This is a genomic window from Arthrobacter sp. MYb227, from assembly GCF_002975435.1.
Taxonomy (GTDB): Bacteria; Actinomycetota; Actinomycetes; order Actinomycetales; family Micrococcaceae; genus Paeniglutamicibacter.
This window is the reverse complement of the sequence record NZ_PCPT01000004.1, coordinates 1-56720: the sequence shown is the minus strand read 5'-3', so window position 1 is coordinate 56720 and position 56720 is coordinate 1. Positions and strand designations below refer to the sequence as shown.

Annotated in this window: 54 protein-coding genes; 38 read left to right on the top strand and 16 right to left on the bottom strand. The window is 56.8% G+C overall.

Annotated features, from left to right (window positions below):
• Positions 1 to 278: 278 nt before the first annotated feature.
• Both hflX and CQ018_RS10160 read left to right on the top strand, forming a co-directional pair.
• Positions 279 to 1844, top strand: coding sequence for a GTPase HflX (gene hflX / locus CQ018_RS10165; RefSeq protein WP_105549899.1), 1566 nt, complete (start codon positions 279 to 281; stop codon positions 1842 to 1844).
• The gene (locus CQ018_RS10160) at positions 1837 to 3843 is read left to right on the top strand and encodes an ATP-dependent DNA helicase (protein ID WP_105549898.1); all 2007 of its coding nucleotides are present in this window, start codon (positions 1837 to 1839) and stop codon (positions 3841 to 3843) included. The genes hflX and CQ018_RS10160 overlap by 8 nt, the downstream gene beginning before the upstream one ends.
• A 169-nt stretch (positions 3844 to 4012) precedes the next feature.
• On the opposite strand, the gene lexA is transcribed toward CQ018_RS10160, so the two are convergent.
• Complete coding sequence (gene lexA / locus CQ018_RS10155) at positions 4013 to 4732, bottom strand: transcriptional repressor LexA (protein ID WP_105549897.1); 720 nt, start codon at positions 4730 to 4732, stop codon at positions 4013 to 4015.
• A 286-nt stretch (positions 4733 to 5018) separates the two neighbouring features.
• Here lexA and CQ018_RS10150 point away from each other — a divergent pair, with 286 nt between their 5' ends.
• The 8 genes from CQ018_RS10150 to CQ018_RS10120 all read left to right on the top strand — a co-directional run bounded on the left by CQ018_RS10150 (position 5019) and on the right by CQ018_RS10120 (position 11380).
• Positions 5019 to 5402: a LysM peptidoglycan-binding domain-containing protein gene (locus tag CQ018_RS10150; protein WP_105549896.1), complete on the top strand. Its 384-nt coding sequence runs from the start codon at positions 5019 to 5021 to the stop codon at positions 5400 to 5402.
• Positions 5403 to 5511: 109 nt separating this feature from the next.
• Positions 5512 to 6633 (top strand): histidinol-phosphate transaminase, encoded by a 1122-nt coding sequence (locus CQ018_RS10145; protein ID WP_105549895.1) that lies wholly within the window; start codon positions 5512 to 5514, stop codon positions 6631 to 6633.
• 91 nt (positions 6634 to 6724) lie between these two features.
• On the top strand, positions 6725 to 7345 hold the full coding sequence (gene hisB / locus CQ018_RS10140) for an imidazoleglycerol-phosphate dehydratase HisB (RefSeq protein WP_007272437.1): 621 nt from the start codon (positions 6725 to 6727) through the stop codon (positions 7343 to 7345).
• A complete protein-coding gene (gene hisH, locus CQ018_RS10135; RefSeq protein WP_105549894.1) occupies positions 7346 to 7984 on the top strand; it encodes an imidazole glycerol phosphate synthase subunit HisH in 639 nt (212 codons plus the stop codon).
• Between the two features lie 3 nt (positions 7985 to 7987).
• On the top strand, positions 7988 to 8137 hold the full coding sequence (locus CQ018_RS20070) for a hypothetical protein (RefSeq protein WP_181149836.1): 150 nt from the start codon (positions 7988 to 7990) through the stop codon (positions 8135 to 8137).
• Between the two features lie 80 nt (positions 8138 to 8217).
• Complete coding sequence (gene priA, locus CQ018_RS10130; RefSeq protein ID WP_105549893.1) at positions 8218 to 8961, top strand: bifunctional 1-(5-phosphoribosyl)-5-((5-phosphoribosylamino)methylideneamino)imidazole-4-carboxamide isomerase/phosphoribosylanthranilate isomerase PriA; 744 nt, start codon at positions 8218 to 8220, stop codon at positions 8959 to 8961.
• A 155-nt stretch (positions 8962 to 9116) separates the two neighbouring features.
• A complete protein-coding gene (locus CQ018_RS10125) occupies positions 9117 to 10025 on the top strand; it encodes an SseB family protein (protein WP_105549892.1) in 909 nt (302 codons plus the stop codon).
• Entirely contained in the window at positions 10022 to 11380 is a 1359-nt protein-coding gene (locus CQ018_RS10120; RefSeq protein WP_105549891.1) for an MFS transporter, read from the top strand. The genes CQ018_RS10125 and CQ018_RS10120 overlap by 4 nt, the downstream gene beginning before the upstream one ends.
• 170 nt (positions 11381 to 11550) lie before the next feature.
• Here CQ018_RS10120 and CQ018_RS10115 read toward each other — a convergent pair whose 3' ends face one another.
• Positions 11551 to 11916 (bottom strand): DUF1844 domain-containing protein, encoded by a 366-nt coding sequence (locus tag CQ018_RS10115; RefSeq protein ID WP_105549890.1) that lies wholly within the window; start codon positions 11914 to 11916, stop codon positions 11551 to 11553.
• Positions 11917 to 12241: 325 nt separating this feature from the next.
• Between CQ018_RS10115 and infC the strand changes: the two genes are divergently transcribed.
• From infC to CQ018_RS10080, 7 genes are all read left to right on the top strand, one after another.
• Entirely contained in the window at positions 12242 to 13192 is a 951-nt protein-coding gene (infC, locus tag CQ018_RS10110; protein ID WP_374954189.1) for a translation initiation factor IF-3, read from the top strand.
• A gap of 124 nt (positions 13193 to 13316) precedes the next feature.
• On the top strand, positions 13317 to 13511 hold the full coding sequence (gene rpmI, locus CQ018_RS10105) for a 50S ribosomal protein L35 (RefSeq protein WP_105549888.1): 195 nt from the start codon (positions 13317 to 13319) through the stop codon (positions 13509 to 13511).
• 108 nt (positions 13512 to 13619) lie between these two features.
• Positions 13620 to 14309, top strand: coding sequence for a 50S ribosomal protein L20 (gene rplT, locus CQ018_RS10100; RefSeq protein WP_105549887.1), 690 nt, complete (start codon positions 13620 to 13622; stop codon positions 14307 to 14309).
• Between the two features lie 89 nt (positions 14310 to 14398).
• Complete coding sequence (locus CQ018_RS10095; protein ID WP_105550111.1) at positions 14399 to 15307, top strand: RNA methyltransferase; 909 nt, start codon at positions 14399 to 14401, stop codon at positions 15305 to 15307.
• Positions 15308 to 15504: 197 nt separating this feature from the next.
• Positions 15505 to 16440, top strand: coding sequence for a cation diffusion facilitator family transporter (locus CQ018_RS10090; RefSeq protein ID WP_105549886.1), 936 nt, complete (start codon positions 15505 to 15507; stop codon positions 16438 to 16440).
• Between the two features lie 8 nt (positions 16441 to 16448).
• A complete protein-coding gene (locus CQ018_RS10085; RefSeq protein WP_105549885.1) occupies positions 16449 to 16877 on the top strand; it encodes a (deoxy)nucleoside triphosphate pyrophosphohydrolase in 429 nt (142 codons plus the stop codon).
• Complete coding sequence (locus CQ018_RS10080; RefSeq protein ID WP_181149835.1) at positions 16874 to 17497, top strand: pyroglutamyl-peptidase I; 624 nt, start codon at positions 16874 to 16876, stop codon at positions 17495 to 17497. The genes CQ018_RS10085 and CQ018_RS10080 overlap by 4 nt, the downstream gene beginning before the upstream one ends.
• On the opposite strand, the gene CQ018_RS10075 is transcribed toward CQ018_RS10080, so the two are convergent.
• Both CQ018_RS10075 and CQ018_RS10070 read right to left on the bottom strand, forming a co-directional pair.
• Positions 17494 to 18135 (bottom strand): SIMPL domain-containing protein, encoded by a 642-nt coding sequence (locus tag CQ018_RS10075; RefSeq protein ID WP_105549883.1) that lies wholly within the window; start codon positions 18133 to 18135, stop codon positions 17494 to 17496. The two genes, CQ018_RS10080 and CQ018_RS10075, sit on opposite strands and share 4 nt — an antisense overlap.
• A gap of 34 nt (positions 18136 to 18169) precedes the next feature.
• On the bottom strand, positions 18170 to 18670 hold the full coding sequence (locus tag CQ018_RS10070; RefSeq protein WP_258142550.1) for a DUF4157 domain-containing protein: 501 nt from the start codon (positions 18668 to 18670) through the stop codon (positions 18170 to 18172).
• A 147-nt stretch (positions 18671 to 18817) separates the two neighbouring features.
• On the opposite strand from CQ018_RS10070, the gene CQ018_RS10065 reads away from it, so the two are divergent.
• Positions 18818 to 19468 (top strand): LppM family (lipo)protein, encoded by a 651-nt coding sequence (locus tag CQ018_RS10065; RefSeq protein WP_105549882.1) that lies wholly within the window; start codon positions 18818 to 18820, stop codon positions 19466 to 19468.
• A gap of 100 nt (positions 19469 to 19568) precedes the next feature.
• Here the strand turns inward: CQ018_RS10065 and CQ018_RS10060 are convergent, their stop codons facing one another.
• On the bottom strand, positions 19569 to 21473 hold the full coding sequence (locus CQ018_RS10060) for a penicillin-binding transpeptidase domain-containing protein (protein ID WP_105549881.1): 1905 nt from the start codon (positions 21471 to 21473) through the stop codon (positions 19569 to 19571).
• Positions 21474 to 21625: 152 nt separating this feature from the next.
• On the opposite strand from CQ018_RS10060, the gene pheS reads away from it, so the two are divergent.
• The 3 genes from pheS (at position 21626) to CQ018_RS10045 (ending at position 25913) form a co-directional block, all read left to right on the top strand.
• Positions 21626 to 22714, top strand: coding sequence for a phenylalanine--tRNA ligase subunit alpha (gene pheS, locus CQ018_RS10055; RefSeq protein ID WP_105549880.1), 1089 nt, complete (start codon positions 21626 to 21628; stop codon positions 22712 to 22714).
• Positions 22715 to 22717: 3 nt separating this feature from the next.
• Complete coding sequence (gene pheT / locus CQ018_RS10050; RefSeq protein ID WP_105549879.1) at positions 22718 to 25258, top strand: phenylalanine--tRNA ligase subunit beta; 2541 nt, start codon at positions 22718 to 22720, stop codon at positions 25256 to 25258.
• A gap of 148 nt (positions 25259 to 25406) precedes the next feature.
• The gene (locus CQ018_RS10045; protein WP_105549878.1) at positions 25407 to 25913 is read left to right on the top strand and encodes a hypothetical protein; all 507 of its coding nucleotides are present in this window, start codon (positions 25407 to 25409) and stop codon (positions 25911 to 25913) included.
• 382 nt (positions 25914 to 26295) lie between these two features.
• Here the strand turns inward: CQ018_RS10045 and CQ018_RS10035 are convergent, their stop codons facing one another.
• Complete coding sequence (locus tag CQ018_RS10035) at positions 26296 to 26853, bottom strand: OsmC family protein (protein WP_219844045.1); 558 nt, start codon at positions 26851 to 26853, stop codon at positions 26296 to 26298.
• A gap of 253 nt (positions 26854 to 27106) precedes the next feature.
• Here CQ018_RS10035 and CQ018_RS10030 point away from each other — a divergent pair, with 253 nt between their 5' ends.
• The gene (locus tag CQ018_RS10030; RefSeq protein ID WP_219844044.1) at positions 27107 to 27487 is read left to right on the top strand and encodes an iron chaperone; all 381 of its coding nucleotides are present in this window, start codon (positions 27107 to 27109) and stop codon (positions 27485 to 27487) included.
• A 118-nt stretch (positions 27488 to 27605) separates the two neighbouring features.
• Here the strand turns inward: CQ018_RS10030 and CQ018_RS10025 are convergent, their stop codons facing one another.
• The 5 genes from CQ018_RS10025 to CQ018_RS10005 form a co-directional block, all read right to left on the bottom strand.
• Positions 27606 to 28487: a carbohydrate ABC transporter permease gene (locus CQ018_RS10025; protein ID WP_105549874.1), complete on the bottom strand. Its 882-nt coding sequence runs from the start codon at positions 28485 to 28487 to the stop codon at positions 27606 to 27608.
• On the bottom strand, positions 28487 to 29392 hold the full coding sequence (locus CQ018_RS10020) for a carbohydrate ABC transporter permease (RefSeq protein ID WP_105549873.1): 906 nt from the start codon (positions 29390 to 29392) through the stop codon (positions 28487 to 28489). The genes CQ018_RS10025 and CQ018_RS10020 overlap by 1 nt, the downstream gene beginning before the upstream one ends.
• 91 nt (positions 29393 to 29483) lie before the next feature.
• On the bottom strand, positions 29484 to 30773 hold the full coding sequence (locus tag CQ018_RS10015) for an ABC transporter substrate-binding protein (RefSeq protein WP_105549872.1): 1290 nt from the start codon (positions 30771 to 30773) through the stop codon (positions 29484 to 29486).
• A 133-nt stretch (positions 30774 to 30906) separates the two neighbouring features.
• A complete protein-coding gene (locus tag CQ018_RS10010; RefSeq protein WP_105549871.1) occupies positions 30907 to 32094 on the bottom strand; it encodes an ROK family transcriptional regulator in 1188 nt (395 codons plus the stop codon).
• A gap of 196 nt (positions 32095 to 32290) precedes the next feature.
• On the bottom strand, positions 32291 to 33259 hold the full coding sequence (locus CQ018_RS10005; protein ID WP_105549870.1) for a quinone oxidoreductase: 969 nt from the start codon (positions 33257 to 33259) through the stop codon (positions 32291 to 32293).
• Positions 33260 to 33420: 161 nt separating this feature from the next.
• Here CQ018_RS10005 and argC point away from each other — a divergent pair, with 161 nt between their 5' ends.
• From argC to CQ018_RS09965, 8 genes are all read left to right on the top strand, one after another.
• On the top strand, positions 33421 to 34452 hold the full coding sequence (gene argC / locus CQ018_RS10000; RefSeq protein ID WP_105549869.1) for an N-acetyl-gamma-glutamyl-phosphate reductase: 1032 nt from the start codon (positions 33421 to 33423) through the stop codon (positions 34450 to 34452).
• The gene (gene argJ / locus CQ018_RS09995; RefSeq protein ID WP_105549868.1) at positions 34449 to 35627 is read left to right on the top strand and encodes a bifunctional glutamate N-acetyltransferase/amino-acid acetyltransferase ArgJ; all 1179 of its coding nucleotides are present in this window, start codon (positions 34449 to 34451) and stop codon (positions 35625 to 35627) included. The genes argC and argJ overlap by 4 nt, the downstream gene beginning before the upstream one ends.
• 127 nt (positions 35628 to 35754) lie before the next feature.
• Positions 35755 to 36675 (top strand): acetylglutamate kinase, encoded by a 921-nt coding sequence (argB, locus tag CQ018_RS09990; protein WP_105549867.1) that lies wholly within the window; start codon positions 35755 to 35757, stop codon positions 36673 to 36675.
• Positions 36672 to 37916 (top strand): acetylornithine transaminase, encoded by a 1245-nt coding sequence (locus CQ018_RS09985; RefSeq protein WP_105549866.1) that lies wholly within the window; start codon positions 36672 to 36674, stop codon positions 37914 to 37916. The genes argB and CQ018_RS09985 overlap by 4 nt, the downstream gene beginning before the upstream one ends.
• Before the next feature lie 5 nt (positions 37917 to 37921).
• On the top strand, positions 37922 to 38890 hold the full coding sequence (gene argF / locus CQ018_RS09980; protein WP_105549865.1) for an ornithine carbamoyltransferase: 969 nt from the start codon (positions 37922 to 37924) through the stop codon (positions 38888 to 38890).
• Positions 38887 to 39402, top strand: a complete 516-nt coding sequence (locus CQ018_RS09975) for an arginine repressor (RefSeq protein WP_105549864.1) — start codon at positions 38887 to 38889, stop codon at positions 39400 to 39402. Before argF ends, CQ018_RS09975 begins: the two co-directional genes overlap by 4 nt.
• A gap of 130 nt (positions 39403 to 39532) precedes the next feature.
• A complete protein-coding gene (locus CQ018_RS09970) occupies positions 39533 to 39973 on the top strand; it encodes an ATPase (protein ID WP_105549863.1) in 441 nt (146 codons plus the stop codon).
• Positions 39925 to 40272: a helix-turn-helix transcriptional regulator gene (locus CQ018_RS09965; RefSeq protein ID WP_105549862.1), complete on the top strand. Its 348-nt coding sequence runs from the start codon at positions 39925 to 39927 to the stop codon at positions 40270 to 40272. Before CQ018_RS09970 ends, CQ018_RS09965 begins: the two co-directional genes overlap by 49 nt.
• A gap of 117 nt (positions 40273 to 40389) precedes the next feature.
• Here CQ018_RS09965 and CQ018_RS09960 read toward each other — a convergent pair whose 3' ends face one another.
• The 3 genes from CQ018_RS09960 to CQ018_RS09950 all read right to left on the bottom strand — a co-directional run bounded on the left by CQ018_RS09960 (position 40390) and on the right by CQ018_RS09950 (position 42401).
• Positions 40390 to 40950 (bottom strand): O-acetyl-ADP-ribose deacetylase, encoded by a 561-nt coding sequence (locus tag CQ018_RS09960; RefSeq protein WP_105549861.1) that lies wholly within the window; start codon positions 40948 to 40950, stop codon positions 40390 to 40392.
• Between the two features lie 237 nt (positions 40951 to 41187).
• Positions 41188 to 41988, bottom strand: a complete 801-nt coding sequence (locus CQ018_RS09955; RefSeq protein WP_105549860.1) for a hypothetical protein — start codon at positions 41986 to 41988, stop codon at positions 41188 to 41190.
• On the bottom strand, positions 41985 to 42401 hold the full coding sequence (locus tag CQ018_RS09950; RefSeq protein WP_105549859.1) for an ankyrin repeat domain-containing protein: 417 nt from the start codon (positions 42399 to 42401) through the stop codon (positions 41985 to 41987). Before CQ018_RS09950 ends, CQ018_RS09955 begins: the two co-directional genes overlap by 4 nt.
• A gap of 200 nt (positions 42402 to 42601) precedes the next feature.
• Here CQ018_RS09950 and argH point away from each other — a divergent pair, with 200 nt between their 5' ends.
• The 3 genes from argH to CQ018_RS09935 all read left to right on the top strand — a co-directional run bounded on the left by argH (position 42602) and on the right by CQ018_RS09935 (position 45491).
• Positions 42602 to 44020, top strand: a complete 1419-nt coding sequence (argH, locus tag CQ018_RS09945; protein WP_105549858.1) for an argininosuccinate lyase — start codon at positions 42602 to 42604, stop codon at positions 44018 to 44020.
• A 150-nt stretch (positions 44021 to 44170) separates the two neighbouring features.
• Positions 44171 to 44908, top strand: a complete 738-nt coding sequence (locus CQ018_RS09940) for a maleylpyruvate isomerase family mycothiol-dependent enzyme (RefSeq protein WP_105549857.1) — start codon at positions 44171 to 44173, stop codon at positions 44906 to 44908.
• 58 nt (positions 44909 to 44966) lie between these two features.
• A complete protein-coding gene (locus CQ018_RS09935) occupies positions 44967 to 45491 on the top strand; it encodes a hypothetical protein (RefSeq protein ID WP_105549856.1) in 525 nt (174 codons plus the stop codon).
• A 111-nt stretch (positions 45492 to 45602) separates the two neighbouring features.
• Here the strand turns inward: CQ018_RS09935 and CQ018_RS09930 are convergent, their stop codons facing one another.
• Complete coding sequence (locus tag CQ018_RS09930; RefSeq protein ID WP_105549855.1) at positions 45603 to 46145, bottom strand: hypothetical protein; 543 nt, start codon at positions 46143 to 46145, stop codon at positions 45603 to 45605.
• 99 nt (positions 46146 to 46244) lie between these two features.
• A complete protein-coding gene (locus CQ018_RS09925; RefSeq protein WP_105549854.1) occupies positions 46245 to 47276 on the bottom strand; it encodes a hypothetical protein in 1032 nt (343 codons plus the stop codon).
• A gap of 1137 nt (positions 47277 to 48413) precedes the next feature.
• Here CQ018_RS09925 and CQ018_RS09920 point away from each other — a divergent pair.
• From CQ018_RS09920 to tyrS, 5 genes are all read left to right on the top strand, one after another.
• The gene (locus CQ018_RS09920) at positions 48414 to 49061 is read left to right on the top strand and encodes a DNA-3-methyladenine glycosylase (protein ID WP_105549853.1); all 648 of its coding nucleotides are present in this window, start codon (positions 48414 to 48416) and stop codon (positions 49059 to 49061) included.
• Positions 49062 to 49100: 39 nt separating this feature from the next.
• Positions 49101 to 49607 carry an adenine phosphoribosyltransferase gene (locus tag CQ018_RS09915; RefSeq protein ID WP_105550110.1) on the top strand — a complete coding sequence of 169 codons (507 nt, stop codon included), beginning with the start codon at positions 49101 to 49103 and terminating at the stop codon, positions 49605 to 49607.
• A 92-nt stretch (positions 49608 to 49699) separates the two neighbouring features.
• Positions 49700 to 51982, top strand: coding sequence for a UvrD-helicase domain-containing protein (locus tag CQ018_RS09910; protein ID WP_105549852.1), 2283 nt, complete (start codon positions 49700 to 49702; stop codon positions 51980 to 51982).
• Positions 51983 to 52927: 945 nt separating this feature from the next.
• Entirely contained in the window at positions 52928 to 53113 is a 186-nt protein-coding gene (locus CQ018_RS09900; protein WP_105549850.1) for a CsbD family protein, read from the top strand.
• Positions 53114 to 54952: 1839 nt separating this feature from the next.
• Positions 54953 to 56269 carry a tyrosine--tRNA ligase gene (gene tyrS, locus CQ018_RS09890; RefSeq protein ID WP_105549848.1) on the top strand — a complete coding sequence of 439 codons (1317 nt, stop codon included), beginning with the start codon at positions 54953 to 54955 and terminating at the stop codon, positions 56267 to 56269.
• Positions 56270 to 56720: the final 451 nt, after the last annotated feature.

Below are 56720 nucleotides of genomic sequence, written 5' to 3'. Positions count from 1 at the left end.
CTGGCGGATCACGCCATCGCACCATCTGGGTTCCTGCCACGCGCCGAAAAGTCATTTCCTTGTAGTCATCTCAAGACCCATCACCAACGATATAGCCGTCTTAGACGGTAACTGCGTTCTGGGCCATTCCGACTCCCTGCCATGACACGGCTGAGCAGTACCCCTGAAAAATCACCAGCAGAGGGAATCTCATGCATTCAAAAGATGATCATCCACACGAACAAGGCGCTTCTGTCGGCGCGGGGCACTATTCTGGAATACAGCACTCAAAGGGGAACATGACCAACTCACAGCATTCAGGTCCAAACGACAACGACATGGACGAGGCACAGATCCAGGCCGCCATTGAACGGATCCTTGCCAGCGACAAATCTGTCGCCGAAAAGAGCACTCATTTTGGTGCGCCCGAAGGAATCTTCTCCGGACGTGCCCAAGCGCTGAGCAACCTCAGTAAAGAACACTCGATCTTTGACGGTTCCCAGCAGGAACTTGAAGAACGTCGTGCACTGCGTCGCGTCGGCTCGATGTCTACCGAGCTCGAAGACGTCAGCGAGGTTGAAAACCGTCAGCTACGCCTCGAACGCGTGGTACTTGCCGGTATCTGGACCGAGGGAACTTCAACCGACGCCGAGAACTCGCTACGCGAACTCGCAGCCCTTGCGGAAACCGCTGGCTCGGAGGTCCTTGACGGAATAGTTCAGCGTCGTGCCAAACCCGATGCGGGAACCTACCTTGGATCCGGTAAGGCTCAGGAGCTGCGCGAAATCGTCGCAGCCACCGGCGCCGATACCGTCATTATCGACTCCGAGCTTTCCCCCTCGCAGCGTCGCGGTCTCGAAGACGTGGTCAAGGTCAAGGTCATTGACCGTACAGCGCTCATCCTCGATATCTTTGCCCAGCATGCCAAGAGCCATGAGGGTCGCGCTCAGGTAGAGCTGGCGCAGCTTGAATACCTGCTTCCACGCCTGCGTGGTTGGGGCGAATCGATGTCGCGTCAGGCAGGTGGCCGTGTGGGCACCGCCGGTGGCGGCATTGGTTCCCGTGGCCCGGGTGAAACAAAGATTGAACTTGACCGTCGTCGTATTCGCGACCGCATGGCAAAGCTTAAGAAAGAAATCAAGGGAATGCTTCCGGCCCGTGAGGCCAAGCGTGCCAACCGTAAGCGCAACGCTGTTCCCTCGGTCGCCATTGCCGGATATACCAACGCCGGTAAGTCCTCACTGCTGAACCGTTTGACCCATGCCGGTGTCTTGGTAGAAAACGCACTGTTCGCAACGCTTGATCCGACCGTGCGCCAGGCAACGACCGAGGACGGGTTGAACTACACGCTGACCGACACCGTTGGTTTTGTGAAGGGGTTACCCACCCAGCTGGTTGAGGCGTTCCGTTCAACACTTGAAGAAATTGCCGAATCTGATCTGATCTTGCACGTCGTTGACGCGGCGCACCCGGATCCGGAGGGCCAGATCGCCGCCGTACGTGAGGTGCTCACGGACGTCCAGGCCCGGAACATCCCGGAAATCATCGTGTTGAATAAGGCGGATGTTGCTGATCCGTTTGTTGTTGAACGTTTGCGTCAACGCGAACCAAACCATGTCATCGTCTCGGCACGTACCGGCGATGGCATTGAAGAACTGTTGCAAAAGATCAGCGATTCGATTCCACGCCCCGGTGTGCAACTAGAATTGATGATTCCCTATGATCGAGGCGACGTGGTCAACAAACTCCACGGCGCAGAGTCCGAAATCCTTTCCATGGAGCACACCGAAAACGGTACTCACATGATGGTGAAGGTACGCGAAAGCATGGCCGCGGAAGTGGAGCAATTTAGTATTCATGGCTGAGGAATCAGAAGTCATTGCCCTGTTGGATACTGCCGTATCCGCCATGGGCGGGCAAAGCCGACCGGGTCAACACGAAATGGCCAAGCAGGTGGTGCGCGCCATGGAAAGTGGCGAGCACCTACTGGTGCAGGCAGGAACCGGAACCGGCAAGTCGATGGCTTACCTGGTTCCTGCTCTGGCGCACGCTGTTGATGCGGAAAAGCCGGTGGTGATATCCACTGCAACACTTGCATTGCAAGCCCAGATTGTGGGCCGTGATGTGCCGCGCCTGCTCAAATCCCTCAAGGGCGTGCTGCCCCGTGAGATGGATGTTGCCTTGGTGAAGGGGCGCGCCAACTATGTGTGCCAATACAAGCTCGGTGGCGGTTATCCGGATGAAGACGAGGGCGCGCTCTTCTCCTTGGAGACCGAGGCGCCGGTAGCCGGCGGATTTGCCGACGGGCCTAGCTCCGGGCTGGGCCAGGAAATTGTGCGTTTACGGCAATGGGCCGAACGCACCGATACCGGGGATCGTGACGATCTCAGCCCGGGCGTCAGCGATAAAGCTTGGCGTCAGGTTTCGGTCAGTGCTATGGATTGCTTGGGAGCACAAAAGTGTCCCATGGCAGCCGAGTGTTTTAGCGAAATGGCACGCGCCCGAGCCTCCGAGGCCGACGTGGTGATCACCAACCATGCGATGCTTGCCGTTTCCGCTTTTGAAGGCCTTGCCGTACTGCCCGACTTTGACACGGTCATCATCGATGAGGCTCACGAGCTGCAAGATCGGGTCACCAGTTCGGTGACCCGACCGTTATCGGTAAATATGGTGCAAACTGCTGCCTCTGTGGCGCGTAAGCATTGCGGTGTTAGCGTTGAATCGCTCAATCAGGGAGCCAAGGCCTTGCATAAGGCACTTGAGGGCGTTCCCACGGGGCTGATGGCCCGTGGCCTGAATGATGAGCAGGCGGCGGCAATCAACCAGATTGCCGAGGCCGCACGTGTGGTGCTTTCTGATTCCAAGCCGGAGCTTAACGCTCCGGCGGATGGCGGACGCCAGATGGCACGCTCACAGGTCATGTATCTAGTTGAGCAGTGCACCAAGATGCTTGAAATGACTGATGATCATGATGTCATTTGGGCTTCCCGTCCCGGGCACTTCAGCCCGGGGGAGGGCTATGTGCAACCAGATGAGTCGAGCCAACCGACGCTGAATGTTGCCCCACTTTCGGTGGCCGGAAAACTTCGCGAGGGGCTTTTTGATGGGCGCACCGTGGTGCTGACCAGCGCCACCCTTGCAATTGGTGCCGCATTCGAACCGGTTGCCGGGTCTTTGGGTCTGGTGGGCGATGGCGCACCGACGTGGAATGGAGTTGATGTTGGCTCGCCCTTCGATTATCCCAAGCAAGGCATCTTGTATGTTGCTAAGCACTTGCCCAAACCAGGGCGTCAGATGTCGCAGGAAATGCTCACCGAGATTGAGGATTTGATCAAGGCCTCCGGTGGTGGTGCGCTGGTGCTCTTCACTTCTCGGCGCGCGGCCGAAGATGCTGCGGAGATCTTGCGCGCGCGGATCGATATTCCGATCTTGTGTCAGGGTGAATCGAGCATGAAAGCACTTGTTGACCAGTTTGCTGCAGAAACCGATACGTGTCTTTTTGGCACCATGACATTGTGGCAGGGCGTTGATGTGCCGGGGGATGCATGCCGCTTGGTGATCATCGATAAGATTCCTTTCCCGCGCCCCGATGATCCGCTCTCCTCGGCCCGCAGCCGCGATGTCGCAAAGCATGGCGGCAATGGGTTTATGGCGGTGGCGGCGAGTCATGCTGCCGTGCGTTTGGCGCAGGGTGCCGGCCGATTGATTCGTACCGTCAATGACAAGGGTGTTGTTGCGGTGCTGGATTCACGTCTGGCTACCGAACGTTATGGCACGTTCCTTCGGGCATCGCTGCCACCGCTGTGGTCAACCGTTGATAAGCCAACAGTGATTTCGGCATTGGAACGGCTTAGCGAAGGCTAAGTGTGCTTGATAGCTTGAAGAAAATGGCTTGGGGTAAGAATTAATGATTCTTACCCCAAGCCATTTTTGGTTGGACGAGAAAAGCTTTTGGGGGCTGGTTCTTGATGAACCAGCCCCCAAAGATACGCGGGATGAGCGCGTGTAGCTACATGCCGTTTGAAGGTGCCCTCTAGATGGAGCGCATGACCGAGACAACCTTGCCCATCACCGTTGCTGCATCGCCAAGGATCGGCTCGTAGCGCGAGTTCTGTGGCAGCAACCAGGTGTGTCCGTCGCGTTGGCGGAAGGTTTTAACTGTTGCTTCATCGTCGAGCAGTGCCGCAACGATGTCGCCATTGATTGCGGTCTGCTGACGGCGGACCACTACCCAGTCTCCATCGCAGATTGCAGCATCGATCATCGAGTCTCCGCTGACCTTGAGCATGAAGAGTTCGCCGTGGCCCACCAGTTGGCGTGGAAGGGCAAAGACGTCTTCGACTGCTTCGTCGGCGAGGATTGGATTACCTGCGGCAATGCGTCCCACTAGGGGCACCATTGCCGTATCAGCGGAGGTGCTCAGCTCCGAGACATTCATGCCATTGGCTGCCTTCAGCTCGATTTGTCCATCTGCAACATCCAGCTTGACGTCGTCCTTGAGCTGGAGTGGAAGCAGGATTTCCATGGCGCGCGGACGGCGTGGGTCACGACGGATGTAGCCGAGCTTTTCGAGCTGGCTCAGTTGGTGGGTGACGCTGGAAAGGCTAGCAAGGCCCACCGCATCACCAATTTCGCGCATCGATGGTGGGTAGCCATTGGCAGTCACCGAGCGTTGGATGGTCTCCAAAACTTTTTTCTGGCGAATCGTCAGGCTCTTTGCATCGCGCCGAGGAGTTCGTTGTTCGGTAGTCATTCTTAGTGCCTCATCCCGATCGTCGCCGGTTGCCTGGCGTTTTTACGCAAATTGTCGGTGTGGGGTGATGGGATAAATCCCTAGCTCCACAACACCTATCTTAGTGGACTGTGACGACTCTTTCAAAGATTTGTTCGAATCCATCTGGACACGTGTCGTCGAAAGGTGCTAGAAATAACTTACGACCTCCGAACACTTGTTCGATAGATGTGTTCGAACACTAGAAGCTAGTTCAATCTCAGGCCAGCAAATGCGCGGCCATTGAACACTTAGGAAAGGCAACGACATGGCAAACACTGCTTTCTCGGCCCCGCTCCACCTCGTACCAGAACCAGCGGCAACCACCACGCGATCAGATCTGGCGCCACTGCGCCTGACGCGCCGAGGCAAATTCGTCCTCATTGGCATGCCAATCTTCATCCTGAGCGTCGGAGTACTGATGCTTATTGGTGTTTTTCTCTCCCCGGCAAAGGCCTCGGCTGATGCGCCACTGGGCGTTGACGCACTAAACGTCACGGTTGTTGAGGGGGACACTCTGTGGGGGCTTGCCCGCGAATTCGCACCAAACACCGAACGGCGCGAAGCAATTCGACAGATCGCCGAACTGAACAATCTGCATGGCAATATCCTGCACGCCGGAACCGAACTGTTTATTCCACGCGACAACTAGGCGCCCGAGCGGGCGATGATGTGACCTCTTGCATCATTGCTAACCAATTGTTACCGCGCATCATGACGCTAATTCTGATGCAGTGTGCGGCGCCACTTAGACTTGTCGCGTGAATGAACGGCTAAATCGCCTGGCAAAACTGCCCCTGCGAGAAAATCTTCAAGGTCTAGAACCTTACGGCGCACCCCAAATTGATGTTCCAATTCAGTTGAACGTCAATGAAAACACCCATCCGCTGCCCGAAGCCGTTCATCGTGCCATCGTCGAAGAGGTCTCCGCGGCAGCCATTGGGCTTAACCGTTACCCGGATCGCGAATTCACCGAATTACGCGAACGCCTGGCAGGTTACCTAGGCCACGGACTTGGCGCAGATAATATTTGGGCAGCCAACGGCTCCAATGAAGTCCTCCAGCAGGTACTCCAAGCCTTTGGCGGCCCAGGTCGCTCGGTCATGGGATTCCCTCCCACTTATTCGATGTACCCACTCCTGGCCTCCGGAACCGATACCGCTTACATCGCCGGTACCCGCTCGGCAGGTTATGGTCTCTCGGCAGCCGACGCCGCCGAACAGGTGCGAGCAGCTGCACCTAATATTGTTTTCCTCTGTTCACCAAATAACCCCACGGGCACGGCCCTGGGACTCGACGTTGTCGAGGCGGTGTACGACGCAGGAATAGCTAGCAACGCAATCATCATCGTTGATGAGGCCTACGCCGAATTCGCGCACACCGGAACCCCATCGGCACTTTCGCTGCTCGAGGGGCGCGAACGCCTAATCGTCTCGCGCACCATGTCCAAGGCCTTCGCGTTGGCAGGTGCACGCCTTGGCTACCTGGCAGCAGCGCCCGAAGTCACCGATGCCATCCGCTTGGTCCGCTTGCCCTACCACCTCTCGGCGGTCACCCAGGCGACGGCAAACGCGGCACTAAAGCACGTCGATGCCCTACTCGCCAACGTTGAGGACATCAAGATCCAGCGCGACCGCATCGTCAACGAGCTCACCCGCATGGGTTTGACCCCGGCATCTTCTGATTCAAACTTCGTCTTCTTTGGTGGCCTTGAAAACCCGAGATTCATCTGGGAAGGGCTTTTAGAAGCCGGCGTCATCATTCGGGACGTCGGCATTCCCGGACATCTTAGGGTCACCGCCGGCACCGAAGCAGAAACCACGGCGTTCCTAGAACGCCTGGAAGAATTGCTCAATCAGGGTTCACTCGGGCTCTCACGCTAAACTCAAGGGTGCAGGTGGTATCCAACGCTGCTTAACTGCGACCACCTGCCTCCGACATCATCGTCAAAACGCCTGATCATAAGGAATGTGCATGTCTGCCGAAAAACTCACGGGTCGTCGCGCTCGCCTCGAACGCATTACCAGCGAGTCCTCAGTCTTTGTTGAACTCGACCTTGACGGCACAGGCCGCTCGGAAATCAGCACCGGCGTACCGTTCTATGACCATATGCTCACCGCCCTTTCCAAGCATTCACTGATCGACCTCACGGTCCGTGCCACGGGCGACGTCCACATCGACGTGCACCACACCGTCGAAGACACGGCAATCACCATCGGTGAGGTACTGCGCACTGCCCTTGGTAACAAGGCAGGCATCCGACGCTTCGGCACCGCTTACGCGCCACTAGATGAGGCACTTGCCCGCGCCGTCGTCGATATCTCCGGACGCCCCTACCTGGTGCACGGTGGCGAACCAGCAGGCCAGGAATACCACCTGATCGGTGGACACTTCACCGGCTCCATGACCCGCCACGTCTTCGAATCGCTGACCTTCCACGCGCAGATCTGTGCCCACATTGAGGTCATCTCCGGCCGCGACCCGCACCACATCGTCGAAGCCCAGTTCAAGGCGCTTGCCCGCGCACTGCGCGAAGCAGTAGAAACCGACCCACGCATTGGCGACGCCATCCCTTCCACCAAGGGCGCGCTGTAAATGGGCGAACGCAAAAAAGTAACAGTCCTTGACTACGGTTCGGGCAACGTCCGATCCGCGGTCCGCGCCTTGGAAGCCGCGGGGGCAGAAGTAACCCTCTCGGCTAAAATGGACGACATCCTTAACTGTGATGGACTGTTCATCCCCGGTGTAGGTTCCTATGCCGCGGTGATGAAAGCACTCAATGATGTCGGAGCCATCCGCTGGATCGGCCGCCGCATTGCCGGGGGACGTCCGGTACTTGGTATCTGCGTGGGGCATCAGGTCTTCTTCGAAGAAGGCGTTGAACACGGCATCCACACCCCGGGTATTGGCGAGTGGCCAGGCACCGTTGAACTGCTTAAGGCACCAGTAGTTCCACACATGGGCTGGAATACCGTCACCCCACCGGCGGGAAGCAAACTGTTCAAGGGCATCGAAAACGAGCGCTTCTACTTTGTGCACTCCTACGCCGTACAGGAATGGAACTTCGACGTGGCCCAGCCCAAGATGGTTCCCCCGCAGGTGACGTGGTCCGAACACGGTGTCCCGTTTATCGCAGGGATTGAAAACGGTCCGCTGTGCGCCTTGCAATTCCACCCGGAAAAATCGGGTGAGGCCGGAGCTAAACTGCTGCGCAACTGGCTGGAGACCCTGTAAAAAATGTGGACAATTATCCTCATGGCAGGTGCCGGACTTCTTGCAGGCGGAGCACTTTCGCTACGCCAACAACGGGCCCACGTTTCCTGGATCATCGTCTGCTGGGTACTGGCAGGCATGTGTCTGCTCGCCGGATATTTCCTGACTTATTAATATAATTCCCCCTCATGGCACCTTGCGCGTGAGGGTGGCCCGAACCCGCATGTTGGGTTCGAAAAATCTAAGGATTGAGAATGACAAACACGGATACCAATATCCTTGAACTACTTCCAGCGGTAGACATCGCCGACGGTCAGGCAGTGCGTCTGGTCCAGGGCGAAGCCGGATCCGAAACCGGTTACGGCGAACCGCTTGAGGCAGCACTTGCTTGGCAGAACGCCGGCGCCGAATGGCTGCACCTGGTTGACCTTGATGCAGCATTTGGTCGCGGCAACAACACCGAAATCGTGCGCAGCATTGCCGAAAACCTGAAAATTAAGGTTGAGCTCTCCGGCGGAATCCGCGATGACGAATCCCTGGAACGCGCCCTCGAATTCGGGGCAACCCGCGTAAACCTAGGTACCGCAGCATTGGAAAACCCTGAATGGACGGCACGCGCCATTGCCCGCCACGGCGATAAAATCGCTGTTGGCCTCGACGTACGTGGAACTACTCTGGCCGGCCGCGGCTGGACCAAAGAAGGCGGGGACATCTGGGAAACCCTAGCTCGCCTCGAAGATGCAGGCTGCGCGCGCTATGTAGTCACCGATGTGACCAAGGATGGCACGTTGCGTGGCCCCAATGTGGAATTGCTGCGTGAAATGTGCTCCCGCACTGCCAAGCCGGTAGTTGCCTCCGGTGGCATCTCAAGCCTTGAAGACCTACGCGTACTACGCGAATTGGTTCCGCTGGGCGTCGAAGGTGCAATCGTTGGCAAGGCACTATACGCCGGCAAGTTCACCATGCAAGAAGCACTTGATGTTGCGGGACGTCGCTAGAAAATAAGCAACCTACTCGTCATTTGCGGGCGAGTTACACCACATCAGTAAAACCTTCACTTAGCGTGTTTTTGGCGCGGTACTAGGGATCTAAGGGCTCGTCACCAATGCGTTGGTGAGGAGCCCTTAGCCGTGTCGCGAGATAGCATGTGCCTATGAGCGCGAATTCTCCTTCTTCCCACGAGTCTGATCAGACACCCCGCCACCTTCCGGGCCATATTGCCGCGGCCCTTGCCCGTGCCGGGGCAGCAACCGATTCTGCTGGTCAGGGCTGGGAAGGCCGAGATTTGAGCGGAGATGGAAATCCGCTACATAATTTCGATAACGACAATGGTCTCACCGACCCGAACCTAGCGACGGCCATCGAAGAGCTAATTGCCGGCACCGGTAGCGAACAAGGCGTCCAGGCTGCCCTTGCAGAAGCCCGTGTCTACATTGCCGTGATGGCCGAACTTGCCGAGGGTGCCTTGGGTGAGAACGGATTCGTTGAAGATAAAGAAGCCGATATGGCTCTTGTAACACTCAATGCCCCCGACGGGCGCACCGCTCTACCAATTTTCAGCAGCGTTGAAGCCCTCCAGTCATGGCACGCCGAAGCCAGGCCGGTAGCCGTCTATGCACCGCGTGCTGCGCTCTCCGCTGTTGCAGAGGAAGCCCAAATGCTGGTCCTTGACCCGGGCGCCGACTTTACCTTTGTGCTGCGTCGCCCCGGCATGTGGGCACTGGCCCAGCAAAAAGACTGGACCCCCAGCTACCTGAATGAAGAACTGGCAACCCTCGTGGCCCAAACCGCGGGCAGCGAAAGCATCCTTGCCTCCATCCACATTGCCCCCGGCCACGGCGTCGGCACGCGCAACGCGGCCGGAACCAGTGTTCCCGGCGGGGGATCGGGGCCAGAACTACGCCTCGAATTCACCTTCAATCCCGGCGTCGAAGAAACCGAAGCCCGCGCATGTGTCTCACGTATTCATGGCGCGCTTGCGGAAAATAAAGAATTTGCCGAAAACGTAGATTCACTAGAAATCGCCCTCAAGGCCTCACCACCACAGGAACACCACGCATGAAATTTGGGCGCTACAGCCAACTACTCAAACAACCAGGAGTAGGCCCGCTTCTTTTGGTAGGCATGATCGCCCGACTGCCACACGCGGCAATTGGCATGCTGTTGCTCTTGCACCTGGTCAATGAGCTGGATCGGGACTGGGGCTCGGCGGGTCTTGTTGTTGCACTAATGACAATTGGCATCGCACTGGGAGCGCCCTGGCGTGGCCACGTAGTTGACCTGTACGGTCTGCGCCGTGCACTACTTCCCTCGGTCATCATCGAGGCAGTGGTGTGGTGCATCGTCCCGCAGGTCTCCTTCATCTGGGTGCTGCCACTTGTCTTTATTGGCGGCCTCTTCGCCCTGCCGGTGTTCTCCGTGGTGCGTACTGCCCTGGGGGTCATGACCACAGGAGAGACCCGCCGCTCCGCGTTTGCCCTTGATGCGATGGCCACCGAACTTGTCTTTATTGTGGGTCCCGCCTCAGCTGGCATCGTTGCCACCTCGTTGAGCACCACCATTGGCATGATCGGCATCGCCGTTGCGTCCTCCGGTGCCGGGCTGGTCCTGATGGCATTGAACCCGCCCACACGTAGTGATCAGCCCGGAGCTGTGGCCAAGAAGGCAAATCCACATGAGGAACGCCTCGCCGCCGAAGCTTCACTGATTGCTTCGGGGCCAGGCGGCCTAGCAAATGTTGAAGGTGAATTGATCCTTGCCGGATCAAAATCAACACGTGCCCGCATTGCCGAACGTGGCAAAGACTTTAGAAACAAATTTGGTTGGGTCAGTGCCTCGGTCATTGCTGTGTTCATTGCCGCATCCGGTGCCGGGTTGGTGCTCTCTGGTACCGAGGTAGGGATCCTCTCGCTGCTCGATGAGAAGAATAGTTCCGGTTCACTGGGTATTGTGTTCTTCTTCTGGTGCGGTGCCTCATTGATTGGTGGGTTGATCTATGGGTCGCTCAGCCGACGGATCTCACCGATTGTGTTGTTATTGGCCATGGCGGTGCTGACATTGCCTATGATGTATGCCACCGACACCTGGTCGCTAGCGCTACTTTCGATTCTGCCGGGCATGCTTTGTGCCCCGGTACTCTCGGCGGCCTCGGAATGGTTGACTGACCTGGTTGCTGAAAAGCGCCGTGGCGAAGCCATGGGCTGGTATGGCTCGGCGCTCACCAGCGGCACCGCCTTGGGTTCCCCGATTACCGGCGCCTCCGTTGATGTGTTTGGTTCGGCTGCGGCCTTTATTGCCGTGGGTAGTGTGGGTGCAGCAGTGAGCGTTGCAGCACTGGTAGCTCAGCAGGTGCGGCGCAAACGCCGGGCACGGGTCCGCACGCTAATCTCCGAAAGTACTCCGGTCACCGAGCTCTAAAGGTTTGCTGCGCACACACCCCCCCTTAGGTGTCTCTTGCCCGGGCACCTTGAGAGTTGCTAGCTCTGCTGAAGTAGGGGGTTTTTGGGTATAAAAATAGTGCTGGGTTCAGCTTCGTTTCGAAGCCGAACCCAGCACTAAAGTTCTTGGGGTTTTATAACAGGTGGCTGTTAGTTCACCGGACCGGTGAGCTTTTCGCCCGGTCCCTGTCCCGGTGCATCCTGAATGTGCGATGCTTCACGGAAGGCGAGCTGTAGCGAGCGCAGGCCATCGCGCAACGGACCCGCGTGCTGGGAGCCGATCTCCGGTGCAGCGGAAACTACGAGGCCGGCCAGGGCGGTGATTAGCTTGCGTGCCTCGTCGAGGTCTTTCAATTCTTCGGCGTCATCGCCTGCGGCTAGGCCACATTTGACTGCTGCGGCGCTCATCAGGTGAACTGCAGCCGTGGTGATGATCTCCACTGCTGCAACTTCGGCAATGTCGCGAATTTCGTTGGTAGCGTCGGTGGAAGCCGGATTGGTTTGTTCAGTACTCATAATGCTAAGCTTTACATAGACCGACTGAATCTGTGTATTTGGAAGCCTCACCCACGCGGTGTTTGTGACCAAGCAGCCTAGATCCAGTAAGCAAGTGGAGGCCACTCCCACCCGCAGCAGCCGAATCAGGCGGCCGGGTATATTCGGTACCTACCATCCACGGATGGATAGGTCACGGTGAATTATCACCGATCGAATCTCGAGGCCTTCGTTTGCAACCGCAACCGAGGGCCTTTCCTTTTGTCGCGGTGGCCTGAAACTACGAACTACTCAGGAGCTACACATCAGCGATCCACGCATTAATGATCGAATCCGCGTCCCAGAGGTGCGGCTCGTCGGCCCAGCCGGTGAACAGGTTGGCATTGTCCGCATCGAGGACGCACTCCGTCTTGCCGTGGAGTCCGATCTAGATCTCGTAGAGGTTGCGCCGACCGCAAAGCCTCCAGTGTGCAAACTGATGGACTTCGGAAAGTACAAGTACGAGGCTGCGGTCAAGGCGCGCGAAGCGCGCAAGAACCAGACCAACACGATCCTCAAGGAAATTCGTTTCCGCCTGAAGATCGACACTCACGACTACGAAACCAAGGTCGGACACGCACTAAAGTTCCTGGCCGCCGGTGACAAGGTCAAGGCCATGATTCAGTTCCGTGGCCGTGAGCAGCAGCGCCCGGAGATGGGTATCCGTCTTCTGGAGAAGTTTGCCGAAGCAGTCGCCGAGGTTGGCACCGTTGAGTCAAGCCCCCGCATCGATGGCCGCAACATGGTCATGGTTGTAGGACCGCTGAAGAACAAGGCAGAGGCCAAGGCCGAAGCCCGCCGCTTGGAACAGCGCGAAACCGACAAGGCCAAGGCAGCTAACGCCAAGAACCGAATCGACACCGACGAGCCGCAGGGTGAACTTGCTGGCTCGGTAGCGGATGTCATCGAATCGGACATCATGGAGAAGCTCGCCAAGGTACGTGCAGAAGCAGCAGCCGAAGAGGCCGCAGCCAAGCTCGCACCGAAGGTAGCCCCGGTCAAGGCAGCACCTGCCGTGACTAAGGCACCGGCCAAGGCAGCACCGGTACGCGAGGCCCGCCCAGCAGCTAAGGCACCGGCTCGTCCGGTCGCCGCGGCTCGCCCGGCAGCAGCACCGGCCCCTAAGCCAGTTGTCGCAAAGCCTGTTGCAGCACCAAAGCCAGTGGCCATGCCGAAGCCGGTAGCCGCACCCAAGCCTGCGGGCAAGCCGGGTCCCAAGCCCGCAACCCGCGCCGTCAAGCCTGGGGCAACTAAGTAACATCGCCCCAAGCTGGGCACGCTCTAACGAGCAACACCAGAACAACGGATTCCCTCAAACGCGGGAGTGCGCAAGATCCCCGGCCCGCAAGGACCCCCGGGAGCAAGTAAGGAGAACGGCGGATATGCCGAAGTTCAAGACCCATAGTGGCGCCAAGAAGCGCTTCAAGATCACCGGTAGCGGTAAGCTGCAGCGCCAGCAGGCTAACCGCCGCCACTACCTGGAGCACAAGTCCTCCCGCATCACCCGTCGTTTGGCTTCTGACCAGTTGGTCGCCAAGGCGGACGTAAAGACCATCAAGCGGATGCTCGGTCTCTAACACCAGTCCGTCCTGGGAGTCCTGCACTGCAGGAACCCCGACCATCTAAAGAATTTTTGCTTGGCCCAATATTTGAGGCCAAGTGGAACAAAACAAAGGAGTACACACGTGGCACGTGTGAAGCGGGCAGTAAATGCTCATAAGAAGCGTCGCGTCATTCTTGAACGCGCAAAGGGCTACCGTGGTCAGCGTTCGCGCTTGTACCGTAAGGCCAAGGAGCAGCTGCTCCACTCGTACGTCTACAGCTTCGCGCACCGTCGCAAGCGCAAGGGTGACTTCCGTCGCCTGTGGATCCAGCGTATCAACGCTGCATCGCGTGCAAACGGCCTGACCTACAACCGCCTGATTCAGGGCCTGAAGGCAGCATCGGTCGAGGTCGACCGCCGCATGCTTGCCGAGCTTGCTGTTTCCGATGCCAAGGCTTTCGCAGCACTGGTTCAGGTTGCAAAGGGTGCCCTTCCGGCTGACGTAAACGCCCCAAAAGCATCTGAGACAGTAGCAGCCGCACCTAAGGCCGCAGCCCCTAAGAAGGCCGCAGCCAAGGCTACTGTCGTTGAAGGCTCCTCACCTGCCGAAAAGGCAGTAGCAGCCGGTGCTTACAAGGCCGTTGAAGGCGAAGACGCTCCGGCGGACTTCATCGTCAAGGGTAACGCTCAGTCCAACAAGTACCACGTACCGGGCTCGACCTGGTACGAGCAGACCGTTGCTGAGTACTGGTTCAAGGGCATCGAAGATGCCAAGGCCGCAGGCTTCGAGCCTGCAGGTGGCGAAGCACGCCAGCAGATCAAAGACGCCTAGTCTTTGAAACGCTAAAACGCTTTTCGTGCAAAGGGATGGAATCGAACTCGATTCCATCCCTTTGTGCTATCCCCGGTAAACTCAAAGTCATGAATCTGACCGAAGACCACGATGAAACCATGACCAACGTCCGAGCCGAAAAGGTTCGCGAGGTCGCCCGTCTGGCCACCCGTACCGGACGTGCACGTGCCGGAGAATTTTTGGCCGAGGGACCCCAAGCAGTCCGCGAAGCAATGAAGTCTCACATCGCTCGCGATGCAGAAGGCAAGGGCGCGGTTGTCCGCCAAATTTTTGCCACCGACGATTGCCTAGATAAATACCCAGAATTTGAAGAAATGGTCGCCAAGGCCCCGGGCGTACGCGCCCGCCTGGTAAGCCCCGAGGTACTCGCCGCCATGGCAGATACCGTCACCCCGCAGGGCATCGTCGCCACCTGCGTCATCCCGGAAACCGAGCTCGAGCAAATCCTTGCCGCAAAGCCAGCACTCGTTGCGGTCCTGTGCCGCGTCCAAGACCCAGGAAATGCCGGAACCATCCTGCGCGCAGCCGACGCCGCGGGTGCCGATGCACTGATCCTCACCGGTGGCAGCGTAGATATTTACAACCCCAAGGCCGTGCGCTCAACCGTTGGATCGATCTTCCACCTGCCCATTGCCACAAACGTTGAACTCTCCGAGGTCATCGCGGCCCTGAAGGCACAAGGCAGCACCATCCTGGCCGCCGATGGCTACGGAGCCGCAGACCTAGACGAACTGCAGGATGCAAGTGCTGCACGGCGCACCGGTGGCACCTTTGAAACCAACAGCGAGGCCCCGGTACTCGAAGACCCAACTACGTGGCTCTTTGGAAATGAAGGCCAAGGACTGAATGAGGATGAGCTCTCACGCGCCGATCACCGCGTTGCAGTACCGCTCTACGGCATTGCCGAATCCTTGAATGTCAGCACCGCGGCAACCGTCTGCCTCTACGCCTCGGCCCGGGCACAGCGCCGCAAGTAACTGTTCCACGTTCTTCCCCCAAGGCTTGAACACCGTCATGCTCTTGGGGGGAAGAGTGCACCGGGCACAAAAAATATTGCCTACCCTCGTGGCTTGGTACCTCGCGGGGCATAAACTCACGCTACCCTTAGGTTCGAATCGAAAAATCTGGGTCTCGGCCCGAAATATGAAGTGTGAGATGAAAAGGGGCGGAACCCATGGCAGCATCCGGAGGCACTAAGGCGGTTGTCGCAGCATTAGCAGCCAACCTGACCATCGCCGTATTCAAGTTTGTTGCCTGGGCGGTCACTGCCTCATCCTCAATGCTTGCCGAAGCAATTCACTCGGTAGCAGACTCCGGGAACCAAGTCCTCTTGCTGGTGGGTGGTAAGAAAGCTCACCGACAGGCAGACGAAGAACACCCCTTTGGATATGGGCGCGAACGCTACGTGTATTCATTCATCGTCTCCATCGTGCTCTTTAGCGTGGGTGGGCTTTTTGCGCTCTATGAGGCGTGGCAAAAATTCAAAGACCCACACGGCATTGAAGGCAGATGGTGGTGGGTTCCCTTGGCCGTATTGATTGGTGCAATCATTGCCGAGTCGCTGTCTTTCCGTACGGCTATCAAAGAATCGAACCACGTACGCGGAAAGCAATCGTGGTCAAAGTTCATTCGCACGGCAAAAGCCCCTGAACTACCGGTGATCTTGCTTGAAGATTTTGGTGCACTCGTTGGTCTGGTCTTAGCCTTGCTGGGCGTCAGCCTCACCCTGGTGACAGGTAACGGTGCCTTCGATGCCGCGGGTACCGCCTGCATTGGTGTGTTGCTGGTACTCATCGCGATAGTTCTGGCCATCGAAACCAAGTCGCTGTTACTTGGCGAATCCGCAACTGTTGAGCACGTACATGCCATTCGTGAGGCGCTGACTGCAGATGGATCGACACTGATTCACCTCAAGACCCTGCACCTGGGCCCCGAGGAAATCCTTGTTGCAGCAAAGATTTCGGTACCCGAAAATTCATCGGGGGCACAGATCGCGCAGGCAATTGATGCTGCCGAGATACGTATCCGGGCTGCAGTTGAACACAAATGTGTCATCTATATTGAGCCAGATGTTTTTGCTGCCGCGCGTGCCGCGGAGCTCGAAAAGTAAGAAGAACTTTGAAACAAATTGTTGCCGCGGCGATCCTTGATTCACTAGAAAATCCCACCCGTTTGCTCACGGCCCGCAGGACGGCTCCACCAACAGTTGCTGGCATGTGGGAGTTTCCTGGTGGAAAAATTGAACCGGGGGAGAGCTGCCAAGAAGCGGTACACCGGGAAATTACGGAAGAACTTGGGGTCAGCCTAGAGCTGGGTAGCGAAATATTTGGTCCTCTTGAACCAGGCTGGCAGCTCAACGACAGCGCAGCAATGCGTGTTTGGTTTGCCGAAATCAGCTCCGGTACCCCGGCACCGCTTGAGGATCATGACCAACTGCTCTGGGTTGATCTCGACCTTGCCTCGTTAGAAGCTCTCCCATGGATTCCGGCCGATCTTCCAATAGTTCGCGCTGTTCTTTCCGAGGCACAGGCCGGGGCAACCCGGTGATCCTGCTGACCGGGTTCGAACCCTTTGGTGGAGAAACTTTCAATCCCTCGTGGACACTTGCCCAGCGCGCCGCAGAAATCCTCGAAGCAGCCGGGTTTACGGCGCGTGCAGCGCTACTGCCCTGTGTTTTTGATACGGCACCGGTAACACTGAACGAACTGCTACACCACTATTCCCCGGACCTGGTGATCAGCCTGGGCCTGGCAGCCGGACGCAGCTCCCTGAGTCTTGAAAAGATTGCCATCAATCACATTGATGCACGCATTGCAGATAATGCGGGGGAGCAACCCATTGACACTCCTGTTGTAGCGGATGGCCCGAACGCCTACTTCTCAACGTTGCCGTTGAAACGTGCAATGCAAGAAATCAATGCCCGGAGCACTGCCGTGCGGGCAGAAGTATCTTTAACGGCGGGTAGCTTTGTCTGCAACCAAGTCTTTTATGCGCTCATGCATTTCCTCGAGGGGCAGGAAGGCATGTGTGGAGGCTTCATTCACATTCCATCAATTGAGCAAGACACTGTATTGCTTGAAGAATTTGCCCAGACACTGGCGGACATTGCCCGTATGGGGTTGGAGACTCAAACGGAACCAAGTATTAGTGCCGGGCACCTACACTAGTTTTTCGTGGCGCTTATGAGCTCCCAGGAGACCTCAACATGTACCGAGAGTTCTTGCTCACCGGCAACCACAGGCATTGAACTTTCGGCCATGACAGCAGCCTTGGCTCTGAGCACCGGTCCGGGCACAGCACCGCGAATTTCTTTGACGCTCAAGGTGCTTCCCAGCGAGCAGCCAGCCAGCGCAGCTAGTTGTTTCGCCTTGGCCCGAGCGTCATTGAAGGCAAGTTCTCGAGCTTGATATTGTGCGGGCAGCGGATCTGAAACCTCCGCAGTGACCGAATTGATGCGCAGGTAGTCACCACCAGCCGCAAGAGCTACGGCAAGAACCTCGGAGACTTCTTCAATCCCCACGCCGGTGAGCTGTAGTGAGGTATCTGCCTCATAGCCCACCACAACATTTTCCTCATTGTGCCAGCTTGTGCGTGAACGTAATCCAATACCGGTTGTTGCTAGTTTTACCAGTGGTGTATGCGAACTGAGCGCCGAAATCATATCGGTCGAGCGCTGGGCCACCAATGAGTAGGCTCCCTGGGCTTGGTCGTGGCGTGCCTCAATGGCTAATGAAATGCTCATGAGATCGGGAACCTCTGACACTGTGGCAGAACCGTTCATAGTGATGAATTTCTTTTTACTCACGGTCGTTTCTCCTTCGGCTGGGGGCAATGAATAACTAGAGCTTGGTCGCTGCTGTCCGGCCCGGTGTGGACTTGCACAATTTTTCGATGCGGCCCACCACCGTCACAAGGATCGCTGGCACCGCATTACGCGTGGGGCGCTGAACATAGCCACCCGCGCGTAGCCCGGCAAAACGTTCAAAAATATTTGCCGAAGCCGGATCCCCGGTGCGTATCAGTGAGTACGCGGCAGCGGCAAAGTACAGCCCAATGAACGGTAAGCCGAGGCACAAGGCGTATTGGGTGCAATGTGTTTCCTCATGGGCAACGAGGTGCGGATGCAATGAGGGATCCCGGAACCTAGGGCGAAAAAACACCACATTACCCATGGTAAATGCCCCGGCCAGCGGCAACCGTGGAGAATAATTCAGTGCATAGTGGAGTCCGGAAGGACCTGCAACAACCCTGCAACCTGTGGCCCTGGCAACTATCAAGGCACTGGGTGTCGAAAGGTTTACCCAGTTCAGCAACGCTCGTAAACGCTTCCAGCCGTCCATGAGTCTCAGTCTAACCAAATGCATGGTTTCCGTGGATCGGAAACTCACCGGCACGACACGATTATTTCACTCACAGGTCTACCCGATAGAGTTGTTCTTTGACGTGGGGAAATTTTCCATTCAGAGCCCCCATCCCGAGGAGATTAAATGAAGAAGATCGTATCCATCGTTGGTGTCATGGTGGCATTGGTTTTGAGTTTGACCGGTTGCATGAAGATGGATGTTGACGTTCAGGTCTCCAGCCCGGAAAAGGGCTCAGTTACCACCGTTGTTGGCGTTGAAAAGAAATTGCTCGGCGGCCAAAGCCTCGACGCGGTACTGGCGCAGACCGGTGCTACCGAGGAACAGCTCATGGGACAGCTTCCCGAGGGCGTCACCAAGACCCCATTTGAAGATGCAGAATTCCTTGGTTACAAATTTGCTGCCACGGATAAGTCACTGACCGAACTCAACGACATGTCGGCACAGATCGGCGTCAAGTTTGAGATCGAATTCCGTGATGGCTTGTACTTCTTCAGCTCCACCGGTTTCGGTGGAACAGATGTTTCGACGCTGAGCGAATCGACGCTAACTGTTACATTCCCGGGTGTTGTTACCGAGGCTAGCGCTGCCGGAGAAATCTCCGGAAACACCGTCACCTTCGACTTGAAGAACACCGAGGGTGAACTTACCGCTACGGCAAAGGAAGCAGATAACACCGCGTTGCTGCTCTCCGGTGCCTTTGGAATCTTGGCATTGATTGGCGCAGCTGTTGGCGTAGCCATCATGCGTCGCCCAGAAGTTAGCGAAGCACACTAGAGATAGCTTCCTGCCCCACTTAGATGGAGCAGAAGTAGTAAAAATGGTGAAGGGGCTAAGCGAAAAATTCGCTTAGCCCCTTCACCATTTTGGGTAGTGTCTATTTATGTTCGGTCAAGAACTTCTTGGCGATTGGGCCGGCCGTTTGTGCGCCACCTGACCCATCGGAAACGAATACCGCTACCGCTAGATCTCCTTGGGTAACAATGGTCCAGGCGTGAGCGTTGCGCTCGGCATCGTATTCGGCGGTGCCGCTCTTGCCGATCACCGGTTTTCCACCGATCTTATTGAGATCCTTAAGCGTTCCATGATCAACAACCTCGGCCATCATGGAGGCCAAATCCTTGGCTTCCTGAGCCGTCAAGGGTTTCTTGGCGGCCACCGGTGCCGCTGGCTTGGGATCTGCAACCAGGTATGGGGTGACCGTGGCGCCATTTGCCACCGAGGCAGCAACGGTTGCCATGCCCAAGGTTGAGGACTGGACAACTCCCTGCCCGATGCCGTTGGCACCGAGCTCGGTACCGGTTGAATCGTTGGGAACCGCGCCAATAAAGGATGCAGCCCCGGTGGCCGGATCGACATTCAGACCCAGGGCCGTTGCTGCTTCCGCCAGCGCCGGGGACTTGGCCTTGAGAGCGCCTTCAATAAATACCGTATTGCAGGAATGCGCAAGTGCCTCGGAGAGCGGGATCTTCCCTAGTGCGGAGGTCGGGTAACCGTCATAGTTCTTGAACTCCTTGCCATCAACGCTCACCGTTGCCGGGCAATTGACAACGCTCTTGGGGGTATCACCATTACGGAGCATGGCCAGGGCTGTGACTACCTTGAATGTGGAGCCCGGTGCATATTTGCCGAGCAATGCTGTGTTTGCTGGGTTGGTGCTGGGTCCGCTTGCGGCAGCAAGAATCGCTCCATCGGAGGGACGCACTGCTACGAGCGCGCTATCACTTGTTGTCTCTTCAAGGATTGATTCGGCAAGCATCTGAGTATCACGATCCAAAGTAATCTGCAGATCCTTGCCATCTACCGGAGCGTTCTCCAGCAGCCTTTCTACAGGCTTTTTATCCTTATCGAAGATGCTGATGGTGTATCCGGGGGTGCCGGCAAGCGTATCTTGGTATTCCTTTTGCAATCCGGATAGCCCGATCTTGTCACCGGCCTTTACGGTCCCCTTTGAAGCCTCAACGATTTCTGCCGTTGCCTCACCGAATGAGCCTATGATGGGGCGTGCAAAGGAGCGAGTGGGTGCCAGCGGAACCGCATCATGTTGAACCAAGACACCCGGGATCTGATCAAACTTTTCCTGCGGGATGGTTTGGGTTTGATCATTGCGTAGCGTGATGGCCTGAACAAAGGCGCGTGGGCCCGCTGCAGCCACGCGTTGCACCAGCGGATCTGCCTCGATATCTAGGAGTTTGGCAAGGGCCTTGGCCGAGGATTCCCATTCGGCTTCGGTGCTACTTGCCTTATCTAAGCCGATGTTCAGCACGTCTCGCTTGATCACAAGCGCCTGATCCTTGTTGCCACGAATATCCCCGCGGGTAGCAGCAACGGACTTTTTGGCAATGTACTGATCTTTTTCCAGTCCGGGAACCGCAACCGATGGATCAAGTCGGGCCTGCCAGGTTTTGCTTTCGTCGTCAAAGACCAAGGCCGCGGTGGTGGTGTAGGACCAGTCGACATCGCTGGAATCTAGATCCCAGGTAATTTTGTAGCTTGCCGTGGCGGTCTTGGGTTTTTCGGAAGCCTCGTCTACTTCCACGGATTCCAAACTCACTGTACGCGGAGTCTTAATCATTGGTTCAAGGGCCGTGGTTAATTCCGCGGAAATGCTTGCTGCGTCTTGGTCTGCAAGCGGCACCGCGGAGAAGTCGAGCGACCCTAATCCTTGGGCCAATGCCTGGGCCGTGGCATCTGGGGTCGGGGGAGTGGAACAGGCGCTCAGCGATCCCATGAGGAGCAGCGCGGCCGTGGACAGGGCAAAAGTTTGTGAAACACGGGACATGACTTCCACTATTGCTTACCTCACTTGATGATGTCCACGACCACGACCGGATACGTGATCGCGCCGCGATTCAAACCCTAGGGGTGTAAGCACCTAGAATGGTCTAAGAAATCAGAGACGCAAACAACAGTGAAAAGGGCCAAAGAACCCCCATGTCTGAACCCACGAATCCGGAAGTGGACGTCCTTGACGCCCAAACACCGGTCGTCCCGCATCCCACCGACGAGGCTGGCATTGATACTGCCGTACAAGCTGCGCTTGCCGCCTTTGCCGCGGCGACGAACCTGGATGAACTGAAGACGGCACGGCTGGCCCACACCGGTGAGAAGTCGCCGCTGTCGCTGGCCAACCGTTCCATTGGCAAACTCGACAAGAGCGAAAAGGCTGTTGCCGGCAAGCTCATGGGAGCTTCCCGTGGCCGAGTCAACAAGGCTTTGGCCGCGCGCACCGAGGTCCTCGAAGCCGAGGACGCCGCACGCATCCTTGTCGAAGAGACAGTTGATGTGACAGCTGCCCCGCGCCGCCGTCGCGCCGGTGCTCGTCACCCGCTCTCCACGCTGCAGGACCGTGTCTCGGATATCTTCGTGGGCATGGGCTGGGAAATTGCTGAGGGCCCCGAGGTCGAATCCGAATGGTTCAACTTTGATGCACTGAACTTTGCACCGGATCACCCGGCCCGCGAAATGCAGGACACCTTCTTCATCGACCCGGTCGACTCGCACCTGTTGCTGCGTACCCACACCTCCCCGGTACAGGTCCGTTCCATGCTCGAGCGTGAAGTGCCGATCTATGTTTTGTGCCCGGGCCGCGTCTACCGCACCGATGAACTCGATGCCACACACACACCGGTCTTCCACCAGTTCGAGGGCCTTGCCATTGACAAGAACCTGACCATGGCGGATCTGCGCGGCACCCTTGAGCACTTTGCCCGCCAGATGTTTGGCGAGGACGCTTCGATTCGTTTGCGCCCCAACTTCTTCCCCTTCACCGAACCATCGGCGGAGCTGGATATCTGGCACCCAGGTGCCAAGGGCGGTCCGCGCTGGATCGAGTGGGGTGGCTGCGGCATGGTCAACCCCAACGTGCTGCGCGCCGCGGGCATCGACCCGGAGGAATACTCCGGCTTTGCCTTCGGCATGGGTGTGGAACGCACACTCATGTTCCGCAATGAGGTCCCGGACATGCACGACATGATCGAGGGCGATATCCGCTTCAGCGAGCACTTCGGGATGGAGATCTAAGACATGCGTATTCCACTTTCATGGCTGCGCGAATACGCGCAGGTTCCTGCAGAAGCAACCGCAGAAGACGTTATGGCCGAGTTGGTCAAGGTAGGACTCGAGGAAGAGGACGTGCACCGTCCCACCGACGAGATTTCCGGCCCGATCGTGGTTGGCCAGGTGCTCTCCATCGTCAAGGAAGAGCAGACCAACGGCAAGACCATTAACTGGTGCCAGGTCCGTGTGGTCCCCGAGGGCCAGGAACAGACCCTGACCCATGAGGGCATCGATCCCTCGGGCGTCCAAGGCATCATTTGCGGTGCGCACAACTTCGTGGTCGGTGACAAGGTTGTTGTCACGCTTCCCGGAGCAGTACTGCCGGGCGACTTCAAGATCAGCGCTCGCCAGACCTATGGTCACCTCTCGGCGGGCATGATCGCCTCCGTGCGCGAACTCGGCATTGGTGATGACCACGATGGCATCTTGGTTCTCTCCCGCATCGGTCTTGACCCCGAACTGGGCACCGACGCGATGGAGTTGCTGGGTCTGTACGATCAGGCAGCGGAAATCAACGTGACCCCGGACCGTTCCTACGCGTTTTCCATCCGTGGGGTGGCACGCGAATTCGCGCACGCCACCGGAACCGCCTACACCGATCCGGCCTCGCTGGTGGTCGTGGACGAGGCAACCGCACCGGGCCACCCGGTAGTCCTCGCGGACACCGCGGGAATCTACGGCAAGGATGGTTGCGACCGCTTTGTCACCCGCAAGGTGACAAACATTGATCCGAGCCTGCCCACCCCGCCATGGATGGCTAGCCGACTGAGCCTGGCCGGCATGCGTTCAATCTCGCTGGTCGTTGATATTTCAAACTACGTGATGCTTGAACTCGGCCAGCCGCTGCACTTCTACGACGCCGACAAACTCACCGGCACCATTACGGTGCGCCGTGCGAGCGAAGGTGAAACCCTAGCGACCCTTGATGGGAAGACTCGCAAGCTCAACGTTGAGGATCTGTTGATCACCGATGAGTCCGGTGCCATTGGCATTGCCGGTGTCATGGGTGGTGCCTCCACCGAGGTATCGGATGCGACGACCACCGTGCTGATTGAGGCCGCGCACTTCGAGCCAATCTCTATCGCTCGTTCACGTCGCCGCCACAAGTTGCCCTCCGAGGCCTCGAAGCGTTTTGAGCGCGGCGTTGACTGGGAGATCGCAGATGAGGCTGCTCAGCGTGCGGTAAACCTACTGGTTGAACTCGCCGGTGGCACCGCCACCACCGAGATCACCGATGCCGGTACCGCCCCGGCACCCGTAGTCATTGACCTGCCGGCAGGTTTTGCTTCGGCACTGATCGGCATCGACTACACCGAGGACCAGATCATCTGGGCCTTGGAGGAAATTGGCGCAAGCATCGACAAGAGCGCTACCGGTTACCTGGTCACCGCTCCGTCATGGCGTCCGGATCTGGAAACCAAGCAGGATCTGACCGAGGAAATTGCCCGCCTTGTGGGTTACGACAAGATCCCGGCAACCTTGCCAACGGCGCCTCCGGGCCGCGGATACTCCCGCGTGCAGTCCCAGCGTCGCCGCGTGGTTGCGGCTCTCGCCGATTCGGGTTTGACCGAGGTACTTGCCTACCCGTTTGTCACCAAGGCACAGAACGATACCTTCGGTGCCCCGGTGACCGGTGAGGTTCCGGCGGTGAAGCTGAACAACCCGATGTCCAGTGAATTTGGCTTCATGCGTACCTCGCTGCTGCCGGGTCTGCTGAACATTGCTCGCCGTAACCACGGCCGTGGCTTCCGCGATCTTGCCCTCTTTGAATCAGGTTTGGTCTTCCTGCCCGGTGAAACCTTGGGTACCGCCTCAATCCCGCCGCTGGCCATTAAGCCATCTGATGCCGAACTCGACGCACTCTACGCAGGATTGCCACACCAGCCAACCCACATTGCCGCGGTACTCACGGGTCATGATTCACCGGTTGCCGCCGAGCACACCCCGCGCGTCTACGACTGGGCCGATGCCCTCGATATTGCAAAGCTTGTCTCGGACATCTTGGGTGTTGAGGTAGTTGTTGCTCAGGGAACGCACCAGGCATTCCACCCCGGACGCACCGCTGCCTTGAGCCTGCGCGACGGCACCCAGGTTGGCTTTGCCGGCGAGCTTCACCCGAAGCTGCTGGCCGAGCTGGATCTTCCCGAGCGCACGGTGGCCATGGAAATCGACGTGGACGTGCTCTTCGACGCTGCCGCAGATGTGATTGTCGCCAAGCACATCTCCACCTTCCCGATCTCCACCCAGGACGTAGCCTTGGTTGTCGAACAGGGCGTTGTGGCCTCGGATGTGCTGGAGGCCCTGCGTGAAGGTGCCGGTGAACTGCTTGAGGACATTGCGCTCTTTGATGTGTACTCGGGCACCGGCATCGAGGACGGCAAGAAGTCGTTGGCCTTTGGTCTGCGCTTCCGTGCCACCGACCGCACGCTGACCGCCGATGAGGCATCGGAGGCTCGTGCCGGAGCCGTGGCACTAGCCGCCGAGCGTTTTGGTGCAGTACAGCGCTAAAGCGGTATAATCGCTGATTCCTTCAGGGGGGTCGGTACTCTTTGACAACATGGTGTGTTGGGGAGTGCCGGCCCCCCTGTTGCTTTGGCGGATGGGAACCTACCTGAACTAGGCTGGGGTGAAATAGCTAGCAAAGGAACCAGCAACGATGATCACCGGCAATCCAGCAGGCCAGGTCCGCACCACGGATTCCAAAGCGGCTCCCAAACGGCTGTTCTGGGTATTGACGATAATTCCGCTGCTCGTGTTTGTTCTCTGCTGTGCCCTCTATCTGATGTCCCGGTCGGAGCTTCCTGCATCAATCGCCATCCATGTCGGTTCGGATGGATTCGGATTTGGCAGTATGCAAAGCACTGCGCTGATTCAACTGGGTCTTGGCTTGCTGATGCTGGGCTTTGGTACACGATATACGCTGGACCGGCTCAAAATCGGGTACTGGTATATGGCAGAGAAAACCGTTCCCGCAAGCTTTATCTCGATCGGTTATGCATCGCTAGTTTCCTTGCTGACACTGATCCTTGGCGTTTGGGGAGAGCAAGGCGAAGCCGCACAAGAAAGTGCATTTACTCGCTCGATCCTGATCTTTGCGGTGACGCTGATTCTTTCCATGGGTATCCATGCGGTGGTTCTTCCGCGGATCAGAAATTTTGAGTAGAACTAAAGGCGACGAAAGCCGAGGAGCTACAAATTTGCTGCAGGATCAATCGCCATTGTAGCCATCGTGGTGGCAGTGAGAGCGATATCGTTGGCCTAGGAATTCATGGGATGGCAGCGTTTCCGTTGACCTTGAGCTGCATTAAATGCGCTGTTTTTCTCTCGAGGCCTTTCCATAGCAGGTACATTTCCTGACTATCTAAATGCGCGGCGAGCCGCCCCGAGTTCGCCGAAGACTTGCCTGATGTCATCGACTGAACTCGAAGATTTTGCACGGGATTCACCACGGCAGATCCGAACTTTACCCGCGCCAAAGATGCCTCGGTGCTTTCCTCCACTGCACCGCGGCGCCAGCCGTTGCGCGCTTTTTAGAACACCGCTGGTTAGGCGGAAGTGTTCGATGACTCGACCTCGATGGGCAGCACGGAACGCAGTGTTTGAAGCACTACACAATATTTTTCCGTCGTCTGTACCAAGTCTGTGACAAGTTCTACGCTCAGATCGCTCTGTAGTTCGAGGGACAACGTTATTGAACGAAACCCTACGGGAACTTGTGGATCGATTCCTAGGGTGCCACGTACATCCAATTCACCCGTTGCCTGGATATTCCCCTGGATCATGAATCCCCGGTTAGTTGCAACCGCTGCCAACGTAACTCCGGCGCAGGCCGCCAGTGCTTGGAGTAGCAAGTCTCCGGAACACGCTAAAGTTCCGTCGCCTCCCGTTGAAGGATGGAGGCCCGCGGCAACTATTGCTTGGCCGGTTTGAACCGAACAGGACAAATTTTGGGCACCAATCGTACCGTTGGCACTGAGCCGGATCGTTCCTTCGGCGGGCTGCTGCAGGTAACGCTGTTTGAGAGGTTGTTGCAAGCTACGCAATGTTGCCCTGTCCATGGTTTTCTCCTCACCCTTGCGCTGCGATTCACTTCGCTGGATCAAGTGTGAACCTCCCTTGATGCGGACACCAGTGGTTGACGAGCAGGAGCATTGGTGCGCCCGATTGGCAGGTGAGAACCTCACGAACGTTGCGTGATAAGCATTGCTGAAACTGCCTACCGACCCTGCTGTGTAGACAATCGCCAGCCCAGTTCTTAGCCGGGAAATGCGCTCAGGCTAGGGTGGAGGCACGAGGGCAGATGCGTAAGGAGTTCGCTCCTGCAATCTTTGATCATCAAGAATCATGAGGAGCTTTATGGCCAAGGTCAGGGGTGGTACCCCGGATGAGTATCTGAGCAATGTTCCGCCCGAGCTACAAGAACGAGTGAGATCCCTGCACCAAGTATTGGAAGCGGCACTTCCCGAGGCACGGGTGCAGATCAAGTGGGGACAGCCAGCATTTATCAAGGAAACCATCTTGATCTCATACGCGGTTTTCACACACCACATCAACCTTTACAGCACGCCCTCCTCGCGTGAGGCACTGTCCGCAGCCGGAAAATTGGAAGGCTTTAAAGTTGGTAAGGGTTCCATCCAGCTTCCCCATGCCATGCCATTGCCACGTGAACTGATCGAACTTCTCGCAATTTCTAGGGCCGCTGAGTACGAAGAGCACCAGGTTTTGTGGATGTCCTAGAGGGGGGATACTCGAAGCATCAACGATTTGAGTAGCTTCGGAGACAACGAAAATGCGTGGGGCGCTTCGCCGCTATGGCGAGCGCCCCACGCATCGGGTGCTCCATGATTTGGTGCTCTTAGCCCTTGACCGAGCCGCTCATCAAGCCGCCAACAAAGTACTTGCCCAGCAGGATGTAGACAAGCAGTGTTGGTACCGAGGCAATGAGCGCACCGGCCATGGAAGCAGCGTAGTCGGTGAGCTGTCCACCGGCTAGGAAGCTTAGCGCGATGGTCACCGGGCCGTTACGCCCGGAGGAGAAGAACGCGGCGAACAGGTAGTCGTTCCACGCCGAGGTGAACTGCCAGATCAACACGACAACAAAGCCTGGGGTTGAGATGGGCAGGATCACCGAGGAGTAAGTGCGCAGGATTCCGGCACCGTCCATGCGTGCCGCCTCGATCAGTTCACTAGGCACCGATTCGTAGTAGTTTCTGAAGATCAGCGTACAAATAGGTAAACCGTAAACGATGTGAAGCAGCATCAGCGAGGGAATGCCCTGCGGGACGCCAAGGTTGCTCATCAGCTGGGTCAGCGGGATCATCACGGCCTGGTAGGGGATGAACATCCCAAAGAGTATTAGCGTGAAGACAACGTTAGCGCCGGGGAACCGCCATTTGGAAAGCACGTAACCGTTAATGGATCCCAGCGTTGCCGAAATGATCGCCGAGGGGATGACCAGCAAGAAGGTACGTCCCAGAGCGGGTGCCAGTGTTTCCCAAGCCTTAACCCAGCCAGCTGTTTCCCAGGTTTCCGGCAGCAGCCATGCCCGTGATGGGTCGGCGTCGGAGGTGCCCTTGAAACTAGTAATAAATAGCACGTAGGCGGGGATCAAAATCATGATCACAAAGAGCAACAGCAGCGCATATTTTAGCGTCCTGTTGATCCGACGCTTGGTCGGATTTGGGGCTCCGGCTGCGGTGCCGCCGGAGCTAGTGCGGTCAAGAATCGAGGTAGCCATTAGCGCTTCTCCGCTCGCGAGGTGTACATCAGGTACGGGATAACAACGATTGCGACAAGGACCAAGAGGATCATGCCGATTGCTGCTGCATCCGCGTAGTCGCTACCGATGTACTTAACCCACATCATGGTTGCCGGGACCTGGACGTCATAGGTGTTGGCATCCGGGACGATGGCACGGATGAGGTCAAAGAGTTTCAGGGACATGTGACCAATGATGATCACTGCCGAAAGCATCACGGGGTTTAGCTGAGGGAAGATCACGTGACGATAGAGCTTCCATTCACTGCAACCGTCAATGCGGGCTGCCTCGCGTAGTTCCTCGGGGATGCCACGGAAACCGGCAAGGAATAGGGCCATGACGTAGCCCGAAAGCTGCCAAATGGCTGGGACAGCAATTGCTGCAATGCCCCAGGTGGGGTTGGACCACCAATCGTTCTGCATGAAGCCTAGACCGATGGAATCTAACAAACGGTTCAGGCCGGTTGTCCGCTCACCACCTGGTTGATCGGTCTGCAGTGAGGAGAGCAACCAACGCCACACAACACCGGAGGCGATGAATGAAATCGACATGGGGAACAGGTATACGGCCCGGAAGAATCCTTCGCCCTTGGCCGGTTTGTCCAAGATCCAGGCCCAGAGGAAACCAAAGATCAGGGTTCCGCCCAAAAAGACGATGGTGAGAATCAGCAGGTTCCATAGGGAGTGCTGGAAGTTAGGGTCAGCCAACAAGTTTGTGTAGTTTTCAAAGCCTACGTACTTGTCGCTGGGTTTTGCAGTGTGCTGATTGGTCAGTGACACCCTGAAGTTTTCGATGATGAGCCAGTAGACGAAAACGCCAACCAGAATAATGGTGGGGGCGAGGAGTAGTAGCCCCGGTCCCCAGTGCTTGACGCGTCTGAACATGGATTCCTCCCTTGAAAGCGTGGTGCCACACACCAGTGGGGGCGATTCGTACCGTTGTGGCTACGATCGCCCCCAAGGGGTTGTGTTTGTATTACTTAGCGAACTTGTCGGCGATTGCTGCCGCAGAATCCTGCAGGCCTGCAACGTTGCCGTCGCCACCAAACTTGCTGACCGCGGTGCTCAGGTCATTGAGCCAGGCAACCGGGACTGCTGCACCGTGGGCGAGTGAGGAAACGATCTTGTCCTGAGAGAAGTCCTTGATGGCACTCTTCTGGTATTCGGAGAAGTCATCGGTCTTCGCTGTGGTGTTGGCCGGGATCGAGCCCTTGGCCTTGTTGAAGGCACTCTGGCCCTCTGCGGAACCAATTGTTGTCAACCATGCCTTGGCGCCGTTCGGGTTCGGAGCGCCAACGGGCAGGGTGAAGGAGTCGGCAAGGAAGTCAAAGACGCCAGCAGTACCCGGGGTTGGGAAGTAGGTGTAATCGGTTCCGGCCACATCGCCGTCCTGTGCAAACTTGGCTTCCGCCCAGTCACCCATGACGTTGTAGGCAGCAGCACCGTCCTGAACCAGCTGAGTTGCCGGAGCCCAGTCGCTGAGCGAATCACGGTCGGTGTTGGTGTAGCTCAGAGCCTTCTTGTAGGCCTCGATTGCCATGGTGACATCCGCGCCCTTCCAATCGGTCTTGCCATCCCAGAGGCCGTTGTAGCCATCTACGCCCAAGGACGAGAGCAGAACGTTTTCAAAAAGCTGAACCTGGGTCCAGGAGCCGGCAACGGCCAGTGGGGTCTTGCCCTTGGCCTTGATCTTGTCCATGTCGGCGAACCATCCATCGAGGTCGGTTGCCGGCTTGGTTGGATCAATTCCTGCATCCTTCAAAACACCCACGTTTGCCCATACGACGTTGGCGCGGTGGATGTTTGAGGGGACCGAGTAGATCTTGCCATCAACAGTCAAGCGGTCAACCAGATCCTTGGGGAACTGTTCGGTGAGCTTGTTATCGGCGTAAAAGGAAGTCAGATCCTCGAGCTGCTCGGCATCGATGTAGTCCTGGAGTTCGGCACCCGCGTGCGCCTGGAAGGAATCCGGTGGGTTTCCGGCCTTGAGCTGTGCAGCGAGAACGCTCTTGGCCTGTGAGCCTGCGCCGCCGGCAACTGCGAGGTTGTCAAAGGTGAGGTTCGGGTAATCGGTGTTGAAGACCTTGACCAGGGCATCTAGACCGACCTTTTCGGAACCGTCGGCCCACCAGGTGAAGACGCCAACTTTACCGGTGGCTTCACTCGGTGGTGCTGCAGATTCTGCTGGTTTCTCGGCTCCGCCACAGCCTGCAAGGGTCAGGCCCAAGGTTGCGGCTGCTGCGATGAGCGTGAGACGACGACGCATGCTTACCTCCGTGTTTGAAAATGTGTGATTCTGTCGAATTCTGTGATCGTAACTCTGACCATGGTTACCCGGGTCACACATTGCAGTCAACTACTTAACGCAAATTGTTACCTTTGCGTCACAGAAATGTTGGCTACAAGCGCGCCTCGAGTTGCCGAAGTACAAGTGCTGCGGCACCCAGTGCCTCGGCTCGATCCCCGAGTAATGACATGCAGAGTGTTGTGTTTTCGCCAACCACGGGAATCGCATGACGCATCAGCCCGCGACGAATCGGGGACAGTAGTAGCTCGCCCAGAGGGGCTAATGGGCCGCCTAACACCATGACTTCCGGATTGATCAGGTTTGCAACATTGGCAAGTGCGTGCCCCACCGCCACCCCAAGGTCGTCAATGACTCGCAGCGTTGCCGAGTCTCCTAATAATGCCCGTTCGAAGATTGTCTCGATGCTGATGGGTGTGGTTTCGGTGCGGCTCAGAAGCTCGATCATGATGCTCGTCGAGGCCACTGTCTCAAGGCATCCCCTGTTGCCGCAACGGCAAATCAGGCCCTGATCAAATATTGTGGAGTGCCCGATTTCTCCGGTGATGCCGAGGAAGCCGTAGTGCAGGGCGCCGTTGAGGATCAGTCCCGAGCCAATGCCGCTGCCGATTTTGAGGAAGCATAAATTTGCGACCTCCTGATGTTCGCCCCAGGTGATCTGGGCGAGTGCCCCAAGGTTTGCGTCATTATCAATATGTACCGGCAATCCAAGGGCATCTTGAAGGTGCGAGTTTATGTCGAGATCAACCCATTGTGGGAGGATCGCACCGCGAATTACCGTTTTAGTTCGCTGGTCTATGGGTCCGGGAATTCCTATCCCGGCACCCACTAATTGGGTGCGCTCGATTCCATTCTTGGCGCACAATTCATCGAGGATGGTTGATGCTCGAGCTATGGTACTTTCGGCCTTGTGCCCGATGGGCAGTGGCTCAAAGATCTCATCAACGAGTCTGAATCCGGCCCTGGCTAACACGACGCGAATGTGGCTGCGCCCAAAGTCAATGCCTACGGCAATCTCGGATTCTTCTAAGACCGTGACACCCAGCGCCCGGCGCCCACCGCTGGTGATTGGTGAGGTATCCAGGCGCCCGGAGGCGGCAAGGGATTTGACGATATTGGAAATGGTTGCCGTGGAAAGACCCGTTGAGCGTGCCAGGGCCGCTTGAGTTAGCGTTCCGTGTGTACGTAAGGTCGCCAAGACGCGTTGTTCATTGCGTGAGCGTAGTGCGGATTGTGAACCCGGGTTTACTGGCGAGTTGACTCTTGGGTTGGCGACGGTCATAAGTAGAAGCGTGCTAGATCACACGCTTGCAGTCAAGAAGTTAACGCAAGAAATTTTACATCGCGAATCTTATGAACACACTTTGTGAGCCACTTGTGAGGGCGTTGATGCATGTTTCTGCTGTTAAGTACGGACGGTGGTGCCCGGAGCTTTCCTCGGTCACCACCGACCGGACGAATTGTTCGTATTTGGTTGTCTAGGGAACGAGGATGACTTTTCCTGTGGTTCCACGCGATTCGAGCGCGGTGTGAGCGGCACCGGCCTCGGCTAGCTCGAAACGGGCTCCAATGCGCACATCGAGTTTGCGCTGGGCGACAAGATCGAAAAGTTCGCCCGAGCGCCAGGCGCGTTCCTTGGCATCGAGCAGGAAGTCGTTGAGTTTGGGACGCGTGACGGTGAGTGAGCCGTGCGCGTTGAGGCGCTGCAAGTCAAAGGGGGGAACCTGGCCGGAGGCGCCACCGAAGAGCACCAGGGTTCCACGGATTTTCAGGGCTCCAAGGGAATTTTCAAAGGTGTCCTTGCCGATCCCGTCGTAGACAACCTCGACACCGCGACCCTCAGTGATTTCACGGACCCGTGTTGGCACCTCGTCATAGCTCAAGACGTAATCGGCGCCGGCCGCGCGTGCCAGCTGTGCCTTTTCCTCGGTCGAGGTTGTGGTGATGACTGTGGCGCCACGCAATTTCAAGAGCTGGATGAGGATTAGCCCCACCCCGCCGGCGCCCGCATAGGTGAGAACCGTATCGCCCGGCTTCACGTTGTAACTGGAGTTGATCAGGTAGTGCGCCGTCATGCCCTGCAGTGGGAGGGCTGCTGCCTGATCCAGTGGTACCTCGGCCGGAACCCGTGATGCTTTCTCCGCCTGTAGCAGTGTGTATTGCGCGTAGGTCTTAGCGCCCTCGCTGGTGGCTACCCGGTCACCCGGGGCGAAGTCGGTGACTCCTTCGCCCACAGCCTCCACAACCCCGGAGCCTTCGCTGCCCGGAATGAAGGGGTACTTCACCGGATAAACACCCGAGCGCTGATAGGTCTCAATGAAGTTCACGCCTACGGCTGCCACCTTGATCAGTAGCTGACCCGGGCCCGGGGTGGGAGTTTCGCGCGAAACCAGCTCGAAGACCTCGGGTCCGCCGGCTTGAGAGGCGATAATTGCATGGTGGCTCATGAGAGTGAACTCCTTGTGTCGGGGGTGGTGATCTCTTGGGTGCCACCTTATAAGGTTGTTCTTGGTCCCACGAGATTTCATCCCGTGGTGTAACGTCGCTGTAGCGATCTATTGTGAATATTTATTAGCCATCATGCATAAATGCGTAGTAGAGTTTCATTATGACGATTTCAGTAGCTGTATCCGGAGCCAGTGGATATGCGGGCGGCGAAGTCCTTCGCCTGCTTGCAAACCATCCAGACGTAACAATTGGTGCCATCACCGCCCACTCAAACGCGGGACAGCGACTGGGGGAACTCTCCCCGCACCTGCACTCGCTGGCCGATCGCGTCCTGGTTGAAACAACTGTTGAACAGCTCTCCGGCCACGATGTTGTCTTCCTAGCCTTGCCACACGGGGCCAGTGCTGAAATTGCGGCCCAGCTACCTGCCGACACCCTAGTCATTGACGCAGGAGCCGACCACCGCCTCGAATCACCCGAAGCCTGGGAAAAATTCTATGGTTCCCCGCACGCCGGAACCTGGCCCTACGGATTGCCCGAACTTCCGGGCGCTCGCGAAAAGCTTATCGGTGCCAAGCGCATCGCCGTTCCGGGTTGCTACCCAACCTCGGTCCAACTAGCCCTGGTCCCCGGCTTTGCCGCAGGCCTGCTTGAGGGCGATGACGTGGTCATCGTCGCAGCCTCCGGAACCTCGGGTGCCGGCAAGAGCGCCAAGGTCAACCTGATTGGCTCAGAGGTCATGGGTTCCATGAACCCCTATGGCGTTGGCGGCATGCACCGCCACACCCCGGAAATGGAACAAGGCCTCTCCGCCGCGGCGGGAGAACCGGTATCGGTATCCTTCACCCCAACCCTGGCCCCGATGCCACGCGGCATCCTCACCACAGCAACCGCAAAGGTCAAGCCCGGTGTAGACGAAGCAACATTGCGAGCCGCCTGGGTCAATGCCTATAAGGACGAGCCGTTCGTTCACGTGCTGCCCGAAGGCCAATGGCCGGCAACCTCATCGGTCATGGCATCAAACCACGCGCACATCCAGCTTGCCTTTGACCCGCATGCCAACCGCGTGATCGTCTCGGCAGTTATCGACAACCTGACCAAGGGCACCGCCGGCGGCGCCGTCCAATCAATGAACATCGCACTTGGCCTGAAAGAAACAGCAGGACTTGGCGCCGAAGGAGTAGCACCGTGAGCAACGCGCCCCTAGGAATTACAGCACCGGCAGGCTTCCAAGCTTCGGGCATCACCGCAGGATTGAAAACCTCGGGCAACCCGGACTTGGCAGTAGTCAAGAACCTTGGCCCGGACTTCAATGCAGCAGCGGTCTTCACCTCCAACCGCGTCGCCGCCGCACCGGTGCACTGGTCCCGCCAGGCGATCAGCGACGGACGCGCAGATGTAGTGGTATTGAACTCCGGCGGCGCCAACGCCTGCACCGGCCCCGAAGGATTTGCCAACACCCATGCAACAGCCGAACACGCGGCAAAGATCCTTGGTGTATCAAGCGGAGACGTCCTAGTCTGTTCCACCGGCCTGATCGGTGAACAGCTGCCCATGGACAAGATCCTTCCCGGCGTTGAGGCAGCCGCGGCGGCCCTGGGTACCGGGAATGCATTTGATGGTGGAGCCGCCGCAGCAACCGCCATCATGACAACGGACACCGTCAATAAGCAGGCCGGCTTCGCGGGCACCGGGTACAGCATCGGCGGAATGGCCAAGGGCGCTGGCATGCTGGCACCCGGACTTGCCACCATGTTGGTCGTCTTGACCACCGACGCGGTGCTCAACGCGGCACAACTTGATGCAGCACTGCGTGAAGCAACCCGACTCAGCTTCGACCGTGCGGATTCCGATGGCTGCATGTCAACAAATGACACGGTCATCCTGATGTCCTCCGGTGCCTCGGGCACCACCCCGGATCTCACCGAATTCACCACCGGGCTCAAAGAACTGTGCGTTGACCTTGCCAAGCAGCTAATCAATGATGCCGAGGGCGCGGCCCACAACATCACCATCCGTACCTTCAACGCGGCCACCGAGGACGACGCGGTAGAGGTCTCACGCACCGTCTCACGTTCCAACCTCTTCAAGACGGCAATTTTCGGGCAGGATCCCAACTGGGGACGGGTGCTCTCCGCCGTGGGAACCACCGCCGCAGCCTTCGAACCCGATGAGCTGAACGTCTCGATCAATGGTGTACAGGTCTGCCGTCATGGCGGTGTGGGAGACGACCGCAATCTCGTTGACCTCACGGGCCGTGAAGTTCTCGTCGAAATCGATTTGAACGCCGGAACCCAGGAAGCAAGCCTGTGGACCAATGACCTGACCCACGACTACGTCCACGAAAACTCGGCCTACAGCAGCTAACTCTCGAAGTAAATTAGCGGCCGGTGCAGCACAACGGTGGGTCGCAGGATGTGAACCTTTGTGGCCCACCCTTGAGCACCAAACGAGCCGGACGCTCAGCGCTTTCATGTTTCAGTAAGGAACACACATGTCTGACACCCAGCCAACCTCCATGGACGTGGCCCAACGCAAGGCCGAGGCACTGATCGAGGCCTTGCCGTGGATCCAACGATTCGCCGGAACCACAATGGTCATCAAATACGGTGGCAATGCCATGGTTAACGAAGATTTACGTCGAGCCTTTGCCGAAGACATCGTGTTCCTGCGTCATGTGGGGATCAACCCGGTAGTCGTGCACGGGGGCGGCCCGCAGATCAATGCGATGCTCACCCGTTTAGGCATCGAATCCGAGTTCAAGGGCGGATTGCGCGTGACTACTCCTGAAACTATGGATGTTGTACGCATGGTGCTCACCGGCCAGGTGCAGCGCGAGCTGATCGGTCTGATTAACTCCCACGGCCCCTACGCCGTGGGCACCTCGGGTGAAGACGGTGCGCTCTTGCGTGCGGTGCGCACCGGAACCACCATTGATGGTAAAGAAGTTGATTTGGGACTTGTCGGCGAAGTAACAGGGGTCAAGCCAGATCAAATCCTTGACCTTTTGGCGGCCGGAATGATTCCCGTGGTTTCAACTGTGGCGCCAGAAGTTGATGAAAATGATGAGCCAACCGGTCAGGTCCTCAACGTGAATGCCGATACAGCTGCCGCGGCACTTGCCTCCGAGCTGGGTGCCTCAAAGCTTGTCATCCTCACGGATGTTGAAGGGCTCTATGGTTCTTGGCCCGATAAATCCTCGCTGATCACCTCCCTTGATTCCGAAGAATTACGGGCCATGCTCCCGAGCCTGGAATCGGGAATGATCCCCAAAATGGCTGCCTGCCTCAAGGCAGTCGACGAGGGCGTTGAACGCGCCCACATCGTCGATGGCCGCCAACCGCACTCAATGCTTCTTGAGGTCTTCACCTCCGCGGGTGTCGGAACCCAAGTCATGCCAAAGGAACTTCCATGAACGAGATTATTGCAGCAGAAATCGGTTCATTAGAATCACTGCACGGTAGCGAACTGCTAGCCCGCTACAACAATTCACTGCTGGGTGTCTTTGGCACCCCACAGCAGGTGCTGGTCCGTGGATCCGGCTGTCATGTCTGGGATGCCGACGGCAAAGAATACCTAGATTTACTCTCCGGCATCGCCGTGAACGCGTTGGGTCATGCTCACCCGCTGGTGAACTCGGTAATCACCTCCCAGCTGGCAACTCTTGGGCACATCTCAAACTTCTTCACCAGCCCCACCCAGATCGCCTTGGCCGAGAAGCTTTTGCAGATCAGCGCGGCACCGTCGGGATCCAAGGTATTTTTCACCAACTCCGGAACCGAAGCCAATGAGGCAGCCTTCAAACTTGCCCGCCGCAATGCGGGAACCGAGCAGATTCCACGGACCAAAATTGTTGCCCTGGAACACGGCTTCCATGGGCGCACCATGGGCGCACTTGCACTAACTTGGAAGGCTGCCTACCGCGAACCCTTTGAACCGCTACCCGGTGGTGTTCAGTGGGTTCCGGCAGGGGATATTGAGGCATTGCGTGCTGCAGTTGATGAAAGCACCGCAGCAGTATTCATCGAACCCATTCAGGGAGAGGCCGGTGTCATTGAATTTGCTCCAGGTTACCTGGCCGCGGCACGCGAGATCACTGCGGCAGCAGGCTCACTGCTGATCTTTGATGAGGTGCAAACGGGTATTGGGCGTACCGGTTCCTGGTTTGCCTCCGAGGGGGTCATCCCCGATGCCATGACTCTTGCCAAGGGTCTGGGGGGTGGTTTCCCGATCGGCGCCATGATCGTCTTTGGCACGGAAAACACCTCCTTGCTAACCCCGGGACAGCACGGAACTACCTTTGGTGGAAACCCCGTGGCAACCGCTGCGGCACTTGCCACACTGCACGTGATTGAGACACAGAATTTGCTCGTCCAGGTCAACACCGTGGGAGACCAGGTCCGTGCCAAACTTGCTGCCCTTGAATGTGTCACGCAGGTCCGTGGCCGCGGTCTGCTGATCGGCATGGATCTGGCCGCCGAGGTTGCTCCCGCGGTGGTGAAGGCCGCGCTGGATGCAGGGTTCATTATCAATGCACCGGGTCCAGGTACCCTGCGCATTGCCCCACCACTGATTATCACCATCGAACAACTCGACACCTTTGTTGCGGCACTTCCTGCGCTGTATGCAACGGCCGTAGAAAGCACCAAGGAGTAAGTCTTATGAGCACCACAGTTCGCCACTTTTTGACCGACCTGGATCTGACCCAGGCCGAACAGACCGAGGTCCTTGATCTGGCCCTAGCCATGAAAAAGGACAAGTACGGTTACACGCCGTTTGCCGGACCACAGACCGTTGCGGTTTTCTTCGATAAGACTTCCACGCGTACCCGGGTGTCTTTTGCCGCGGGCATTGCCGAGCTCGGCGGATCCCCGCTGATTATTAACTCCGCCGAATCCCAGCTGGGCCACAAGGAATCAATCTCCGATTCGGCCAAGGTTCTTGAACGCATGGTCTCTACCATTGTGTGGCGCACCTACGCGCAGCCCGGACTCGAGGAGATGGCCGAGAACTCCTCGGTGCCGGTCATCAACGCGCTCTCCGATGACTACCACCCCTGCCAGCTGCTGGCCGATCTGCTCACCGTGCGCGAGCACAAGGGAACCCTGGCCGGACTCTCCATGGCCTACCTAGGCGATTCTGCAAACAACATGGCGAACTCCTACCTTTTGGCCGGAGTCACCGCCGGGATGCACGTACGCATCTCCGGACCCGAGGGCTACCTGCCCTCGGCCCAGATCATTGCGGCGGCCGAAGCTCGTGCCGCGCAGACCGGCGGCTCGGTTTTGGTGACCACCGATGTGGCAGCGGCTCTGGCCGGTGCCGATGTTGTTGCCACCGACACCTGGGTCTCGATGGGGCAGGAAGATGAAAAGGCGCAGCGCATGGAGCTGTTCCGCGACTACGCCGTTGATTCGGCCGCCATGGCGCAGGCCGCCAAAGACGCAATAGTCCTACACTGCCTGCCGGCCTATCGCGGCTATGAAATTTCCGCCGATGTTATTGATGGACCCCAGTCTGTGGTCTTTGATGAGGCAGAAAACCGCGTTCACGCGCAGAAGGCCATCATGGCCTGGCTGCTTGCCAAATCGAACCTTGCCCAGGTTCCCGGGGTCAGTGAAGACCGATGAGCACCAACCCGTCTTTTCAGCCAACCACCAAGATCGCCCGTCAGGCCCGGGTAAGTTCCATCCTGTCCACGAGCACTGTGCGCTCACAGGCGGAGCTTGTCGCACTGCTTGCAGAAGAAGGCATGGCGGTAACTCAGGCAACGCTGTCGCGTGACCTGGTGGAACTTGGTGCCGTGCGCGTGCGCGGTGGTGATGGCGGATTGGTCTATGCCATGCGTCAGGAAGGCGGGGACCGTAGCCCGCGGGCCGGGGTCAGCCAGGAAGTTCATGATGCAAAGCTAGCCAAACAATGCGCCGAACTTTTGGTCACCGCCGAGGCTTCGGGAAATATTGTGGTGTTGCGAACGCCTCCGGGGGCAGCAAACTTCTTAGCTCTTTCGATTGATCATTCGACAATGCCGCAGATTCTTGGCTGTATCGCCGGAGATGACACCGTCATGTTGGTAACCAGAGACGTGGATGGCGGGGCAGAAGTTGCCGCGCGTTTCCTAGCGTTGGCGGATCCGCAGTAGGGTGTATTCCCGGAGCAAATAATCCTTTCACCAGGATGCGCTCTAAAAACCTTGAGAACGCTGAGTCCTTGTGCAACCATGATGTTGCACAAGGACTTTGCTTGTTAAGGTTTGGGGGGGAGAAAGTCGCATGGATGTAAAACTTCAAGATGCCATTGAGGCAGCTATCGATATTGATGCCAGTGCCGATGATGTGTGGGAATTAGTCAGTGAACCTGGCTGGTTTATCAACGGTGGTGAAATCAGTAGCCACAAGATTGAAACCACTGAGAATTTTACGGTAATCCACGACCCAATCTTCGGGCGTTTCGAGTTCGAAACGATTACGCTCGACGCTCCACGCTACGCGGTTTTTCGTTCATTGGGCGGGGACGATTGGGATGATCCGGTCCCCAATACCTTGATTGAATTTTGGATTGAACCGGTAAATGCCGGGGGAGTACGCCTGCGGGTGATGCAAAGCGGCTTTGCTGGTTTTGTCCCGGAAGAACACGCCCGAGTAATTTCAACTAACACTCAAGGGTGGAAAGTCGAGTTGGAGGCAGCAAAGCGCCACTTGAGTCCCGAGTGAGCACTGCGGCCGATCGCATCGCGGCACGACGCATTTTTTGGGCTCTGGCCGATGAAACGAGGTGCTCATTACTTGAGGCGTTGCTGGAACGGAATTTTCAAAGCGCATCTACGCTTGCGGCGCCCATGCAGATCAGTCGTCAAGCGGTTTCCAAACACTTAGAGGTTCTGGGGGAGGCCGGATTGTTGCGCCGGTCCCGTGACGGTAAGAAAGTTGTTTTCGAGATCTTGCCCGAAGGACTGGCACCAGTCAGCGAGTACATTCGTTTGTTTGCGCCACGCGAGGCAAACGCCACCTAGAGACATATCGGAAACCTTCTTTGCCTTGACTGCATACAGACAAAAGAGTTGATGCCTCGCTCCCAAAAGTTTAGGGGGTGAGGCATCAATTCTTTTGGTCTATCGACGGCGCGGGTTCTAGTGTTCGTGCACTAATTCGCTCTCGGCATGAGGAACATCGAAGGCCTTATGAAAAGCCTCCTCAATGGTTGGGTTGTAGGCGACCATGATGACCTTGTGAATCGAGGTGACGTGCCTATAGGTCTCGTACCATTCCCTGATGGAATGTGCCGCAATGCGGCTAACCTCCGCTGGATCCCACCCGTAGGCTCCGGCGCCGATGGCCGGGAACGCGATGGAGGTTGCTCCCAGGCGTGAGGCGACGTAGAGACTATTGGTGAAGCATTTAGCCAGGGTCTTGGTGCTTGTCTGGCCCATGTTCTTGTTTGGTCCTGGGGTGTGGATGACCCAGCGTGCCGGAAGGTCGCCGGCTCCTGTGGCAACAGCTAGCCCGGAGGGGAGTCCATCGGGATAGGAGTTGTTGCGAATTTTGCGGCATTCTGCCAGCAATGTGGGTCCTGCCGCGGCATGAATTGCGCCGTCAACTCCGCCACCACCAAGAAGTGAGGGATTTGCAGCATTGACGATCGCATCAACCTTCAGCGTGGTGATATCTGCCTGCACGATGTCGATTTGCATCTCATTGCTCCTCTTCAGTGTTCGAAAACGCCTTGTAGCAACACCATACGCCCGCTGACTCATCTTGGGGAGAGACCAACAGGTAATTATCAGCAAACCTTTACCTGCCCTAATACCGTAGATGATTAGGGGACTTGGATATTTGCGTGAAAGCTCAGTGCACTACGGCAAGACAAGGCCTGACTGAATCAAGCATGGGTACTGATTTGGAGTGATTCACCCCGCGATAGAAAGTGCCTACGCAGAAAATGCAGGATCTTTCCCGAGTATGACAATCTCATGGTCCTCCGGGAGCTTGTGAAAATTTTCTTGGTTCCAGTCTCGGTAGTCGCTCACCATCGGCATATAGGGATCATAAGCAACTGTTTGGAGCCGTAGCGGGAGCGCTGAGTCATCTGCTGCGAGCCATAAAGTTGCATTCGCGGAATTGAACCGGTGGGCTGATACGCCCTCGAATGTCTCAAGGCCCAGATAATCCAACATGGAGGTGTCTATTGCTTCCTCTAGAAAATCTGTGAGATCGTCGATTTCGTCAGATACCAAAATCATCGAAGGATACTCGGAGTCTGGGAGCAATAGCCAACGATCCTCACTAAGTGCGTTGAGGAAAGCCTTGTTGTCAGTGGGGTTGATGAGATACCCGTGCTGCTTATTGGCCTTGACGTAGTAGGAGCCGGTAGAGCTGTCGGCAAGCCAGCTGACGTGTCCCGGGCCCTGGCGCATTTCGTAGGCCTGGGTGTTGAATTCTTCGTAGTCTCCCGAGACCGTGTATTCGAAAGGAACCCCGTTGAGGCTGCCCGTGGTAGCGACCTTGACTTCGTAGGCATCCTCAAGGGAGTCCAACGATGTTTCAAGGATTCCGCGGCCACGAGTTTGCAGGGAATGATTGGTTCCCGGGGGAGCCGTCGGTGCCGGAGACGCTGCATCCTTAATTGGGCGGTTTGGAACGATTGGATCCCAAGCAGAACATGAACTTAGGCTGAGGACGGCCGCACAGCCAAGGGCTAGAAGTTTCAGGATGCGCGGCCGTGTGGTCATGCGCTCAGGAACTCTTCAATAATCGTTTTGAACTCCGGGAGGTCAAACATCTCGGTGACCGCCAGCGCATTTTGCCCACCGAGCTTTGGATCCGCACCGTTATTCAAGAGATAGCGAGTCAATGACTCGTTTTTGCGGAATACCGCGCAGGTCAAGGCTCCCTGCCCCTTATCGTTGAGGCGATTGACGTCGGCCCCGCGTTCCACGAGTCCCGAAACAATTGCCTCATGACCGTTATAGGCAGCCAAGATCATCAGGGTGTCACCCTTGGAATCGGTGAGATCGGCAGGTATTCCTTGGCCAATAAAGGCAAAGAGCTTTTCGGTGGCACCTTCGCGGGCCAAGTCAAAAATTGAGTGCAAAAACTCAAGTTCTTCATCGGTCAATGCGCCCTGGTCATTCGTTTCAGTCATGGGCAAAATCTTACCGGGTTGCCCCAAATATTCCGGATGAGTCTAACAACTGTGAATATTTATGTAGACTTATGTATAAGTATTAGAAAGCAGTGTTGCCTTAGACCCAGCTCACACGCGCTGGACTAGGATAGACACTGGGTTTTGGACAGCTAGCGAACCGGCACCCCGGTGAACGGGGAGCACGGAAGGGACACACAATGGGATCGGCAACTAACGAAGGCGCACTCTGGGGCGGACGCTTTGCCGGCGGCCCCGCCGATGCACTAGCGGCACTGAGTAAGTCAACACACTTTGACTGGCGCCTAGCTCGCTACGACATCGCCGGCTCCCGCGCCCACGCACGCGTCCTGCACACGGCAGGACTCCTAGACGCCGAAGAACTCACCGGCATGATCGCCGCACTCGACACACTCGAAGCAGACGTCGTCTCCGGAGCCTACGTAGCCTCCGACTCCGACGAAGACGTCCACGGCTCCTTGGAACGCGGACTGATCGAACGCGCAGGTGCGGCATTGGGCGGCAAGCTCCGTGCCGGACGCTCACGCAACGACCAAATCGCCACACTGGGACGCATGTTCCTGCGCGATCACGCACGCGTCATCGCCGGTGGCGTCCTAGCCACCATCGACGCACTGATCGCCCAGGCAGAAGCCCACCCCAACGCGGCAATGCCAGGGCGCACGCACCTGCAGCACGCCCAGCCAATTCTGCTCTCACACCACCTGCTGGCACACGCCTGGCCCATGCTGCGCGATATCCAGCGACTCATCGACTGGGATGCCCGCGCCGCGGTATCACCCTACGGTTCAGGTGCGCTCGCCGGTTCCTCGCTGGGCCTAGATCCAAATGCCGTAGCAGCGGACCTCGGCTTCAACTCGGCAGCCTGGAACTCCATCGATGGGACCGCTGCCCGCGACGTCTTCGCCGAATACGCCTGGGTTGCCGCAATGATCGGTGTTGACCTGTCGCGTATTTCCGAAGAAATCATCTTCTGGGCCACCAAGGAATTCTCCTTCGTCACCCTCGACGATGCCTTCTCCACCGGATCCTCGATCATGCCGCAGAAGAAGAACCCGGATGTCGCCGAGCTCGCCCGCGGCAAGGCCGGACGCTTGATCGGCAACCTGACCGGACTGCTGGCCACGCTCAAGGCGCTGCCGCTGGCCTACAACAGAGACTTGCAGGAAGACAAGGAACCAGTCTTCGACGCAACCGACACCCTTGAGCTACTGCTCCCGGCCGTCTCGGGAATGATCGCCACGCTGAAGTTCAACACCCCGCGCATGGCCGAGCTCGCGCCACTGGGCTTCGCGCTTGCCACCGACATTGCAGAATGGCTGGTCCGTCAGGGCGTTCCGTTCCGCGACGCGCACGAGCTCTCGGGTGCCGCGGTCAAACTTGCCGAATCCAAGGGGGTTGAGCTCTGGGATCTAACCGATGAGGAATACGCCGGGATATCCGAGCACCTGACCCCGGAGGTCCGCAGCGTGCTTTCCACCGAAGGCTCGCTGAACTCTCGCTCAGCCCAGGGTGGCACCGCCCCAGCTGCCGTCGCCGCGCAACTTGAAGCGCTCAAGGCGGCGTTGATTCCGGTACGCGAGTTCGCCAAGAAGTAATCCTTAGACACGCAAACTAAAGCATCATGCTCCGGACAGGTATCCGATGGCTCTTCACGGGATAAAAGAACTTGGCTTGCGACCCACCGGGAACCGCCGAGGTACCTGTCCTTTGCGTTTTATTGGCGTTGTGCGGCTAGTGTGTTTTCCATGACTGAGCTGACACAATCCGAGCTAACAGCCAAGCTGCTTGCGGCACTGGGCACCCTTCGTAGAGTAATGGCCGCCGTCGATGAAGTCGGCAGCAAAGCACCAAGTGTCTTACCCGGTTGGGATCGCGCTCATGTGATCGCGCATATCGATGGCTTCTCCCGCGCAGCAACACGCCAGCTCGACACAGCTGGGGCGGAAGAACCCTTCGAAATGTACGACGGTGGCATGGACCGGCGTCACGACGAAATCGAACTGACCTCGATGATGCGTATCGAGGCATTGGTGCAACGTACCTCCGAAGCCCTGAACGCACTTGAAACCAGCATTGAGGGGATCCGCACCGAAGACTGGACATTATCCACCGGGTTCCGGGGCAACGGCACCGTTGAAGACCTCCTTTACGCGATCTGGCGTGAACTTGTCATTCACACCTCGGATCTTGCCCTAGGTTACTCGGTTTCCGATTGGGATCCGGAGTTCTGCGAACACCTCTTCGTCGCGTTGGAAACACGTGTTCCGGCCGGCCTCCGCTACATTTTGCAACCGCATGGTTCCCAGCGGATCATTCTGGGTGACGGTGACGACGCAACGGTGCTCAGCGGTACCGCCTTTGATCTAGCAGCCTGGTTGGCAGGACGTGAACCACTCGGTCCGGTACAGGCCACATCCGGTGGAGATGGCAGCGCACTGCCGGCCCTTGAACCATGGTTCGTAAAGTTCAAGCGGGAACGTTAAAGAGAAGCTTGAATCGCTTCACGGCTCATCCATAAATACTGCTGTTCGAAGGACCACGATGCGCAATCTTGAAGACGTGCTCAAAGACGTGGAAAAACTGCCACGTTATGTGCAACCTACCGTGCTCTCGGAACAAGAAACGATGCAACTAACTTCCCTCGTGGGAGAGCCGGGGCTGGAACTCTTGCATTTTCTTGATGGCAGGGAACAGGGTGCTGACGTTGCCTGGAACTTGGATTCAATCAGTGGCTTTGCCAAGACCATGTTTGCCGATGTTCTGGGCCCAGAGGCTCCCTATACAATTGTCGCGTTCTCCGGGAGCGGGGATGCGTGGGCGATTGATGGGGCAGATTCCACGATGGTCTTTCTAAATCATGACGGCATGGAGCCGGATACCGTTTACCCCATGGTGGTAAACCTTGGAATCACGCTCCAGGATCTGGTGCCGATCGCCGATGCATGGGCAACGCTCGAAGATCGGCTCGACGAGGACGAAGCCGATGAAGAGGCACTGCACGGTGAATTTCTACGGCGGTTGGAAGCTTTCAATCCGGAGCTCGCAAGAAGCTGGCCGTACGCCTAGCTCCTTGAGCAAATTCAGACCAGCCCTGGGTGATGGCTTTTCGTCCAAGCCTTGCACGCTCATAAAAAGCAGCAAGGCTTGGACGAAAGGCATGAACCGCCGTGCGCCGGGCTAGCCGATAGGTGCGGAATCCAGAACGTTCCCGATATCCGCCAGTGCACTTGGAACTTCGTCTCGATACGGCCAGTGCCGGGTACCGCGAGGTATCTGCGGCACTGGCCGTAAGGCATTCAGGCCTTTTCTGCCCTCGGCAAGCCCCGCCGGCGAAATGCTGCCGGTTATTTTTAGTTCTCCCAGTGCCGTGGCCAGACGCGTACGAGCTTCGGAAGCCAGAAACACCTCGTTCATTTCTGATTTACTATGCCACGCGATGAGCTTTGGAGCATCAAGACCCCACGCGCGGGCAGGAATCTTTGGAGCCCACCCGGTAAGCAGTGCTTCGAGATAGTCGGTCGCCACAGCGGTACCGCCGTGCTCGGAGAACCACTCTTCAAGTCCACGCAGCGTGTCATGCCCGTCATCGCTCAAAGGGTGCAAGCTCGTCTCCGGGGTCATAGAAAAAACTGGTGCGAGCTTTACGAAGTTGGGACGACTGGTTTCAGGCGACAGCGCTTCATCCGCGTCATCGAAGTAGTGCTTCTGGGAGGTTTCCACAGAAACTTCCAAGCTGATGGAACTCAAATAGAGGGCGGTGACTCGTGCTTAATATCAGTGGTAAGCGCGGTATTTCACGGCGTATCCAACGAAACCAGGCTAGGCATTCTCATTGGCATACATGTAGGCACGCACCGCTAACTCCAGGGATTCCTCGGGGGAGTCTCCCTGCCAGCTTCCATGATCGATAATGGTTAGCCCGCCGTCGAAAATATCTTTGACGACTTGTTCTTGGTCTAGCCAAGACATAGTTCTGGCAAAGTCGTTATGGGTGCGTACACACCCGAAACGCTCCATCATGTCAATGAAACCGCGATACACCAGGGTTGGATCGGCAGCAGTGTCCTCGGCATCCACTTGCGGGTAATTTGCTAGGTTCAGGTATGCCACAGCGTAAGCCCCGGCACCGAATTCCTCGGCCGTTAGCGAGGCAGCCTGCCGGGCGAATTGATCGGCGTCCTGTTCGTTTTCACCCGCCCAGCGTGGAAGCAGATACTGCATGTGCAACGCAATCAAGGAGAGGTTGTTGCGATCCAGTCGCCAAGCGCGTTCCATGGCCTCATCAAGACCCGCGCGGCCTCCATCGGTGAAGAGCGAGAACTCGTAGGCCACCTCATGCCAAATATAGGATTCTTGAGCTGCTTCTCGAGTCTCATCAAGAACCACCTGCGCCGAGCTGATAGCCGTTACGAATCCTGCCCACTGCGACGGGGAGGTCTGATGAGCCCAAGCAGCACCGCGTTCAAGCCCGGCAAGAAATTGCAGCGCCTGAGCGTACAGGGCGCCGGTAATCGGGGAAGGTGCTGTACGGTAGCGGTCGGCAAAAGGATTCAGATAATCTTGCATCTGCTCAAGCTCTGCTGGCACATGGATGCTGGTGACCCAGGAAATGATCATTGAATAGACCGGCCGGCCGTCGGGGATGCGCGCCTTGGATTCCCACGCCTGGTTGTAGATCGCATCGAATTCTTCAAGCTTGCCGGTTGCCGCGAGCGTGGAGACGTAATCACGCAGTTCTGCATACTCGCCAAAGGTTTCTTGATCGGTAGCCAGACGCATACCTCGTTGGGCGATGACCTTGGCACGAGCCTTATCGTTATATGCATCGCGATTACGCTTGAAGAATCTCATGAATTTCCTACAGAGTCGTTGAAATGATTACTTGACTAGTAGTGATGCCTCACTACCGCGACAGTATTCTAACCGCTTAAAGTTAACAGCTAGCCAAGGTTTAGTGCTGTGGCAGGAAACATTCGGTTACCTCCGCTGAAAGAGAAGGGAGTAAAAAGCTCAGAATTAACGACGCCGATTCGCACACTAGGAAGCAGGCATTGCCCCAAGCGTGCAGATTCTTAGCAATCTCGACACACACCATCAGTCGTCGAGGGCAGTTTCCCTGCTCCATCGTTGGACGCGATACCCGGGGCTCCGATCCGTTCGCTGAAGAATTCGCGCCGTGAAATTTTCGGCATGAGCACTGCTCAAGCGATTCCTGTGCAAACCAGTTCGGGGACATGCAGATACGGGCGGGGCACCATGATCTTGAACCACACCAGCCCCGGCGGGACCACGTTTGTCCTTCTCCAGTAGCCTCAACGCCACTCATATCGAAGGCTAAAACGGCGAATGCACAGATATTTTCGCAAATATTATCTTTGACGGCGTCGTCTCGAGGTTCATGGCAGAACTCGATAATTATGGCGCTACCCCCCGCGGACGTTTCCATCAAGCTTGCCGAGAGCAAGAACATCCTCGAGCTGTTGGTGGGATCCCGTTACACACGTGAGCTGCCAGTACGTTGAGACTGCGTGACAGTTTCTCACTAACAGTTATGGGCCTCTGACGAAGTGTTTGATGTGATCGCTAAAACGTTTGCCGTAGCGGAAATTCCCAATCCGAATATCGGTGAATCATGAGTCACGTTTTCGCAGAAGCCCTCGTGGGGCTCACCGGCGGGGCATGGAATACTACCTTGAGCTGTCCTGGGAAGTTGGCTGTTCAACATCATGGAAATTGAGCCGGAAATAAGAATATTGATCCTGATTCCTTGAAACTAAGACAACGGGAAATCTTATGGAACGATGCGTGGCAACTCAATTATCGATGCGGATCAGTCGAAATATTCTCAGCTTAACTAGGAAGTGATCCACCGCGGTCAAGCACGTTCAACCTGCAAGCTGGGTGTTTTATTCGATGAGCTTGCTTAGCCAAGCCCTTGGTTGAAAACTGAGAGTAGGACTCGAGATCCAGATCTAAGGAGTAAAAGCGATGGGTGAACGTGAGGAGATCTTGGGGCTAAGTCCCACTGAGTTTGCCCCGCATTTGCTCGGCGCACACGTCTCAAGTTATATAGACGAACAATTGGTGGTTATAAGGATTACCGAGGTTGAGGCGTACGCTGGTGCCCAAGATCCCGGCTCCCATGCGTATCGCGGCAAAACCAAGCGCAATGCAGCACTTTTTGGTCCACCGGGTACCGCCTATATTTACTTCACCTACGGAATGCATCATTGCGCCAACGTGGTCTGCGGCCACAACGGGATAGCCTCCGCGGCCTTGATGCGCGCAGGTGAGGTAATCATTGGTGAAGAGATTGTCCGTGCGCGCCGTTCCCAACCCCTGACACCCAAACACCTATTGCTCAGTGGTCCGGCTCGGCTGGCCCAAGGTCTTGGACTCACCCTTGAACTCAACGGTGCCAGCTATCGGAAGGGTGTTGCCCAAGGCCCGGGGGACAGCCTGGGCTTAGAACATTTAGCAACAACACCGCTGCCGCATTCCACAGGTCCGCGCACCGGAGTCGCAGGGATCGGAGGCACCGAGGCCTACCCCTATCGTTACTGGTTGGTCGGGGAACCAAGCGTCTCAAAATACCGTCGTGCGGCACCGCGTAAACCTCGTGCCGAACGGGACTAGACTGTATGGGTGAATTCAGCACCCGAAACCATTGCCGAAATGCTCGATCGCCTCAGCGAAATCGTTCCCGACTATCCAAGTGAAGGAATTTCCTTCAAGGATCTAACCCCGGTCTTTGCCGATGCGCAGGGCCTGCGCCGCATAGTTGACGAGGTCATTGCACCGTTTGCTGGCACCTTCGATGTCATTGCCGGTCTTGAAGCCCGCGGCTTTGTTTTGGCCGCCGCAGCAGCTTACGCAACTGGCACCGGAATGATCACGATCCGTAAGGCCGGCAAATTGCCACGCGCCGTACACCGCGACGAGTACACCCTCGAATATGGAACCGGTGTGCTAGAAATCCACCGTGACGATATTGCCCCGGGTACTCGAGTTTTGATCCTCGATGATGTGCTTGCCACCGGTGGAACCGTCGGATCCGCTGTGCGCCTGCTGGAAATCGCCGGTGCAAAAATTGCCGGCATTGGCGTGGTCCTTGAACTTGATGAGCTTGGCGGACGAAAGAAGCTCGCCGAGCACAAGGTTCATTCGCTACAACTGGTCTAGTCACCTTCTGTTTGACGCGTAGGCGTCAAATGCGTTGTCACTAAGGCAGTAAACTAATCTGTCCATAAAAACCGTTCCATCAGGAGTGCTGAATGCCAGAGTCCACAACCGTCCACCGGGAACTTGAAGCCGAACGCGACTACGTTGCAATGCTTTATTCCCGCCTTGACGAGTTGCGCGCCGAAAAGCTAGACCAGCTGACCCGTACCCGGGCCTCTGGTGCACAGGGCACCTTGCAAAACGTTTCAGAGCGTGACTCCTTTGCGGCCCTCTATGAGGACCGTTTGGCTCAGCTTAATGCAGTTGAAGACCGCCTGGTCTTTGGCCGTCTGGATTTGGACGAGAACCTCAACCGGGCCGGTGAAGAACCAGGTGCCCCGCGCTATATTGGCCGCATCGGTATGACAGATGATGAGCTGACCCGCCTGATGGTTGACTGGCGTGCTCCGGAAGCCGCCGCGTTCTACCAGGCCACCGCGCTGCATCGTCAGGGGGTGCGCCGCCGCCGCCACCTGATGTTGCGCGGCCGCACGGTCTTGGGCATCGATGACGAGGTACTAGATACAGATCTCTTTGCCGAGGAAGACACCCACCAGGGCGAGGGCGCGCTCATGGCGGCGCTGACCCAGAAGCGCACCGGACGCATGGGCGACATTGTTGGCACCATTCAGGCCGAACAGGACCGCATCATTCGTGCACCGCTTGCCGGTGTACTTGTCGTCCAGGGTGGACCGGGTACCGGCAAAACCGCTGTAGCCCTGCACCGCGCGGCTTTTTTGCTCTATGAACACCGTGAGCGGCTCAAGAGCGCCGGAGTGCTGTTGGTCGGCCCATCCTCTTCATTTATGCGGTACATCGAGCGCGTCTTGCCATCGCTTGGTGAAACCGGTGTCGTCATGTCCTCCGTGGGGGAGCTCTACCCGGGAATTCGGGCCATTGCCGAACATAACCGCGAAACTGCCCGCATCAAGGGCAAATCCTTCATGGCCAAGGTGATTTCCAAGGCAATCTCCAACCGCCAACGTCTTTTGGCCGAAGACCGCCGCCTGGTGGTCGAGGGAACCCGGCTTACCCTGACTCGCGGTCAGGTCCGCCACGCACGGGAACGGGCGCGCTCGGCCCACAAACCACACAACGAGGGTCGCGACATATTCGTCAAAACCCTGGTGCGGGAACTTGCCGAGCAACTACAGGAAAAGCTTGAAGAGTCATCGGGTAACGGTAATGCCGTGGACCGCAGCTACCTGGTCCAGGAAGTTCGCGAATCACGCGATGTGCGCATTGCCTTGAACCTGTGTTGGATGCCGATGACACCGCAATCGTTGCTCGAAGAGCTCTATGCCAAGCCACACCTTTTGGCGGCAGCTGCACCGCAGCTCAAAGAATCCGAGCTTGCGGCAATGTACCGTGCCCCGGGTTCGCCGTGGACCGAGGCCGATGTTCCATTGCTTGATGAGGCGGCCGAGCTCTTAGGCGAATTCCAAGCCGTGAGCAATAAGAGCGCCGGTGCCGAGGCTCAGCTGAAACGCGATGTTGAAAATGCCGAGGCCACCTTGCGCAACGTCAATGAGATGCTCTTCAACGCCGGTATGGATGGACTTGTTGAGGCCGAAGACCTGGCTGCAATGAACCAAGAAACCGAAGCGCGGCAGACAGCTGCCGAACGCGCCATGGCGGATCGCTCGTGGGCGTATGGCCATGTTGTAGTCGATGAGGCACAGGAACTTTCGCCAATGCAATGGCGTTTGCTGATGCGTCGCTGTCCGCTGAAGTCCTTCACTGTTGTTGGCGATATTGCCCAGACCTCCTCGGCTTCGGGTGCCAATAGTTGGGAACAGGCAATGCGTCCGTTCGTGCAGCAGCGCTTCAAACTTGAAGAACTCACTGTCAACTACCGCACCCCAACCCAGATCGCGGAGGCAGCAACCCGGGTTGCCCACGCAGCGGGATTGAAAATTTCTACCCCCAAGGCAGTGCGTGATGGCCAATGGCCACCACTTGTTGATCGCCTTGAGCCGGGCATGCTGCTGAGCAAATTACGGCAGGTGCTGCCCGGTGAGGTTGCAATAGCCGATGGTGGTTTGCTTGCGGTCATTGTTCCCGAGTCTCGCCTGCGCGAAGTTCGGGCATCGGTGGTCGAACAATTTGGTCGCCGTGTGGGAACCGGTTCCGGTGGACTGAGCCAGGACATTGTGGTGCTCGGAGCCCGCGAATCCAAGGGACTTGAATTCGATGTTGTTGTGGTGCTTGAACCCCAAGAACTTATCGATGAGGTTGAAGGCAGTGTTGGCGATCTCTATGTAGCGATGACACGGACCACCCAACGTCTGCGGATCCTTGCCGAAGGAGTAATCCCGGCGGGCATCGAGTCTTAAGCAAGCAGAAAATCCCTAGATAGACCGTTAGGCACCGAGCACACGAATTGAATCGTGTGCTCGGTGCCTAAGTCATTTGTTGCGCACAAAAGAACCCAAAACACCTCTTCGGGGGGGCTATGTGCGTATCGAGAGGGAAATCGGTCGCCAAGACTGCTAATTTAGTAGGGTGTCTGAAATTGAGCGGTATCCAGCGAGGGCGCGATGGTGAAAGCATTCCCGATAGCACTCTTGATCTTGATGCGTCGGAGCATCTACTGCACGAAGCGGACACCACGCACCCCGAGCAGAAGATAGCCATCTGTTGAGCTTAAGCTGGCCAGATCTTAACCTTTAGCAGGTTTACTTGGTAGCGCTGGCAGATCCCAAAACTGCCAGACGGATCATCACCCCGGTCCGACCAAAGGCCGAACCACACGGTCACACAAATGCGCCCCAAGGGCCCCTTATCGGAGCACATGGGGGCGCTTTTTGTGTCACTAAAGTATGGCAATTACTGCCCTGATGGAATGCTCTGGGCTGACAACTGAAAGGACTTCGTGCCGGAGCCCCCTAAAAGTTCACAATTTGCAGAGCACGCTGGGCCCGAGCGCTATCCAGCATTAAGTAAAGATGTGATCTTGCCACTATCGACAGGCGGATAAATTCCTTATCACGTATTTTTATGCTGGTGGACCCCAACCGTCTGCAAATCTTGCCTCTCGTTGATCCTGGGGCATTCGAAGAGTGCTGATTCCTCGCGCACCCCCCAAGCCAAAAGTGAAGTCAGAGACCAGGCCGGACCACGCGTTCGTTTCTGAGCCTTATTGAGGGGTAGCTTCCTAAACGAGAGTCGCATTGAGAGTGTATTGATCGTCGCTAAATCGCGCAAAGATTTACCCAGCTTCCACACAGGAAAAACGGTTAGCGTGAGGAACGTACGCAAGATCATCGAAAGGAAACCCTATGGGCCTCGGAGACAAGATCAGCAACAAAGCTCAAGAAATGGTCGGCAAGGTCAAGGAAGGCATTGGCGAAGCGACGCACAATGCAGAGATGAAGGCCGACGGGCACAAAGACCAGGCTGCTGCTAAAGCTAAGCAGGTCGGCGAAGATGTCAAAGATGCTGCCAAAGACATCACCGGCAAATAGCAAATAGCAACAAAAAGTGAGCCTCACTCTTTCGCCCGAGTGAGGCTCACTTTTGTGCCTTTGAACTTTTGTGGTTTCCGAGAGTAGATTGCTGGGACAACTCAATAACTGGCTCCCCTCGGTGGGAGCCGCGTATTTGAGGCTTGACCCTCGACGCCTCGCCCGGGGCCGGGCGCCGTTTAGCGGCGTCTTGCTTTACATCCGCACACTCCACCCGCCAGATTGTGGAGGCTCAACTAATTCCCACATCACCGGCTCAACATTCCGTGTCCGAGGGCGACTTGCACTTGTCAGATCCGCGTATCAATCCTTTGTAGTGTGCGCGCTGTCTCCCGCCACGCCACCCGATCAAACCAGCTCGCGGGTTCCACAATTACAGTCCGCACATGACCACCTAGCTGCACCCGCAAGGGCTTACCCGATGCAGTCCACTGAATCTCCACACGGCCCATACGAAAAAATACGAGCGAGGTAAAAAAGAACATAAAATGAAACTAGCCTGCACCAAAATGCCCAGGAATCGAACGGTTCAGGGGCTCCCTTTTTATTGCACAAAAGCTGTGATATTCAGCCAATCAGCTTAGCTTTTGCTGAGGCAAACTCTCGACCCGTGATACCCCCCCCCAAAAAAACCATTTAGCTCCTTCAGTTCTAAAATCTGGGAAGCAATCGACTTGATTCCAACCTGCGGACCAGCAACTCGCTGCTTCTTGGAATCCGATATACGCTTCCGAAGCCCACCAAACTTCCTTGAATAGGTCTGATATTCCAACTTTGAAAGCGGCAGAGTATTACTCTGCATGGCAGGGTTTCCAGAGTTTGAGTTGGTAGAGATCAACGTTCCCTTCTAAAAGTCTTGGTTATTCGCCCGGAGTAGCTTGGCGTTAGGACTTCAATGACACCGATCGACATTCCCGAGTTGTATTCGAGGCACGTAATGTCTTGAAATCCAAAGCTGTCTGCCCCTAAAACGCGCCGGTTCTCATTGAAGTCCAAGTTCCGGCCTTGGTGATAACCGTACGATCATCGAAAGCGACAAGTAGCACGCGGCCAATGGCCTATCAGCTTCGGGCGCTTCACCTTTGTCTTGAACCGGCTTGCGGGTGGAGAGACAGGCGCAGGCGGTGCGACGCCCAAAAGCCCAGAGACGACTTGGATAAAAGAAATCTAGTCGGCAGTTGAATCCTTGCTGTCGAAGGATTTGTACTTCAGAGATCCAGAGCCAGCTACGCTAAGGTTTACGTTTAGCGCCGACTGCGAGTGGATGTGCTGCTAGCGGTCTAGTTCTGCAAGGTTCGTCTAGAGGGTGCCCTTGTTGTTTCGGTCGAATTCGAAGATCCGCATGTTTGTGATGACAGCCGATGTTGTCGTGAGCTTTGTTCCGGCTTCAAACATGGCAAGTACCGTTTCCTTTGGTCCAGCATCGACTCGGTAGCTGAAGCTTCTTGGTGAACTTGAGCTCTTTATATCCTGCCCAATGACGATGTTTTTCGTGAATCCTCGTTAGGTGTTTTCATTTGTGCGAATGGTGCTTGACCTCTCGGATTGGGTACACATGATCCGAGCCAACCCCACACAGAATTCATTCGTTTTCTTTCCATGCGACTGCGTTATCGGCAATCAACACTGGGGGAGTAATGCCGAGTGGAGATTCTATAGCTTCGGCAGATAGTCTTAGTGTGCGCATAAGTCAGGTATTCATGACTCGGTGCGCGTAATCCCGTCTATGTGGATGGCTACACCGACGGCTACACCTCGCGACCTCGTGAGTGTCGCTGGAATGTAGAGATCCGCGTAAACTAAGGGCAGAACCACAAGAGAAAATCGGCCATTCATAGCATGTCTGAAATTGAGCAGAATCCTGCATTGGCGGGACAAAGTAATGATCCATCCTTCGAAAACATCTGGCAGGAACTGAAGTGGCGTGGCCTGGTCCACGTATCCACGGACGAAACCGAGCTGGAAAGGGTCCTCTCCGAGGAGATCGTTACCTATTACTGCGGTTTCGACCCCACTGCCCCTTCATTACATCTGGGTAACCTTGTCCAGTTGCTGAATATGCGACGCCTTCAGCTTGCAGGTCACAAACCGTTGGGCCTTGTTGGTGGTTCAACCGGTTTGATCGGCGATCCGCGCGAAACCGCCGAACGCGTACTGAACACCAAGGAAACAGTTGCCGAGTGGGTTGGCAAGCTGCAGCTGCAGGTTGCCCGCTTCCTCTCCTTCGAGGGTGATAATGCAGCGCGCATGGTCAATAATCTCGACTGGACCGAACCGCTTAGCGCCATCGACTTCCTGCGCGAGGTCGGAAAGTACTTCCGCGTCGGCACCATGATCAAGAAGGAAACCGTTGCCACCCGTCTGAACTCGGATGAGGGCATTAGCTACACCGAGTTCAGCTACCAGGTACTGCAGGGTTACGACTACCTGCAGCTGCATAAGCTTTACGGTTGCACCCTACAGACCGGCGGCTCGGACCAGTGGGGTAACCTCACCAGCGGTACCGATCTGATCCGCAAGGTTGAGGGCACGAGCGCTTACGCGTACGGAACCCCGCTGATCACCAACTCCGATGGCACCAAGTTCGGCAAGTCCGAAGGCAACGCCATTTGGTTGGATGCGGAGATGTGCTCCCCATACACCTTCTACCAGTTCTGGCTGAACACCGCTGACGCGGATGTTGCTGCGCGTCTGAAGATTTTCACGTTCCTGACTCGTGAAGAGATCTCGGAACTTGAAAAAGAGATTGCCGAGCGTCCATTCGCTCGTAAGGCGCAGAAGGAACTTGCCTACCTGGTGACTTCCCTGGTGCACGGTGTAGACGCAACCGAAAAGGTAATTGCCGCGTCGGCTGCACTGTTCGGTCAGGGTGAACTCTCCGAAATGGATGAAGCAACGTTGCGAGCAGCGACTCAGGAATTGCAGAGCACCGTATTTGAGGGCGAAGAGCTGGACATTGTTTCGGTGCTTGTTGCCTCGGGTCTTTCCAAGAGCAAGTCCGAAGCGCGCCGCACCGTTGGTGAAGGTGGTGCCTACATCAATAACGTCAAGTACTCGGATCTTGATGCGGTTATCGCTAAGGATGCTCTTCTCCATGGCCGTTACCTATTGGTACGCCGAGGTAAGAAGAACCTGGCCGTTGTCGAAGTTGCCTAACTAATAGGTCTCTCACCTGCGCGGTAGTGCAGGTGAAGAAGAACCGGGGTGGGGGAGTGCTGTAAAACACAGCAGGTTCGCCGCTCCGGTTCTTCTGCTTTAAATGCTCTTCTGGAGATGAGTCCTTAGGATTCAGGGCTTTTCGAGGGTTTTTTACTAGGAAACCGACGATTTGCCGAGAAGGTAAAAGCTGTGTATTGTTTTCTAAGTCGCCGCGGCCAAGGGAAAACAAAAAACCCTAAGCCGCAAAGACGAAAAGATTTTCATTACTTCAAGTTTGAGAATCATCGAAATAAGATGATTTGACAAAGTAATAAAGAAGTAATATTGTATTGAACGTTGCTCCAGAGCGAAGCGCCGGCGGGAATTGTAAGTCCGGGTCGTGGATGTTGGATGCGTCTGTTGTTTGAGAACTCAATAGTGTGCCAAGTTTGTTGATACCAATTTATTT

What these genes read in the sequence shown, in the direction of transcription:
- CQ018_RS09925 (WP_105549854.1), bottom strand. Translation starts at nt 47,276, where the DNA reads ATGAGATTCTTCAAGCGTAATCGCGATGCATATAACGATAAGGCTCGT.
- hisH (WP_105549894.1), top strand. Translation starts at nt 7,346, where the DNA reads ATGGGCGAACGCAAAAAAGTAACAGTCCTTGACTACGGTTCGGGCAAC.
- CQ018_RS09900 (WP_105549850.1), top strand. Translation starts at nt 52,928, where the DNA reads ATGGGCCTCGGAGACAAGATCAGCAACAAAGCTCAAGAAATGGTCGGC.
- CQ018_RS20070 (WP_181149836.1), top strand. Translation starts at nt 7,988, where the DNA reads ATGTGGACAATTATCCTCATGGCAGGTGCCGGACTTCTTGCAGGCGGA.
- CQ018_RS09935 (WP_105549856.1), top strand. Translation starts at nt 44,967, where the DNA reads ATGCGCAATCTTGAAGACGTGCTCAAAGACGTGGAAAAACTGCCACGT.
- argC (WP_105549869.1), top strand. Translation starts at nt 33,421, where the DNA reads ATGACGATTTCAGTAGCTGTATCCGGAGCCAGTGGATATGCGGGCGGC.
- CQ018_RS09940 (WP_105549857.1), top strand. Translation starts at nt 44,171, where the DNA reads ATGACTGAGCTGACACAATCCGAGCTAACAGCCAAGCTGCTTGCGGCA.
- CQ018_RS10160 (WP_105549898.1), top strand. Translation starts at nt 1,837, where the DNA reads ATGGCTGAGGAATCAGAAGTCATTGCCCTGTTGGATACTGCCGTATCC.
- CQ018_RS09960 (WP_105549861.1), bottom strand. Translation starts at nt 40,950, where the DNA reads ATGCAAATCGACATCGTGCAGGCAGATATCACCACGCTGAAGGTTGAT.
- CQ018_RS09970 (WP_105549863.1), top strand. Translation starts at nt 39,533, where the DNA reads ATGGATGTAAAACTTCAAGATGCCATTGAGGCAGCTATCGATATTGAT.
- CQ018_RS09910 (WP_105549852.1), top strand. Translation starts at nt 49,700, where the DNA reads ATGCCAGAGTCCACAACCGTCCACCGGGAACTTGAAGCCGAACGCGAC.
- CQ018_RS10115 (WP_105549890.1), bottom strand. Translation starts at nt 11,916, where the DNA reads ATGAGTACTGAACAAACCAATCCGGCTTCCACCGACGCTACCAACGAA.
- CQ018_RS09950 (WP_105549859.1), bottom strand. Translation starts at nt 42,401, where the DNA reads ATGACTGAAACGAATGACCAGGGCGCATTGACCGATGAAGAACTTGAG.
- lexA (WP_105549897.1), bottom strand. Translation starts at nt 4,732, where the DNA reads ATGACTACCGAACAACGAACTCCTCGGCGCGATGCAAAGAGCCTGACG.
- CQ018_RS10030 (WP_219844044.1), top strand. Translation starts at nt 27,107, where the DNA reads ATGGCCAAGGTCAGGGGTGGTACCCCGGATGAGTATCTGAGCAATGTT.
- hisB (WP_007272437.1), top strand. Translation starts at nt 6,725, where the DNA reads ATGTCTGCCGAAAAACTCACGGGTCGTCGCGCTCGCCTCGAACGCATT.
- CQ018_RS09920 (WP_105549853.1), top strand. Translation starts at nt 48,414, where the DNA reads ATGGGTGAACGTGAGGAGATCTTGGGGCTAAGTCCCACTGAGTTTGCC.
- CQ018_RS10125 (WP_105549892.1), top strand. Translation starts at nt 9,117, where the DNA reads ATGAGCGCGAATTCTCCTTCTTCCCACGAGTCTGATCAGACACCCCGC.
- hflX (WP_105549899.1), top strand. Translation starts at nt 279, where the DNA reads ATGACCAACTCACAGCATTCAGGTCCAAACGACAACGACATGGACGAG.
- CQ018_RS10150 (WP_105549896.1), top strand. Translation starts at nt 5,019, where the DNA reads ATGGCAAACACTGCTTTCTCGGCCCCGCTCCACCTCGTACCAGAACCA.
- CQ018_RS10005 (WP_105549870.1), bottom strand. Translation starts at nt 33,259, where the DNA reads ATGAGCCACCATGCAATTATCGCCTCTCAAGCCGGCGGACCCGAGGTC.
- CQ018_RS10060 (WP_105549881.1), bottom strand. Translation starts at nt 21,473, where the DNA reads ATGTCCCGTGTTTCACAAACTTTTGCCCTGTCCACGGCCGCGCTGCTC.
- CQ018_RS10090 (WP_105549886.1), top strand. Translation starts at nt 15,505, where the DNA reads ATGGCAGCATCCGGAGGCACTAAGGCGGTTGTCGCAGCATTAGCAGCC.
- CQ018_RS10045 (WP_105549878.1), top strand. Translation starts at nt 25,407, where the DNA reads ATGATCACCGGCAATCCAGCAGGCCAGGTCCGCACCACGGATTCCAAA.
- CQ018_RS09975 (WP_105549864.1), top strand. Translation starts at nt 38,887, where the DNA reads ATGAGCACCAACCCGTCTTTTCAGCCAACCACCAAGATCGCCCGTCAG.
- CQ018_RS10070 (WP_258142550.1), bottom strand. Translation starts at nt 18,670, where the DNA reads ATGGACGGCTGGAAGCGTTTACGAGCGTTGCTGAACTGGGTAAACCTT.
- rpmI (WP_105549888.1), top strand. Translation starts at nt 13,317, where the DNA reads ATGCCGAAGTTCAAGACCCATAGTGGCGCCAAGAAGCGCTTCAAGATC.
- argB (WP_105549867.1), top strand. Translation starts at nt 35,755, where the DNA reads ATGTCTGACACCCAGCCAACCTCCATGGACGTGGCCCAACGCAAGGCC.
- CQ018_RS10065 (WP_105549882.1), top strand. Translation starts at nt 18,818, where the DNA reads ATGAAGAAGATCGTATCCATCGTTGGTGTCATGGTGGCATTGGTTTTG.
- CQ018_RS10020 (WP_105549873.1), bottom strand. Translation starts at nt 29,392, where the DNA reads ATGTTCAGACGCGTCAAGCACTGGGGACCGGGGCTACTACTCCTCGCC.
- CQ018_RS10120 (WP_105549891.1), top strand. Translation starts at nt 10,022, where the DNA reads ATGAAATTTGGGCGCTACAGCCAACTACTCAAACAACCAGGAGTAGGC.
- CQ018_RS09985 (WP_105549866.1), top strand. Translation starts at nt 36,672, where the DNA reads ATGAACGAGATTATTGCAGCAGAAATCGGTTCATTAGAATCACTGCAC.
- CQ018_RS09955 (WP_105549860.1), bottom strand. Translation starts at nt 41,988, where the DNA reads ATGACCACACGGCCGCGCATCCTGAAACTTCTAGCCCTTGGCTGTGCG.
- argF (WP_105549865.1), top strand. Translation starts at nt 37,922, where the DNA reads ATGAGCACCACAGTTCGCCACTTTTTGACCGACCTGGATCTGACCCAG.
- CQ018_RS10095 (WP_105550111.1), top strand. Translation starts at nt 14,399, where the DNA reads ATGAATCTGACCGAAGACCACGATGAAACCATGACCAACGTCCGAGCC.
- argH (WP_105549858.1), top strand. Translation starts at nt 42,602, where the DNA reads ATGGGATCGGCAACTAACGAAGGCGCACTCTGGGGCGGACGCTTTGCC.
- CQ018_RS09915 (WP_105550110.1), top strand. Translation starts at nt 49,101, where the DNA reads ATGCTCGATCGCCTCAGCGAAATCGTTCCCGACTATCCAAGTGAAGGA.
- CQ018_RS10010 (WP_105549871.1), bottom strand. Translation starts at nt 32,094, where the DNA reads ATGACCGTCGCCAACCCAAGAGTCAACTCGCCAGTAAACCCGGGTTCA.
- CQ018_RS10025 (WP_105549874.1), bottom strand. Translation starts at nt 28,487, where the DNA reads ATGGCTACCTCGATTCTTGACCGCACTAGCTCCGGCGGCACCGCAGCC.
- pheS (WP_105549880.1), top strand. Translation starts at nt 21,626, where the DNA reads ATGTCTGAACCCACGAATCCGGAAGTGGACGTCCTTGACGCCCAAACA.
- CQ018_RS10015 (WP_105549872.1), bottom strand. Translation starts at nt 30,773, where the DNA reads ATGCGTCGTCGTCTCACGCTCATCGCAGCAGCCGCAACCTTGGGCCTG.
- pheT (WP_105549879.1), top strand. Translation starts at nt 22,718, where the DNA reads ATGCGTATTCCACTTTCATGGCTGCGCGAATACGCGCAGGTTCCTGCA.
- priA (WP_105549893.1), top strand. Translation starts at nt 8,218, where the DNA reads ATGACAAACACGGATACCAATATCCTTGAACTACTTCCAGCGGTAGAC.
- tyrS (WP_105549848.1), top strand. Translation starts at nt 54,953, where the DNA reads ATGTCTGAAATTGAGCAGAATCCTGCATTGGCGGGACAAAGTAATGAT.